Raw genomic sequence first — 57,671 nt, forward strand, 5'->3', positions numbered from 1 at the left:
GGCGGCACATCCTGCTGAACGGGCATTACACATTCCAGACTGACGGCAAGTTCATCGACCTGGATGCGCTCGTGGCGGGACTGGAGCTGGGCTGACGGAAATTTCTGGGATTCCGGCGTACAACCCCTTGTTCGATACCATCGTGAAAGTGGGTGATGTCTTCCCATCGACCCCGGTCGTCGCATCGGGTGACTCTCGCCTGCTGCCAGAGAGTTTCCGCGGTGTGACCGTTGAGAACACCAGCATCCAGGGCCTTACCCTCCAGGGTGGTCGTCTGCATGCGATGAGCCAGCCGGTCTCAAGCAACCTGAACGACAACTTCGTGACGTTCTACGGCGGCCCGGTCAACTCGCCATGGATCGGTTACGGTGGCGGTGACTACTCGATCAACGACAACTGGACTGTGAGCGTCTACGCCAGCCAGCTGAAAGACGTCTGGAATCAGTACTACGCCGGCACAAGCGTGGTTTACCCGCTGAGCGACGATCTGGCGCTGATCGGTGGCTTCAACTACTACAAAGCCGTAGATGAAGGTAAGAAGCGCCTGGGTGAATTCGACAACAACATCTGGAGTGCCAAGGTCGGTGTGCGTTACGGTGCCCACACCCTGGCCCTGTCGCATCAGCGCAACAACGGCGACGACGATTTCGACTACCTGCGTCAGTCGGACTCGATTTTCGTCGACAACTCCATCCAGTACAGCGACTTCAACTCGCCGAAAGAGCGTTCCTGGATGCTGCGCTATGACCTGAACTTCACCAGCTACGGCATTCCAGGCCTGACGTTCATGACGCGCTACGCCAGAGGCTCGGGTGCGGATTACTCGAACGCTAACCAGTTCTACATGCGCACCGACGACAACGGCAACCCGCTCGACAATCAGAAGCGTTGGGAGCGTGACGTCGAAGTCAAATACGTTGTCCAAACCGGTCCGGCAAAAGATCTGTCCTTCCGGTTGCGCCAGGCAACCACGCGTGCCACTGCTTTCGAATCGGATCTGGATGAAACTCGTGTAATCATCGAGTACCCGCTTTCGATTCTGTAATTCGCTAACTGGGCCAGTTATCCATTGGCGGGTCCTGTTAGTAAAACGAGCATTACGCATTCACCTTGAGTGGCTTAAGTGCTCCTTTGGTAAAAGGTGGATATTTGGCGCCCATTGGGCGCCTTTTTTTTGCCTAAAATTCAAGTAGGCGTTCGATTGTACGCATCGCATGCCGGTGAAGTTCATGACTACACCAATGACCAGTCTCTTCAATGTGAGCGACCTCGCCGTCATCTGAGCGGAACGAAGCCAGCACAAAGAAGAAAATAACCCAATACTTCATAAGGTCAAATCACCTGCTGGAGAGAGGGCCCGCAACTGTCAAACCCAAACCGCGACAAGATATACCGCCAGACTATCAACTGTATTACCTAGAAATTACAAATCCGTCATTTGAGCCCCGGCACGCTCATTTTGATTTACCATCCCTTTCAATAATGCCGGCGCGCGTGCGCGGTTAATTGCTCAGTGATATCGAGACAAAATCCCATGCGAATTCTGGTAATTGAGGATGAAGTAAAAACTGCGGAGTATGTGCGTCAAGGTCTGACGGAATGTGGCTATGTCGTAGATTGCGTCCACACCGGGTCAGATGGATTATTCTTGGCTAAGCAGCACGAATATGAGCTGATTATCCTGGATATAAATCTGCCAGAGATGGACGGTTGGCAGGTCCTTGAGTTGTTGCGTCGTAAAAACTGCCCTTCCCGTATCATGATGCTGACGGCGAGAAGCCGGCTGGCGGATAAGGTCCGGGGGCTGGAGAACGGAGCAGATGACTACCTGATCAAGCCATTTGAGTTCCCTGAGCTGCTGGCCCGGGTTCGCGCCTTGATGCGCAGGTCAGATCACCCTGCATCCGTAGAGGTCATTCGCGTCGCTGACCTGGAGCTTGATCAGAGCCGGCACAGGGCATTCAGGGACGGTCAGCGCATTGACCTGACCACGAAAGAATTCGCGTTACTGCATTACCTGATGCGTAATACCGGTGTGGTGCTGAGCCGCACCCAAATTATTTCGCAGGTTTGGGATATGAATTTTGACTGCGACACAAACGTTGTAGAGGTGTCGATTCGAAGACTCAGAGCCAAGATAGATGACCCTTTCGAGACCAAACTGATACATACGCTTCGGGGCGTAGGGTATGTGCTTGAAAAACGATAGTTGCCAAGCTCTCTAGTACCGAAAATCCGCTACATGCTCCCGTCGCTTGCGAACTTGAGGTTTCTGTTTACGATCCGCGGCGCTGATTCCTCACTCAACAAATGAGGTAGGCTGTACATGAGGTATAGCATTGATTATCAGCAGGTTTCGCAAGGACAATCCGATGCCAGCATTGATGCCTGTCCAGCTGACATTGTCTTCAACAGCGACCATGGCCTAGCTCTTATCCCGTGCGTTGGCGATGTTATCAACCTCCCCTCTACGGCGGTCAAAGAAGGGGTTTGCGGCATCGTTAGATCAAGGATTTTCAATTATCTCAGAGGTCCTGAAGAGCTGTACTGTCACGTCAATATTCTCGTTGAGGAGGCGGACATCAATTTCGAAAGTCTCATCTCGGAATACATGCGCAATCAGTCACGTGCTCGCTCGCCTTCTTCATAAAGTCGAAGGCGGGCCAGTCCATTAATGGTTGTGTATGGGTGAGGGTTCAGCAGAGCGAGCGCCTACTGAGCACCAGAGATGAATAGTCACAGCCTAGTGGTTTAACGCGGTACTGCTGGTGTACGCAGGGCCGGACTCATTGTTTTTTGAATGGCGCATTGCAGCACATAGAAATATAAAACCCCGGAAGCAAATACGATTGCGGACAGATAAGCAAACTCAGAGTCTAAAACCCCGGAAACCATATACAATTTAATCGTGATAGAACCCATAATAATTCCGGTACAGTACATGACGCCTGTGAACTGATTGCCCAAAAAACTCAGTATGCCGCTGAAGGCATTGTTCGCACTCAACAGCATTGCTTTCAGTATCGTCCAGCCGAGAACTGGCAGAAAAGCCTTGATCATGAAGGCGAATAACATCGACGATGCAAACAGTTTTATCGGGGTTTCTGCCCACGGCTTGATGGTGCCGTCTACTTCAACGCCGGTATACAAGATGATATTCAGAATAATCGCCATAAGGGTGCATATGCCGAGGCGTATCATTTCCCGCTTAAGCGGGGCCATCATTATCACTGCGTGAATCTTGTTTCCAAAGTATCGTTTTAGTCCTTGGATCGACATTTTTCTTCCTATGCTCTCGGGTATGACGCTGTTGTAGCGTTGTATGACGGTCATGCTTTTACCCGAAGAGAGGTGACGCTTCAACGGTCCTGAATTGCGCAGGGGATCTCATGTCCTTCCCCTGGCTGGGTAGCTTGCTGAGAAATTCTCATCTACCTGCGTGGCAACGATGCGGCCACCCCGCCGCCGTCAGAGCTCTGGAGGACTGGCTGCTGTCAGCAACTCATCGAGTGACGGAACCTTAGCGTTTGCACTGAGGACGAGTGTTCTGGATCGGAGTATGGATACATCAAAGAAAGATTCGCACTCGACTCTTCCGTTTACTTCTCTCCAGTGGGTGACTTCTGGTATCAACTCATTAGGCACCGGGTATAGTGCCATAGGGTTATGGAATACCTCCACTTCAGCAGACCACGGCTCGTAGCCATATTGCGGCCAGAGCTGACCGTAGTCGCTGGACGCTACATCCAACAGAAATGGGATACCTCGTGATGCTCCCGGAGAACGGTCGAAAAACTCACCAAACCGCAAGTATCGGTACCCGTCTAGATGAGCTCCACCTGAGATCGGCACTCGGCTGAGCTTTGGCACTGTGCAGGCATTGGTGAAAATGACCGCTGAAAGATGGGCATTTTCCATTAGCGTAAATAGGCCGTTGGGGCGCCCTGATAGCAGAGATGTCTCTTCCTCCACAGTTATCAGGTGCGTACCACGATGCGCAGATGAGTGAACTGCAAAGCCATAGAGATAGCTGATGAGCGACTCCCTGCTCCACAGCATTGAACTGGGCGCATGGAAATCGGCTAAGGCCAGAATGAGCGGCTTACCCTCCACGTGCGGTAGGGATTCGTAACGCTTGTCCAATTTGTTTTGGATGGTCCTCGCAAACCTTTCTGCAGCCGCTCCTAAGAAACGCTCATGTCGGTCAGCGGGTGGGGGGACCGGCGAGGCGCCAAAATGCTCATACCGCTCTTCCGGGTTGGCTGTCACTGCTTCAACCCAGGCCTCATCTCCCAGCCTATTCTCGATGTGAAAATCGGGTGATTCTTTAGGCTGGGTGACCAAGAGTCCCTGTTCACGAAAAATCGCTAATAGGTGGGCTTCCCAGAGGCGGGTGTGAAAATTCTCAGTCTGGCAATCGGGAACCCAATTTCTGTCTGGGGATGGCAGTGCGAGATACAGTTGATTCAGCGCCCACGCCCCAATACGGCGGCTTGGATCAAATAGTGATTTGAACACCACGCTTGGTGTGCGCTTACCCATTCTGCTTAGAGGAGCACGTCGTCGTTCACCTGAAGGGAGTGGAAGCGGATGGGCTTGGGTATAGAGAAAATGGCTGATTGAGGCGCGGGCTTCGGACTCGCCAGTGGTGCACTCACCATGGCTGAGGAGCACCCACACGCTATCGACACGACGCCGCAAGGTGACAATTCCGAAGCTGCCGGAATTGATATTTCGGGTTAGAGCGGCACAAGAAATTCCGTCCTCACTAAGCCATGCCCCTACTGGCGGGCTGTCCCCAAACCCCAACCCTCGTGGAAGCGACAAAGCGATTAGATCGAACATCGGCGCAGCAATTTCTTTCATTCGCTGATCTCGGCAGTCGTCAAAATGCATTCCATCAATGCCTCGGAGCGTGCCCGCCGGCGATGGCATCGGTGGAGGTACCTATTGAAGAAGGGGGCTTTGCTCCACCAGGACGTCTCGGTTGGTGAAGATGGTCTCAATGGTTGCAGCCTCGGCAGCCACATGAGTCTTTCGCGTGATCTCTTCAAGGGCCAGTTCGAGCCGGTAGTCTTGGAAATACTCGTACAGCTTTTCAGAGCTCTCGGATATCTCCTCCCCACCATTTTTTGCGAACAAGATGTGGATGATCGCTGCGAGTGGGAGGGAGATGTCGAGATCCTTCTCTTCTGCATCTGACTCCGAGTTCAAACCGTCGAAATACCTCTCCAGATGATTCTGGAGCTCCTCAAGCCAGAACTGAGATAGGTTGCTAGGTAGGGAGCTTTCAGGCCCGGTCAGAAGGACTTCATCTCTGAATAGAGCCAGCAGATTGGGGTTTGCCATGGAGGACCTCACGATTAGATTTGAGAGCAACTGGTCAGCATAGTCCACCTCAAGATGACCACCTCCTTGACGCCCATCCTGGTGCTCCTGAGCATCAGACGAGTGAATCGCCCCGAAACCTGTAGATACAAAATGACCGCTTCTCGCCGTTAGCTGCCTTTCTTGAAGGACAGCTTTGGGTCGATAGCGGCCTTCGTGGAGGTTGGTGTCTACGGGGTCGGTTTAGTCATTCTGAATCTCCGGTTTCACCTCCGTGAGGCCGGCCATCGTCATGCATCAGATCTTGATTGACACGCGTGCCGCTTTGGATAGCCTTGCAATTGAGGGCTGCAACTGCGCATTTGTCGGGCCTGGGTACCAGCATGAGCCCCCGCAATTTTGGCAGCAGAGGAAGCTGGTTCCTCTGAAGTAGTGACGGCGGGCATTGCCAGTCGGATTCTGAACCCAAGGTCGCCAGACTAGGAGCTAAAGGATCGCTGCGACTACTCCTCATCCCTTACCGAAAAGTCACGCGTCGGTCGTAAACGGCCCTTTCCAGGCCAATCAACTTTTGTGATTGGTGAGTAGGGATTTCTCGGCTTTTCTGTGAAAAGCACCCCTTCATTTCACAAAAAAAATGGCGAAGATTCCAATTTCACGGGGTCTGGCCTATCACCTATTTTGTGAACCTACAGTGATCATCCAGCGTATGCCGGCGCTATTCTGGTGGGTGTAAATTTTCATTAACAGAAAAACAATGTGTTCACGGTGAATTGATTTAGAACTTTTTTTAGATAGAGGGAATGCCCGGCTGGATTACAGCGGGGGCCGAATGCTCGCGACCCTGTAGAGCGAAGAACGTGATATAGGCTTGCCCTCCGAGAACAATTGGCGTCTAGCCCATCGCAGACGCCTATCGTGAAAGCCTTCGATTGGTTCACATACTTTTTCGAGCATTGCTGCACAGAGAGGAAGCTTGCAGAGCTGCTTTTCGAAGCGAGAAAGAACATGAAGCTCCCGACCAATCCTGGTACGCGAAATGCGGACAGGCTTACCCGCGAGAGCATAAAGCGTATCGGCACACTGACGGACTTCGCCGGCCAGTCTCGCATCGAGGGCAGCGAACATTTCGGTGCTATTTAGACGAGGCGTACGATGTGGGCTTGGGTTTGCAGTTGACTCCGAAAGCCACTGTATATCGTGACGATACAGCCATGCATACCCCCTGCATGCATGTGCTTTGTAACATCGATAATCAGCCTCGAAAGCCGCGCGTCTTGCGCATAGCTCAATGTGAAATCGTGCCTCCCTCCAAGCATCTTGCCCACCGGGTACATTTCGGATGTGACGATAGACATACGCTGATGAAACGCCTAGAACGGCAGCGATCTTTTTGGCATCAGCTCCTTCAAGAGCATGTTTCCACACAGCGGCTGACGAACAGTCCAGGCCTTTACTAGGCATCACCGGAGAAAGGCGCGCGAGAAGCCGAATGTGAGCTTTCGGATCACATGCCACCGCCTGTTTCACTGGGCATTGACCATGCAGCAAGCTCACCATTTCAATGCCCAGAGCACCGGCCAATAAAATGTATTTGAGCGGATGGTGGGAGGTTATAGGCGTACGAAGCAGCTTCGTGACCCATGAGGCGGGTGTACCTGCACGAACATCTCCGAGTATAGAAAATTCCCATTCACGCGGGAGTGCGGCAAAAAAATCGGCCATGTGCTGCGCCAGCATGTGCAGGTGCAAGCGATGGTTATCAGAGGCAAGGTTGAGCTGCGTCGCCCTTTGTAAAAGCGTGTAGCGCACCGCCTCCGCCGACAAAGCATTGACTTCAGACTCTATGACCTGAAGCGAACGCAACGCTATTTCGTGAAGCGGCGGCATACACCGCAACGGGGTGTCGAGAAGTACCGTGTGTGCTTGCACATTCTCATCACTCGGCAGATTAAGTTGTCGAGAGCTGCGGCTGGACCAGCGAGGATCAAGAATCCTGAGTGACGTGCCGTGATGCGGACATACCAGCACGCCTGGAAGCATGTGTACCCTGTGCCAGTAAGCAACTCCCCGTTGAGCCTGATCTTGGGCGATACATTCTGGGCATAACCGCACTCGGGAGGCGAATCCAATACGGCTCGCGTTGACGCCCAGCTTTAACATCAAACCTTTCCCATCAGCGGTCATCAGCGTCCGAGCGTGTTCAACCTGGCTCATCCTCAAAAACGGCGCATAGTAGGGTAATAATGTGTGGCGCATGAGGACCTCGGCTACCGATAGCTCGGTACCGCTGGGTAGTGCATCGACAAAATCCCCTAAGTGACTCGGGAATGCCACATTTTGCGAAAATGCTGCCGCCGATTTCAGTCCGGCAAATGCTGCTTGGCAATTACGAACACCACAAAGACGGGCATAGCGAGAAATCACGCTGTGCAGCGTCTCGTCGGGAAACGCGGCAGGGAAGAAATGGAGTTTAAGGTGCACTTCACCACCCTCCGACTCACGCTTTGTGATACATCGGTGAGAACTCAAAAAGGTCCTCGTTGAGCCAGCCCGAAGCGCGCAGAGCTTCGAGAGGAGCGTCATGTTCGCTAAGCGCTTTAGCCTCTGAGTTTTCCACAGCAGTAGCAATCGGCGATGGGTGGTCTTTCGCAAGAATGCTTGGAGATGGGTCTGCCGGCTTCTCACGGGATACAACGCTTCGAAGCAAGGCAAGGCGATCCTCTCGTGCCAAACCATCGAAGACCATCATTTCGCTCAGCTGATCCTCGATCGGCAGCAAATCGTCGAACTGTCGCATCCGCTTCGGATCTCGGCTACGCAGAGCTGAAAGGGCTGGCTTTAGAATCTGCATTTTTGAGTTGCTTACCTTCACCAGGATCTCAGCAGTCAAACACTCCGAGCCACTCTGGACCGCATAACGCTGACTCAATACCAGCAGCTTGACCAAGAAATCTGTGACGCCTTGAGTGTGCTCATACAGCGTGTCAAAAATCTCGTCGGTCAGCTCAGCAATCTGCTTGCACCACTGATAGCTCCAGAGATTTTCGACCAACAACCGCCACTCCTCATCATCCTTTTCGAATCGTTTGAATTCGAGCGTGCCGGCACCACAGACTCGGCGGGCAGTCCGCATGGCTTCTGAGAACAGGCTAATCGTCGAATTCGTGCCACTGAAAACGACCGGGATCCCAATGTTATTTACCAAATGCAGAAAAAAATTCAGCATGCTCTCCTTACCACCGGTTTTCGCCAGGTGGAGGTTTTGCAGCTCGTCGATCAATAAGGCGCCGATGAAAAACGTGCTGGCCACCTGCTCCATTTGTTGCAGCGCATCATTGATGTTTCGATGCCTGTAGCGCTTGTGGTAGTCCTTGTCTCCCAGAGCGTCACCCACCGCATAAAAAAACTGCTGACAAAATCCAGCCAGCGATCCATCCCGAGGGCAGTCAAGCTTCAGCCATGTGATTTGGGTATGAACAAACTGCTTTCCTTCATAGCGCTCATGACGGATTGTCTGTGGATAAAGGCTCAAAATGGCGTGGAGTGCCGTTGACTTGCCAATGCCGCTCAGGCCAACGACGGTAAACGTTTCTGCAGTGGACTTGAACGCATCGTGGTAACGCTGAGCCCCAGATAAAGAATGCAAATGCCGGACGGTAGCGGGCGACATCGGGTTACGCCCAACATACCCTCGACGAATGAGCAGTGAGAACAGGGCCTCCAGTTCCAGATGTAGCAAAAACGGCTGTACCACGGTTCTTAGCCGGTCGATACAGTGAATTCGAGTGGCTCCTTCGAGCGTCAGCTCTTTCGGATCCACCGGCTGAGGAAAATTCGAGATCAGCTCAACAGCCGCCGCCTCCGACAATATCGGAGGCAAAGCTTCGATAAGCGGGTTACCCGCATACTCACTAATGTCCTGTCTGACGTAATTGGCAAACGTCTGTGCACCTTTCATTTTGCCTGTCCTGGCCGAATTCTTTTGAGCAAATCGATAACCTGCGCAGTGCGCTCGCCGGCATATGAATCATGCGCTTTCGGTGTCAATTCAGATTGAAGTGAAGCTGGCTCCGCCCTAACGCCTTCAGGAACAACAGCATTTTCACGCTCACGGAGACGTTCTTCTGCGCGGTTCTCGCGGATGTTTCCAGTGGCCTCTGCCTTGGTGGGCGGAGCAGGTTCCAGTTTTCGTTCTGCGAGTGCATGACTGATGATCTGGTGGACCTGATCGCTAAGCTGCACACGGCTTTCCAGCTCGGCTCGCCGACGAGTAGGCGGTTTTTGGCGATAGGCTTCGAGCAGATCAAAAATCTCGTCCGAGCGGTAATTCGCGTAACCGGCATCCGATCGTCGAAGATCACAACGGATAAACTGCTTGGCCTCTCCCTGAATCCAAATGTGTGCCGCAGAGTTCGGATCGAACCAACACTCTATTGACCAAACGCCCCCTTTGCGAGCCTTGGCAAACCAATCTTTCTCTATGGCCATATCACACACGTAGTGCATGCCGCGAAACATCACCCCGCCCTTTTGAACGGTCGCGCGCTCGCGAGGCAAGAGATGGAGGTAAACCAGCTCGTCAGGACGTTTGTTGGATTCGATCAGGTCGTTGTCGTAGGCCCAATTCCATATCCCGTTGGGTGTAGGTTCAACGCCGTCATTCATCATCGCCTGAGTCAGTCGTTCAGGCTGTCGATGGTGCCCGTTATAGTGGAGTACGCACTTGATGAGGATTTGGGTGAACTCTTTGAGATTCAGCGTGGCATCGAGCCGGTAGTCTCGCTCGCCTCGCTCTTTGTCTCGCGCTGCTACCCCGCCAGGTAGCCATCTGATACCCGTCAAATCATTCAAAATGCCAAACCGACTTTCCACCATAGGCTTCCAATCCGGCCGATAAGGCGGAGCAGTGCCCATCTCAATTCCCAATCCTGACGATAGCCCCTCTGCTGCGAGTGACAGCATCTCTCCTCGGTCGGCGTAAATCTGGTGGGGCAGGTGGTGACAATTCCAATCATCTGCATTGATTTCGACGCCGTTCTGAGCGCAGAACTCGACTTTGGAGGTAAATGCGTTGAACAGCGCTTGCCTGGCCCCATTCCAACTAGGGCCCTCCAATCCTACATAGAGACCAGCAATCATTCCGGAGAAGCTATCCACAACGATATAAACTACGGGCCGGCCAATGAGCATCCGCCTGGAGTAGCTGTTGACCAAATAAATATCGGCAATAGTCGCGTCGATCTCGAACTGATGACAGGGTCCACGCAGCCAATCGCGAACGGTACCTGAAAGCGGACGGCAGTCTTTTAACCATCTCCTCAATCCTTTACGGCCACGCTCGGTTTCAATCTCGTCGAAAAAAATCTGTCCCCAATATTGGAACTGCCTCAAGCTGGGGAGTTCTGAACCAGGCAACAAACGAAGCTCTTCTTCACTGTTTTTAGAGATGTCTCGAACTGAGTAGAATCGTCTCAACATTTCGTCATATGCGCTCGAAATAGAAGATTTCTTATCTCTTACATATAGAGCATACCCAACACGGATGCATCGTTTATCAACCGCACTAAGCATCTTGGAAGGCGAAGTAAGAACGCCTTGAAATTTAGGCTTTCGCCCTGGTGGCCTACTTGGATCATATTTTCTATCCGCAACACCTACCGCCGTATAATTACTAAGCAATGAGTTGCGAACTTGACCATAAAACCAATATCGGTAAAGAAGCCGATAGATCGTTTTCCGCTGGATTCCGAGCTCTGACGCCCGTCTGCTAACAAGCCGGCCTAACTCACCTCGTACAAATATTTGTCCCGGGTATTCAGGATCTAATAGAGGGGCGATAACGGCCCACTTTTCGTCCCGGCCTTGCTTGGCTCTCTCATCCAACTGTTCCTCAAGCACAAGCATAAACTCGGGCGTGGTGATGGCTGCTGGTTTGGTGTGACCAGATGCTATCGAGCGACGCAGCTCCTCCAGACCAACCGCGTACGGCTGCCGGGGTGGGTCAGCTAGATCTATCACAACTGCTAAGTCACGCGTTTCATCCTGGTAAAGGAGCCTGGCTATCGTAGAGATGACCGACAGATCGGTTACAGGCTCGAAAACGTCATTAACGAGAACAGTCATGACATTTTCTCCTTCAACGATACTTGGACAGGGCTCGCGGAAACTTCGAAGTCAGGAACTAGACCAGTAAGATGGAGAGGAGTGTTAACCAAATCTATTTTCAGTATCTTGGTCCAAACCAGATGAAAGAAAATTGCTTGAGCGTCTATATAGGAAATTGACAGAAGGGATGCTATTTTTCTTAGACAGGTGGCCAAGGTCCACGAATATTCCCGGCTGTTCACTAGGCACTCAATAAAATTCGAATGCAACGGCAGTTTCATTAAATCACGAGAGAGCTTCGAGTATCTCCTGATTAGTCCAATATTTTTTATCAAATCTCGTGTAAAAAACTCGTCTGTTACGATTTTCCAATCAACACCTTGGCTTTCCCAAAAGCGCTTTTCAATCTCAAGTTTCTCAAGCGTTCTTTTACTTCTGTTGCCAATTAAATCGGAACGATACTTCACCGTCCTAGCTACCGATTTGAAGTTTCCGCTCGGGTCTTTAACAGTTAACAGGAAGTCTGTTGTCATCACATAAGGCAGTGTTGTTCTAGGGTATCTTGGATAGCGTACAGCTATCGCCGACGCTATCGCTTGCGCACGCTCTGTGGGTAGTAAAGGGTATTGCTCTCGGATATCCACGACGTCTTCAGAAAATTCACACACAAGGAAGTACGAACGCTCGAGATCTGACAGTAGGTGATGAATTCTCTCGATCTTCACACCTTGAATCTTGTGCGAACGACCTATCGACGGGACATCTTGTACCCGCAGCCAAGGCACGTAGCTTGCCCCGGCGCCTTCGCCAAATCCATTTGCAATGTGCCGTTCAATGTCCTGCTGTGATGCAAACTTACGACCTCGCAACCCACGCCTCCTCAGTCGATGCGGACCGCTTCACCTCGCGTCGAGAAAAAGTCGTAGAAGGACACGACTGCCAAAGCGGCCGTATTCAAAACATTTTCCAGACTACACCCGCTGAAAGTTGAAGCGATGAATCCAGACCAAAGGGAAAGCCTGGAAAGGAAAACCCCTGTAGATACGGGGGGTTGAGCCTTGTGTCAATCTATGTTCATCAGTGTCAAACTTTATTGTTTTGTGTCAATCTTTATTGTTCAAAACCAGAATGGGCCCCAGGCGCGTGCGGTATTACTCCACCGTTACCGACTTCGCCAAGTTACGCGGCTGGTCGACGTCAGTACCCTTAAGCACAGCCACGTAGTACGACAGAAGTTGCAGCGGGATGGTGTAAAGGATCGGCGACAGGGTGTCGTGGATGTGCGGCATGTTGATGACGTGGGTGCCTTCGCCATTGGTCATGCCGGCCTTTTCGTCGGCGAACACAATCAGTTGGCCGCCACGGGCACGCACTTCCTGCAGGTTGGACTTGAGCTTTTCCAGCAATTCATTGTTCGGCGCCACTGTGACCACTGGCATGTCGTCATCCACCAGGGCCAGCGGGCCGTGTTTGAGTTCGCCAGCTGGGTAGGCTTCGGCGTGGATGTACGAGATTTCCTTGAGTTTGAGCGAGCCTTCCATTGCTACTGGGTACTGCGCGCCACGGCCGAGGAACAGGGTGTGGTTCTTGTCGGCGAACAGTTCGGCGACTTTCTCCACGGTGCTGTCCATGGCCAGGGCTTCGCCCAAACGGGTTGGTAGGCGACGCAGTTCTTCGACCAAGGTGGCTTCCACGCCAGCGGCAAGAGTGCCACGCACTTGGCCCAGGGACAGGGTCAGCAGCAACAGGCCGACCAGCTGGGTGGTGAATGCCTTGGTGGAGGCCACGCCGATTTCGCGACCGGCCTGGGTGAGTAGGGTCAGGTCCGACTCACGCACCAGGGAACTGATGCTGACGTTGCAGATCGCGAGGCTGGCCAGGAAACCCAGCTCCTTGGCATTGCGCAGGGCGGCCAGGGTGTCGGCGGTTTCGCCGGACTGGGAGATGGTCACGAACAACGTATCGGGCTGTACCACCACCTTGCGGTAACGGAACTCGCTGGCCACTTCGACCTGGCACGGAATGCCGGCCAGTTCTTCCAACCAGTAACGCGCGACCATGCCAGCGTGGTAGCTGGTGCCGCAGGCAACGATCTGCACGTTGCGGACCTTGGCGAACAGCTCGGCGGCCTGTGGACCGAAGGCGTTGACCAAGACCTGGTTCTGGCTCAAGCGACCTTCCAGGGTGCGTTGCACCACGGATGGTTGCTCATGGATTTCCTTGAGCATGAAGTGGCGAAACTCGCCCTTGTCGGCGGCTTCGGCGCCATCACGGTATTGCACCGCCTCGCGCTCGACAGAGTTGCCGTTGACGTCCCAGATCGCAACGCTTTCGCGACGGATGTCGGCAATATCGCCTTCTTCCAGATACATGAAGCGGTCAGTCACCTGGCGCAGGGCCAGTTGGTCGGAAGCCAGAAAGTTTTCACCCAGGCCCAGGCCAATCACCAACGGGCTGCCACTGCGGGCGGCCACGACGCGGTCGGGCTGGCTGGCGCTGATCACCGCCAGGCCGTAAGCGCCGTGCAGTTCCTTGACGGTGGCCTTGAGGGCGGTGGTCAGGTCGCCGAGATCTTTGAGCTTATGGTTGAGCAGGTGGGCGATCACTTCGGTGTCGGTGTCCGAGGTGAACACATAACCCAGACCCTTGAGTTGCTCGCGCAACACTTCGTGGTTTTCGATGATGCCGTTGTGCACCACCGCCAAATCACCGGAAAAATGCGGGTGGGCATTGCGCTCGCACGGTGCACCGTGGGTAGCCCAGCGGGTATGGGCGATGCCCAGGCGGCCGACCAGCGGCTCGCCGGCCAGGGCCTGCTCCAATTCGCTGACCTTGCCCGGGCGACGCGTGCGCTCAAGCTTGCCGGCGTTGGTAAAAACCGCCACACCGGCGCTGTCATAGCCGCGGTATTCCAGGCGCTTGAGGCCTTCGATCAGGATGGGCGTTACGTTACGTTCAGCGACTGCGCCAACAATGCCACACATGGTATTTCTCCTAGATGATTGCCGCGCATATCAGCGTAATGCCGCGGGCTTGGATCTGGTCGCGGGCCTCAAGCGGCAGGCGATCATCGGTAATAAGTGTATGGACGCTGCTCCAGGGCAGTTCCAGGTTGGGAATTTTGCGGCCGATCTTGTCGGACTCGACCATCACCACCACTTCACGGGCGACCTCGGCCATTACGCGGCTCAGGCCCAGCAATTCGTTGAAGGTGGTGGTACCGCGCTGTAAATCGATGCCGTCGGCGCCGATGAACAGTTGATCAAAGTCGTAGGAACGCAACACCTGCTCGGCGACCTGGCCTTGGAACGAGTCCGAATGCGGGTCCCAGGTACCGCCGGTCATCAACAGCACTGGCTCGTGTTCCAGTTCGCTCAACGCGCTGGCCACATGCAGGGAGTTGGTCATCACCACCAGGCCAGGCTGGTGGCCCAGCTCGGGGATCATGGCCGCTGTGGTGCTGCCGCTGTCGATGATGATTCGTGCATGCTCACGTAAGCGCTTGACCGCAGCACGGGCGATGGCGCGTTTGTACGCGGAAATGGGTTGGGCAGGATCACCGACCAATTCCTGAGGCATGGTGATTGCGCCACCGTAGCGGCGCAGTAACAGGCCATTGCTTTCCAACGCGGCCAGATCCTTGCGAATGGTAACTTCCGAGGTTTCGAAACGCTTGGCCAATTCATCCACACTGACTTCGCCTCGCTCGTTGAGCAAGGTGAGGATGTTGTGGCGCCGTTGGGGGGTATTACGTTTCGACATGGTAGTGATAAGTTTCGTTTCGAAAGATAACGAAGGCAATCAAAACCTATTGGGATGGTATCGTCAAGCGTCGAGAAGAGATTTTTTAAACGACACATATGAAAATGTGGGAGGGGGCTTGCCCCCGATAGCTCTGGGTCAGTCAGCTCATCTGCCACTGACGCACCGCCATCGGGGGCAAGCCCCCTCCCCCTTTGAAGCTAGCTGCTTATGTAACTGTGGATAACTCAGGTCTTCTTGATCTTGACCGGGCGCTTCCAGCCGTCGATGTTGCGCTGGCGAGCGCGTGCGACGCCCAGCTGCAAGTTATCCACATCCTGGTTGATGGTGGAACCGGCGGCAGTAGTCGCGCCATCGCCCACTTTGACCGGCGCGACCAACGAATTGTTGGAGCCGATAAATACGTCTTCGCCCAATACGGTCTGGTGTTTATTGGCGCCATCGTAATTGCAGGTGATGGTGCCAGCGCCGATATTGGTGCGCGCACCGATGACCGCGTCCCCAAGGTAAGTCAGGTGACCGGCCTTGGCGCCTTCCCCCAGATGGGCATTTTTCAGTTCAACGAAATTACCCACATGGGCCTTGGCTTCCAGCACGCTGCCAGGGCGCAGCCGCGCAAACGGGCCGGCATCGCTGCCCTCGCCCATTACGGCACCGTCGATATGGCTGTTGGCCTTGATCACTACGCCTTTGCGCAGGGTGCTGTCCTTGATCACACAGTTGGGGCCAATCACTACGTCGTCTTCGATAATCACGCGGCCTTCGAGGATCACGTTGATATCGATCAGCACGTCGCGGCCCACGGTCACCTCACCACGGATGTCGAAACGTGCCGGATCACGCAGGGTAACGCCCTGGGCCATCAGGCGACGACCTTCGCGCAGTTGGTAGTGACGCTCCAGCTCGGCCAGTTGCTTGCGGTCGTTGGCGCCCTGCACTTCCATCGGGTCGTGGGGCTGCTCGGTGGCCACCAGCAGACCATCGCTCACCGCCATTTCGATGACGTCGGTGAGGTAGTACTCGCCCTGGGCATTGTTGTTGGACAGGCGGCCCATCCAATCCGCGAGGTTCTTGGCAGGCACAGCCAGAATCCCGGTGTTGCCTTCGGTGATGGCGCGTTGGGCTTGGGTGGCGTCTTTGTGCTCAACAATAGCCGCGACCTTGCCGTCGGCGTTGCGCACGATGCGGCCGTAACCGGTGGGGTCATCCAGTTCCACGGTGAGCAGGCCCATTTGGCCTGGAACTACGTGCTGGAGCAGACGTTGCAACGTGTCGACTTCAATAAGCGGCACGTCGCCATAAAGGATCAACACAGTATCTGCGCTGATAAAGGGTACCGCCTGCGCAGTGGCGTGCCCGGTGCCCAATTGCTTGTCTTGGAGGACGAAGTTGAGATCGTCCGCCGCCAGGCGTTCGCGCACCACATCGGCACCATGGCCAATAACGACGTGGATACGCTGGGGCTGCAGTTGCCGGGCGCTGTGGATAACGTGACCCAGCATTGAATGACCGGCGACCGGGTGCAGCACCTTAGGCAGGGCCGAACGCATACGGGTGCCCTGGCCTGCGGCGAGAATGACGATTTCAAGAGACATGAATGGCTACCAATCCTGGGCGGTCCGACTTCAGACCAAAGAAGTGTTTTGCAAAAAAAGAAAAAGGGTAGCCGAGGCTACCCTTTTTAATCAATCGCGCGTGAAGCATGACGGCGTGGCCGCTTACTTCTTGCGGATCTGCTGGAGCGTGCGCAGCTGAGCTGCAGCCTCGGCCAGACGTACAGCTGCAGCGCTGTAGTCGAAGTCCGCACCCTTTTCGTTCAGGGCCTTCTCGGCAGCCTTGACGGCTTCCTGAGCGGAGGCTTCATCCAGGTCACTCGCACGTTGCACGGTGTCGGCAAGTACCTTGACCATGTTCGGCTGAACCTCGAGGAAACCGCCGGAGATGTAAAACACCTCCTTTTCCCCGCCTTGCTTGGTCAGAGTGATCGGACCTGGCTTCAAGCTGGTGATCAATGGCGCGTGGCCCATGGCAATACCCAGGTCACCGAGTTCGCCGTGTGCAATCACCATTTCTACCAGACCGGAGAAGATTTCCCCTTCCGCGCTGACGATATCGCAATGGACTGTCATAGCCATCTGATTGCCTCAACCTGATGAGCGCCCGTTTCCGGGCGCCTGGATTACAGTTTCTTGGCTTTCTCGATCGCTTCTTCGATGCCGCCGACCATGTAGAACGCTTGTTCTGGCAGGTGGTCGTAGTCACCGTTGAGGATGCCTTTGAAGCCAGCAATGGTGTCTTTCAGGGAAACGTATTTACCCGAAGCACCGGTGAAGACTTCAGCCACGAAGAACGGCTGCGACAAGAAGCGCTGGATCTTACGAGCACGGTTTACCAACTGCTTGTCGGCTTCCGACAGCTCGTCCATACCCAGGATCGCAATGATGTCCTTCAGTTCTTTGTAACGCTGCAGCACGTACTGAACGCCGCGAGCGGTGTCGTAGTGCTCCTGGCCGATCACGTTCGGGTCCAGCTGGCGCGAAGTCGAGTCCAGTGGATCGACCGCTGGGTAGATACCCAGGGAAGCGATGTCACGGGACAGTACAACGGTGGCGTCCAAGTGGGCGAAGGTGGTCGCTGGGGACGGGTCGGTCAAGTCATCCGCAGGTACGTATACCGCTTGGATCGAGGTGATCGAACCTTCCTTGGTCGAAGTGATACGTTCTTGCAGAACGCCCATCTCTTCAGCCAGGGTCGGCTGGTAACCTACTGCAGAAGGCATACGGCCCAGCAGTGCGGATACTTCAGTACCGGCCAGGGTGTAACGGTAGATGTTGTCGACGAACAGCAGAACGTCGTTACCTTCGTCACGGAACTTCTCGGCCATGGTCAGGCCAGTCAGTGCTACGCGCAGACGGTTTCCCGGCGGCTCGTTCATCTGACCGTAAACCAGTGCCACTTTGTCCAGAACGTTGGAGTCCTTCATCTCGTGGTAGAAGTCGTTACCCTCACGAGTACGCTCACCCACACCGGCGAACACGGAATAACCGCTGTGCTCGATGGCGATGTTACGGATCAGTTCCATCATGTTTACGGTCTTGCCTACACCGGCACCACCGAACAGACCGACTTTACCGCCTTTGGCGAACGGGCAAACCAGGTCGATAACCTTGATGCCGGTTTCCAGCAGGTCGTTGCCGCCCGCCTGTTCTGCGAACGACGGCGCGGCGCGGTGGATACCCCAACGTTCGTCGGTGGCAATCGGGCCAGCTTCGTCGATCGGGTTGCCCAGTACGTCCATGATCCGGCCCAGGGTCGCTTTACCGACTGGTACGGAGATGGCTGCGCCAGAGTCGATAACGTCCAGACCGCGCTTCAAGCCTTCGGTGGAACCCATCGCAATGGTACGAACTACGCCGTCGCCCAGCTGCTGCTGAACTTCCAGGGTAGTGTCCGCGCCTTGTACTTTCAGCGCGTTGTAGATGCTCGGTACGCTGTCGCGTGGAAATTCCACGTCGATAACGGCGCCGATGATTTGAACGATACGTCCGCTACTCATAGCTGGATCCTCTGAATATTTGAACCGTTAAACCGCGGCAGCGCCGCCGACGATTTCCGAGATCTCTTGGGTGATCGCAGCCTGACGCGCCTTGTTGTAGATCAGCTGCAAATCGCTGATCAGATCACCGGCGTTATCGGTAGCGTTTTTCATCGCGATCATCCGCGCCGCTTGTTCAGCTGCGTTGTTCTCGACCACCGCCTGGTACACCTGCGACTCCACGTAGCGCACCATCAAGCCGTCAAGCAGCTCTTTGGCGTCTGGTTCGTAGAGGTAGTCCCAGTGGTGCTTGAGTTCCTGATCCGGGGTCGCCACCAGTGGAATCAATTGCTCCACGGTCGGCTGCTGGGTCATGGTGTTGATGAATTTGTTGGATACCACGGACAGGCGGTCAATCCGGCCTTCCAGGTACGCATCCAGCATCACCTTCACACTGCCGATCAAATCATTGATCGACGGCTCTTCACCCAGGTGGCTGATAGCTGCAACGACGTTACCGCCGAAGTTACGGAAAAAGGCCGCACCCTTGCTACCAACAACACACAGATCGATCTCGACGCCTTTTTCGCGGTTTACCGCCATGTCCTTGACCAGGGCCTTGAACAGGTTGGTATTCAAACCACCGCACAAACCACGGTCACTGCTCACTACGACATAACCAACGCGCTTAACTTCGCGGTCGATCATGAACGGGTGGCGGTATTCCGGGTTGGCGTTGGCCAGATGCCCAATTACCTGGCGGATACGCTCCGCATAAGGACGGCTAGCAGCCATGCGCATTTGTGCCTTGCGCATTTTGCTGACCGCCACTTTTTCCATGGCGCTGGTAATTTTTTGCGTGCTTTTGATGCTCGCAATCTTACTGCGAATCTCTTTTGCGCCTGCCATGTAACACCTATCAGGTTAGCAAGCGGGAGCCTTGCGGCTCCCGCTGCGGCTTACCAGGTTTGGGTGGCCTTGAACTTCTCGATACCGGCTTTCATGCCAGCGTCGATATCGTCATTGAAGTCACCCTTCACGTTGATCTTCGCCATCAAATCGGCGTGATCGCGGTTGAAGTAAGCAATCAGCGCTTGTTCAAAGCTGCCGACCTTGGCGATTTCAACGTCGGTCAGGAACCCACGCTCAGCGGCATACAGCGACAACGCCATGTCAGCGATCGACATTGGGGCGTATTGCTTCTGCTTCATCAGCTCGGTAACGCGCTGACCATGCTCAAGTTGCTTACGGGTCGCTTCGTCCAGGTCAGAAGCGAACTGGGCGAATGCCGCCAGTTCACGGTACTGAGCCAGAGCGGTACGGATACCACCGGAGAGCTTCTTGATGATCTTGGTCTGAGCGGCACCACCCACACGGGATACCGAAACACCGGCGTTCACTGCAGGGCGGATGCCCGAGTTGAACATGGCCGATTCCAGGAAGATCTGACCGTCGGTGATGGAAATCACGTTGGTCGGAACGAACGCGGAAACGTCGCCAGCCTGGGTTTCGATGATCGGCAGTGCGGTCAGGGAACCGGTTTTGCCGGTCACTGCGCCGTTGGTGAACTTCTCTACGTACTCTTCCGAAACGCGGGATGCGCGCTCCAGCAGACGGGAGTGGAGGTAGAACACGTCGCCTGGGTAAGCTTCACGGCCTGGTGGACGGCGCAGCAGCAGGGAAATCTGGCGGTAAGCCACTGCTTGCTTGGACAGATCGTCATAAACGATCAGCGCGTCTTCACCGCGGTCGCGGAAGAATTCACCCATGGTGCAACCGGAGTACGGTGCCAGGAATTGCAGCGCAGGAGATTCCGAAGCACTGGCAGCCACGATGATCGTGTTGGCCAGGGCGCCGTTTTCTTCCAGCTTGCGAACCACGTTGGCGATGGTCGATTGCTTCTGACCGATGGCTACGTAGACGCAGAAAATGCCGCTGTTCTTCTGGTTGATGATCGCGTCGATCGCCAGAGCGGTTTTACCGATCTGACGGTCACCGATGATCAGCTCACGCTGGCCACGGCCGACAGGGATCATGGCATCGACAGCCTTGTAGCCAGTCTGTACAGGCTGGTCTACCGACTTACGCCAGATCACGCCTGGAGCAACTTTCTCGACCGCGTCGGTCTCGGTGTTGCCCAGTGGACCTTTGCCGTCAACAGGGTTACCCAGTGCGTCGACTACGCGACCCAGCAGTTCCTTACCAACCGGAACTTCCAGGATGCGGCCAGTGCACTTGGCGCTCATGCCTTCAGCCAGACTGGTGTATGCGCCCAGTACAACGGCACCTACGGAGTCTTGCTCCAGGTTGAGGGCCATACCGTAGACGCCGCCCGGAAACTCGATCATCTCGCCGTACATAACGTCGGCCAGACCGTGAATCCGCACGATGCCGTCAGATACGCTGACGACAGTGCCTTCGTTACGGGCTTGGGAGGTCACATCGAGCTTGTCGATGCGGCCCTTGATAATTTCACTTATTTCGGAAGGATTGAGTTGCTGCATTGCTCTGCTGCCCCTTCAAACTCAAGATTTCAATGCTTCGGCAAGTTTCGCGATTTTGCCGCGAATCGAGCCATCGATAACCAGGTCGCCGGCACGGATAACAACACCACCAATCAGGGATGCGTCCTCCGAAGCTTGCAGGCGCACTTCCCGATTGAGTCGTGCACTGAGAACCTTGGCGAGTTTGTCTTGCTGTTCTTGGTTCAATGCGAAAGCACTGGTCACTTCAACGTCTACCGATTTCTCTGCTTCAGCCTTGTACAGGTCGAACAGCGCGGCGATCTCCGGCAACAGCGGGAGACGGTCGTTTTCGGCAATGACGTGAATGAAGTTCTGCACCTTCACATCAAACTTGTCGCCGCACACTTCAATAAAAGTGGCGGCCTTGTCTGCGCTCGTCAGGCGCGGGGCCTTGAGCACGCGCTGCATGGTGTCGTCTTGCGACACTGCTGCAGCCAGGCCGAGCATGGCTGACCAAGAGGCCAGCTGCTGGTGGGCCTGGGCGTGCTCGAAGGCTGCCTTAGCGTAAGGTCGGGCCAACGTGGTCAGTTCTGCCATGATCGCCCTCGCTTAAATTTCAGCAGCCAGTTTGTTAACCAGCTCCGCGTGCGCGTTTTGATCGATTGTGGCACCGAGGATCTTCTCAGCACCGCCGACCGCCAGAGCACCCAGTTGGGCACGCAGCGCGTCTTTGACGCCGTTCAGTTCCTGTTCGATCTCGGCATGAGCCGAAGCCTTCACACGGTCAGCTTCGACGCGGGCTTTTTCAACAGCCTCTTCGACGATCTGGTTACCGCGTTTCTTGGCTTGCTCAATGATCTCAGCTGCCTGTGCTTTAGCTTCGCGCAGTTGATGACCCACTTTCTCTTGGGCCAACTCCAGGTCGCGAGCTGCACGGCTGGCAGCGTCCAAGCCGTCCGCGATCTTCTTCTGACGTTCGTGCAAAGCCGCGATGACCGGAGGCCACACGAACTTCATGCAAAACACTACAAAAATGAAGAACGCAACGGATTGGCCAATCAGGGTTGCATTAATGTTCACGCCAACACCTCGCTCATTCGTTGTCCATCACCCCAATCACTCGAAATCGAGTGATTAGCCAGCGAGTTGACCAACGAAGGGGTTCGCGAAGGTGAAGAACAGTGCGATACCAACGCCGATCATGGTCACGGCGTCGAGCAGGCCGGCGACGATGAACATTTTAACTTGCAGCATTGGGACCATTTCTGGCTGACGCGCTGCGCCTTCCAGGAACTTGCCGCCCAGCAGGCCGAAACCAATGGCAGTACCCAGAGCGCCCAGGCCGATCAACAGTGCAACAGCGATAGCGGTTAGACCAACTACAGTTTCCATCTTTCCTCCCGACTTTTACGTCGTATGGTTTAGGTTTTTTAGATTTTAAAGCGGTAAAACAAATCGTTTCATTAGCCCTGGTGGGCCACCTTCCCGTTTCACCGGGAAGGACATCAGACTGGTCGAGACCGGCCTTAATGGTTCTCTTCGTGCGCCATCGACAGGTAGACGATGGTCAGCATCATGAAGATGAAGGCCTGCAGGGTAATGATCAGGATGTGGAATACAGCCCACGCCCACTGCAGAACAACGCCCAGGCCGCTAAGCCAGAGCAGACCGCTGCCGAACATCACAGCAATCAGAATGAACACCAGTTCGCCGGCATACATGTTGCCGAACAGTCGCAGTGCCAGGGAAATCGGCTTGGCGACCAGGGTGACGAACTCCAGCAGGAAGTTCACCGGAATCAGCAGGGCCTGAACGAAAATGTTCTTGCTGCCGAACGGGTGCAGGGTCAGCTCGCCGATGAAGCCGCCGATGCCCTTGACTTTGATGCTGTAGAAAATGATCAACGCGAACACCGACAGGGCCATGCCCAGGGTAGCGTTAGGGTCCGTGGTGGAAACGGCACGGAATGGAATGTGGTGATCGCCGGAGATCAGGATCGCCAATTGAGGAATCCAGTCGACCGGAATCAGGTCGACGGCGTTCATCAGGAACACCCAGACGAAGATGGTCAGTGCCAGCGGTGCGATCACCGGGCTACGGCCATGGAAGCTGTCTTTCACGCTGCCATCGACGAATTCGACCAATACCTCAACGAAGTTTTGCAGGGCACCCGGCTGACCGGAAGTCGCCTTTTTCGCCGCCATGCGGAAAATCAGGACGAAGATCAGACCCAGTGCGACCGACCAGCCCAGAGTATCCAGGTGGAAAGCCCAAAAGCCCATTTCTTTGGCTTCTGCTGCGGTGTGGGCGAAGCCCCAGCCGCCGTTGGGAAGCTGACCGAAGGTCAGGTTCTGCAAGTGGTGCTGGATATAGCCCGAAGCGGTTGTTTCTGCCATGGTTGCCTCAAACGCCCTAAGGTTTCGAAAGTCTTGTTTTCATTAGCAGGGGAGCGAACCAGCTGACCAGTTGGGTCAACACGAAGACACCGAATACAGCCAGCGGCGCCAATGGCTTCACACCTGCAAAGGTCAGTGCAAACAGCACTGCCGTCAAAATCAGTTTCCCCGCCTCGCCGGCATAAAAAGACCGGACGATGGCCTGGGCTGCTCGGGCGCCGGAAAACCGAAAGGCCCTGTGAGCAAAATACATATTGGGCAGCAAGGCTATCAGGCCTCCGCAGAGTCCTGAATATCCGGCTACGACTCCATGCCAATACCAAAGCGCCAATGCGGCGATCAGCAGGATGACAAATTGAGCCAATAAAACCGGGAAAACGGCCAAGCGATGGAACGGCAACGTGTTTGGCGTGCGGGTTTCCATCACTCTTGCTCCTCAATGGTCGGCTGCCGGAAATCAATAACTTGGCATAATTTGTGCCGACAAAATGCGCGCAGAGTATAGGGGCGGTTCAGCCCCTATTCAACTGTCGGGTAGTGATTTCCGATCACGCGCTACATAAGCAAATGTTTCAGCGGATGTGGGCAAGGACGCCCTGAAGCTCATCGAGGGAGTTATATCCGATGACCAATTGGCCTTTGCCCTTCTTGCCATGGCGAATTTGCACCGCAGAGCCCAGGCGCTCGGCCAGGCGCTGCTCGAGACGAGCGATATCCGGATCAGGTTTGGCCGTTTCGACCGGTGCAGGTTTACCACTGAGCCACTGCCGAACCAATGCCTCGGTCTGACGAACAGTGAGCCCTCGTGCGACAACGTGTCGCGCCCCTTCAACCTGTTGATTTTCCGGCAAACCGAGCAATGCACGGGCATGGCCCATTTCCAGGTCACCGTGGGACAACATGGTCTTGATGACTTCCGGCAGCGCGATCAGACGCAGCAGGTTGGACACAGTTACGCGGGATTTACCTACCGCCTCGGCCACCTGTTGCTGGGTCAGCTGGAATTCCTGCTGCAAACGCTGCAACGCAATCGCTTCTTCGATGGGGTTGAGGTCTTCACGCTGGATGTTCTCGATCAAGGCCATGGCGATCGCGGTTTCGTCCGGCACATCGCGGACCATCGCCGGGATCGTCTCTTTGCCGGCCTGCTGGCTGGCGCGCCAGCGGCGCTCGCCGGCGATGATCTCAAATCGGCCCCCGCCGATCGGGCGAACCACGATCGGTTGCATCACACCCTGGGCCTTGATCGAATTGGCCAGTTCTTCCAGCGCCTGGGGATCCATGTCCCGGCGCGGCTGGTATTTACCGCGCTGGATCAGGTCCAGGGGCAAGTGCTGCAACTCGCGCTCGTCAGCCTGCACCGCTTGTTCTTCAAGGGATGTAACGGTCGGACCACTCAACAGTGCATCCAGTCCACGTCCGAGACCTCGTTTCTTGACGGCCATGGGGATTCCTTAAGTTGGCTGGGCGGCAGCGGTGCGTGAGTTGCGGCGTTGGCGACGGACCATCTCGCCGGCCAGTGCCAGGTAGGCAATGGCGCCACGGGACGATTTGTCGTAAGCCAGGGCAGGCATGCCGTAGCTCGGGGCTTCGGCCAAACGGATGTTGCGCGGGATCACCGTATCGTAGAGCTGGTCGCCGAAGTGTTCCTTGAGCTGCGCCGACACATCGTTCATCAGGCTCAGGCGCGGATCGAACATAGTCCGCAAAAGACCTTCGATCTGCAGGTTCGGGTTGAGCAACTCGGCAATCCGCTTGATGTTATCCACAAGGTCACTCAAGCCTTCGAGCGCGTAGTACTCGCACTGCATGGGGATGATCACCCCATCGGCAGCGACCAGCGCGTTGAGCGTGAGCATCGACAATGAGGGTGGGCAGTCGATCAAAATGTAATCGTAATTCTCGCGGATCGGTGCCAAGGCGCTGCGCAGACGGCTTTCTTTCATCTGCATTTCCAGCAGCACCACTTCGGCCGCAGTCAGATCGCGGTTGGCCGGCAGTAGCTGATAACCGCCGTGTTCGGAATAGTGCATGGCCTGAGCCAGGTCGCACTCGCCGATCAGCAAGTCATAGACTGAGTTTTCCAGGCCGTGTTTATCCACACCGCTACCCATGGTGGCGTTGCCCTGTGGATCAAGATCGATCAACAGCACCCGGCGCTTGGTGGCCACCAGGGATGCTGCGAGGTTGATGCAGGTGGTGGTTTTGCCCACGCCACCTTTTTGGTTCGCTATCGCGAATACCTTAGCCATTCTTGCTTGTGTTCCCAATCATGCCGTGCGGCGCAGTATCAGCAGATGGCGTTGGCCTTGGCAACCGGGTACGGCCAAGGCGTGTTCGCTATCAAGGTGGAAGTCCGTCGGCAATGCTAACAGCTCATCGCTTGGATGGACGCCCTTCATTGCCAGCCAACGGGTGTCTTGGTCGCCCAGGTGGCGTGTCCAGTTGCTGAAGTTTTCCATGCTACTGAACGCCCGGGAAACAATTCCGTTGAAGGGCTGTTCAGGCTTAAAGGCTTCGACGCGGCTGTGGATAACCTGCAGGTTATCCAATTTGAGTTCGAGTTTGACCTGAGTCAGGAAGCGCGTCTTCTTGCCGTTACTGTCCAGGCAAGTAACTTGAGACTCAGGAAACAGAATGGCCAGAGGAATGCCCGGCATGCCTCCGCCACTGCCCACGTCCAGCCAGCGACCATTTTCGATAAAGGGCATCACGCTCAAGCTGTCGAGCAAATGACGCGACACCATCTCGTCGGGATCGCGCACGGCCGTCAGGTTGTAAGCCTTGTTCCACTTGATCAGCAGGGCCAGATAGCCCAGCAGCAAGTCATGCTGGGCCGGGGTAAGGTCGACGCCCAACTGGCGCGCACCTGTGGATAACTCTTCGGCGTGTTGCGAGGTGACCAACGAACTCAAGCGCTTTGCTCCAACTGACGGCCCGCGCCGCGTTTTTTCAAATGAATCATCAACAGCGAGATCGCTGCCGGGGTAACGCCAGGGATCCGCGAAGCCTGGCCCAGGGTTTCAGGGCGAGTTATCCCCAGCTTGCTTTGGATCTCCTTCGAGAGCCCGGAAATGCTGGTGTAGTCGATATCCACAGGTAGCTTGGTGTCTTCACTGGCGCGCAAGCGGGCAATTTCATCCTGCTGGCGGTCAATGTAACCGGCGTACTTGGTTTTGATTTCAACCTGTTCGGCGACCTGTGGGTCTTCTGCGCCCTGCCCCGTCACTTCGACCAAGCCAGCGTAGTCGATTTCCGGACGGGACAGCAGGTTCAGAAGGTTGTACTCGTGGGTCAGTGGCGTGCCGAACTTTTCGGCAATCGCGTCACCCTGCTCGGTGCCCGGGCGAACCCAAGTACTTTTCAGGCGTTGCTCTTCCAGCGCGATGCTCTCGCGTTTTTTGCAGAAAGCAGCCCAACGCACATCGTCGACCAGGCCCAGTTCGCGGCCTTTTTCGGTCAGGCGCAGATCGGCATTGTCTTCACGCAGGATCAAACGGTATTCCGCCCGCGAGGTAAACATCCGGTACGGTTCCTGGGTGCCCAGGGTAATCAGGTCATCGACCAATACACCGATGTATGCCTCATCGCGACGCGGGCACCAGCTGTCTTTGCCCTGGGCACGCAATGCTGCGTTGGTCCCGGCCAGTAAACCCTGGGCCCCGGCTTCTTCGTAACCGGTGGTGCCGTTGATTTGCCCGGCGAAGAACAAACCGCCGATCACTTTGGTCTCCAGGCTGTATTTCAGATCGCGGGGGTCGAAGTAGTCATATTCGATGGCGTAACCCGGGCGCACGATGTGTGCGTTTTCCATGCCGCGAATCGATTGCACGATCTGGATTTGCACATCGAAGGGCAGCGAAGTGGAGATGCCATTCGGATACAACTCGTGGGTCGTCAGGCCTTCGGGCTCGATGAAGACCTGATGGCTTTCCTTGTCGGCAAAGCGGTGGATCTTGTCTTCGATCGATGGGCAATAGCGCGGGCCGACGCCTTCGATGACCCCGGAATACATCGGCGAGCGGTCGAGGTTCGCCGCGATGATTTCGTGGGTACGGGCGTTGGTGTGGGTGATCCAGCAACTGACCTGTTTAGGGTGTTGCTCTTTGGAGCCCATGAACGACATCACTGGAATCGGCGTATCGCCCGCTTGTTCGGTCATCACCGAAAAGTCCACAGAACGCCCATCGATACGCGGCGGCGTCCCGGTTTTCAAACGACCGACACGTAGCGGCAATTCACGTAGGCGTTTTGCCAGGGCAATCGACGGCGGGTCGCCGGCGCGACCGCCGGAATAATTCTGCATACCGATGTGGATAAGTCCGCCCAGGAACGTACCTGTGGTCAACACCACGGATTCAGCAAAGAAACGCAGGCCCATTTGGGTGACGACACCGCGCACCTGGTCTTGCTCAACGATCAGGTCATCGGCTGCCTGTTGAAATATCCACAGGTTCGGCTGGTTTTCCAGGGTTTCGCGCACCGCCGCCTTGTACAGGATGCGGTCGGCTTGTGCCCGAGTCGCTCGCACAGCAGGGCCTTTGCGGCTATTGAGCACGCGAAATTGAATACCGCCCTTGTCGGTGGCCATGGCCATCGCGCCGCCGAGGGCGTCGATTTCTTTGACCAGATGGCTTTTACCAATGCCACCGATGGCAGGGTTGCAACTCATCGCACCGAGGGTTTCCACGTTGTGCGTCAACAGCAGGGTTTTAACACCCATGCGCGCTGAGGCCAGTGCTGCCTCGGTACCGGCATGACCGCCGCCGATGACGATCACTTCAAAACGGGAAGGGAAATCCACCACGCACCTCGTGCCTGCTTATGTAGGTAATCAGGAATTGTTTGTTGAAAGGGTTTTGGAGCTTTGGCGGCAAGTATAGGGACTTAGCCCTTCCTAAAGAACCCTTTGCACAAAATTTAACCAGCTGTGGATGAATCACAGACAATAGAAATTAAAAGAGAGAAATTTATTAAATCTTTGTTTTTATGTTTATTTCTACTGAGCAAGCTTTCTGTGGATAGATTGCTACAAGCCTTTATATTCGATGTGTACAGAGGTTCAAAAGTCTGTGGTCATGTGCCGATAAGCCCGTTGGATAACTGCGTTAAGCCTGTGGATTAAAGTGCTGGTTATCCACAGACGAGTTTATCCTTGGTTTTTAAGCCCTGTTATCAACTGGGTACAGTGCCGCTTACCCACAGGGCTTAATCCAAAGATTCTCGCCATTCACCCTGGATTTCGCCCATGGCGTAGCCACACCTATCTTCCGATTGGAGCCGATGACCTCATTGGGAGACCTATTGTGGGAAAACCACAGCGCAGTTAATAATAGCGATTATCATTAACCTACCTACGCGCCCTATGCCTCTTCCTTCTCACACGGCAGCCGTCCAGCACATCTACGAGCAACACCACACGTGGCTGCGCGGATGGCTCAAAGGCAAACTAAATAACGCCTGTGATGCGGCCGATGTGGCCCACGATACGTTCGTGCGCATCTTGGGTGGACGACACGCCTCCCAGATTCTGGAACCGCGTGATTATCTGGCAACCATCGCCAGGGGCCTGGTGATTGATCGTTATCGCCGAAGTGCCGTCGAACAGGCCTATAAGGAGGTCCTGGCTGATCGTCCTGAGATCACCGTCGTTAGTGAGGAGGACAAAGCGCTCATAATCGAGACATTAGTCGCTGTGGATAAAGCCCTGCACGCGCTTGGCGGGCGTGCACGAACAATCTTCATGCTGTCCCAGATCGATGGGCTGACTTATCAACAGATCGCCGATCAACTGCAGGTTTCGCTCACAACGGTGAAAAAACACATGATCCGAGCGTTTACCGAGTGTTCATTGATCATGGCCAGTTCCTGATGGCCGCCCCCGATCGCGACACCTTTGAAGCCGCCGCCACTTGGTATGTGCAATTTCAGTCTCAAGCTCCCACACCCGCCGAACACCATGCCTGGCAGCAATGGTTGAGCCGCGACCCTTCCCATCTGGCCGCTTGGAACCAGCTCGAACAACTGCAACGTAGTCTGGGCGGGTTACCTCAGGACGTCACTCGGCGTGCGCTGTCGACGACTCAACAACGCCGGCAAGTACTTAAATGGATGCTGGTGCTTGGCGGTGGGGGTTATCTCGGTTGGAATCTTCAGCAACACAGTGGCGTGGGAACGTTGTTGGCCGACTACCGCACGCCGATTGGCAAACATCAACGTATCCAGTTGGCCGACGGCACCCGAATCGAACTCAACACTCGCTCAGCAATCGATGTGATATTCGACGAACGGCAGCGGCTCATTCGTCTGCGCGAGGGTGAGGTACTTATCCACACCGGCAGGTTGGCGGCGCAGCTACCCTTCTATGTTGAAACTCGCCAAGGTCGGGTTCAGGCATTGGGCACCCGCTTTACCGTACGTCAGTTGGCCGATTCCACTCGCGTTGGAGTGTTGGAGGATCGCGTACAGGTGTCACCCGTAGACAATCCCTCCTCTGGTCAACTCCTTAAGGCGGGGCAGAGCGCCGACTTTGATCGGCTTAATGTCGGCCCGATCCATCCCTTCACCGCAACTCAGGCCGCCTGGGTCGACGGCCAATTAATCGTGCTGGATGCGCGGCTTGGCGATGTAATCGACGAGTTGTCACGCTATCGGTCCGGTGTCCTGCAATGCGATGCCATCTCTGCCCGTCTGCGCGTATCCGGGACGTTCCGTCTGGACGCCACCGATGCAGTACTGACCAACCTGCAAGCCACCTTGCCTATCCAGGTGAAATATTTCACCCGCTATTGGGTTTCGATAACGCCAATCGGTTGATCAAAAATAATTCACCAGGAGGGTTACCTTTTTTTCACTTGGCGCGGCCCTAAAGGTAATTACGACAATACCTTCAGGGTTTATCCGCCAATGCGCCTCCCCATCCAGCTACGCCAGCGACTTTCCTGCCATGGCATGACCTATGGTCTGCTGATTGCCACTGCCACCGCAGCCAGTACCCTGTTTGCCACCGGCGTCTTGGCCGCCAGTATGGTGCAGCATTACGCCGTTGCGGCCGGTCCGCTGGACAGGGCATTAAGCCAATTTGCGGCCAGCGCGAATGTGATCTTGTCTTTTTCGCCGGAGCAGACCGCACGGCTGACGACACCTGGGCTCGAGGGCGACTACTCGATTGATCAGGGGTTCGCTTTGCTGCTGCAAAGCACTGGGTTGTCGGCGGTCGCCCAAGCTCCTGGCAGCTACGTATTGCAGGTCGCTCCCGCAGACCAACTCACGCTTGCGCCGACGACGGTGAGTACTTATCAACAGGATGGGTTCAACCGGGATATCGCTGGGGATGTGGGCTACAAGGCGCAGAACAGTCGGATCGGTACCAAAACCAGTACGCCCTTGTCGGAAACACCGCGTTCAGTCTCGGTTGTCACCGGTCAGCGCATCAAGGATCAGAAGGCGCAAAGCCTGACGGAAGTGTTGGGGTACGTGCCGGGCATCTTCGCGCCACCCTTTGCCGCCGGCGACAGTCTGGCAGGCGACCTGTTTTTCATCCGCGGTTTCAACGCCACTGACTACGGCTACGGTCTGCTGCGAGATGGCCTACGCGTGCAAGGCAATCGATACGACACCACCAGCGAGCCTTACGGCCTAGAGCGCGTTGAAGTTTTCCGCGGTCCCTCCTCCCTGCTCTATGGCGAAAACGCGCCGGGCGGCCTGGTGAATCTGGTGAGCAAACATCCGACGGCCACGCCCCAAGGTGAGGTGCAACTGGGGTATGGCTCCAATAATCGCCGCCAGTTGGGTGTGGATATCTCGGGCCCGCTCAACGGTAATGACAACGTCCTCGGCAGGCTGGTGATGCTGGGGCGAAAATCCGATACGCAAACCGACCATGTACCGGATGACCGGCTCTATCTTGCGCCGTCCTTGACGCTCAACTTCGACGATTACAACACCCTGACCCTGCTGGCCAATTACCAGAAGGATCACACCAACCTGGAACTCGGCCTTCCGGCTGCGGGAACTCTGCTTACCAACCCTAACGGCAAGTTATCCAAACACACGATGCTGGGTAACCCGGACTGGAACACCTTCGAACGTGAAGCCTGGAGCACTGGCTACGAATTCAGTCACAGCTTTAACGACGACTGGCAGTTCAGGCAGAACTCCCGTTACATGCAGTCGCGCATCAACCGCCATGAAACCTGGCCCAGCGCCCTGAACAATCGCGGCTTTGGCACGCAACTGAACATGACCGCCTACGATCGCTATAACAAATCAATGGTTTACTCCCTGGATAACCAACTGGAGGGCAAATTCCGACTCGGCGATTTGGAAAATACCGTGCTGTTGGGCGCCAGCTACGACCGTACCTCGTTCAACCAAGATTGGGACGCAGGGTTTGCGGGGACCATTAATGTGTATAACCCCGTGTACCTGCGCGATCCACTAACCCCCATCGCGGTACAAAACACCCTGCTTGAGCAACAAATGAAAGGGGTTTATGCACAGGTACAGAGCAAATACGAGCACTGGTTGTTCTTACTCGGCGGTCGTCAGGACTGGGTGGACAGCGAATTCCGCGACAAGGTGAACAAGGCCAGCAACACCCAGGCGGAAGACCGCAAATTCACCTATCAGGGCGGAGTCATGTACCAGTTCGACAACGGCCTGACGCCGTATGTCAGCTATTCCACCGCGTTCGTCCCTGTACAGCAGATCTCCAACGCTGGCTCACCGTTGAAACCGATCACCAGCAGCCAATACGAAGTGGGCGTTAAATACGAACCGCTCGGCTGGGACACGGCGATGACGCTGTCGGTGTATGACCTGCGTAAACAGGACGACACCTACCTCGACGCCACCACCAACAGCTATCGGCAGGTAGGTGAAAGTCGCGCCAAGGGTGTGGAAGTGGAGGTCAACAGTAACCTCACGCAGAATCTCAATGTGACGGCAGCCTATACCTACACCGATGCGCGTATTACCAAGGATTCGGCCACGTCTTTGGTCGAAGGGCATCAGATGACGGGCGTCCCGCGCAACCAGGCTTCCGTGTGGAGCAAGTATCGCTTCCTCGACGGTCAGCTTAAGGGGCTCTCCCTAGCTGGGGGTGTTCGCTATTTCGACAGTACTTTTTCCTACACCGCGCCGACGTTGTACGGCAAATTGGACGCAGGAAGCGTCACATTGGTGGATGCCGCGGTTGGTTACCAGATTGATAAACACTGGTCTGTGGATCTGAATGCGAAAAACCTGTTCGACAAGGAATATGTGTCCGGTTGCAACGATGCGGGGCGTTGCTACTGGGGTGACAGCCGTACCTTGCTCGGTACGGTGTCTTACAACTGGTGACCAGGTCGTGGATAACCGGTTATTTGCCGATGCAGAAGCTGGAGAAGATCCGCCCAAGTAAATCATCGGAGCTGAAGGCGCCGGTGATTTCCCCCAAAAGCTGCTGAGCCTGTCTCAAGTCTTCGGCCAGCAGCTCCCCTGCTCCTGCCAAGGTCAATTGTGCGCGTCCGTGCTCCAGGGCCGCGCTGGCCTGACGCAGCGCTTCAAGGTGCCGACGGCGAGCGCTGAAGCTGCTTTCCGAGGTCTGTTCGTAGCCCATGCAGGCTTTGAGGTGATCGCGCAGCAGCTCCAAGCCTTCCCCTGCCGATTTGGCGCTCAGACTGAGGGTGACATGGCCATCTTCGCTGGTTTGCAGAGCGATCGCTTCTCCCGTCAAGTCGGCTTTGTTACGGATCAACGTGACCTTGGCCGGATCCGGCCGCTGCTCCAGAAACTCCGGCCATAGGGCAAAAGGATCCACAGCCTCCGGTGCCGTGGCGTCCACGACCAAAAGTACGCGATCAGCTTCACCGATGGCCTTGAGTGCTCGCTCAACGCCAATTTTTTCGACCTGGTCATCGGTATCACGCAAACCAGCCGTATCGACGACGTGCAACGGCATGCCATCGATGTGGATATGTTCGCGCAGGATATCTCGGGTCGTGCCGGCGATCTCAGTCACGATGGCCGCTTCCCGACCTGCCAACGCGTTGAGCAGGCTGGATTTACCGGCGTTGGGACGACCGGCGATCACCACCGTCATGCCGTCACGTAGCAATGCCCCCTGACCCGCCTCACGCAGAACTGTGGATAACTCGTCGCGGACTTTGTCCAGCATCGCCAACACGTGGCCATCGGCAAGAAAATCGATTTCTTCCTCCGGGAAATCAATCGCCGCCTCAACGTAGATACGCAGACCGATCAACTGTTCCGTGAGGTTATGCACACGCAAAGAAAATGCGCCTTGAAGCGAGCGCAGCGCATTGCGCGCCGCCTGTGCAGAACTGGCCTCAATCAAATCCGCGATAGCTTCGGCCTGGGCCAGGTCCAACTTGTCATTCAAGAACGCTCGCTCGCTGAATTCCCCTGGCCGAGCCAGACGGCAACCCAATTGCAGACAGCGCTGCAGCAGCATATCCAACACAACCGGGCCGCCGTGTCCCTGCAGTTCCAGAACGTCTTCACCGGTGAATGAATTTGGGCCAGGAAAATACAGCGCCAGTCCTTCGTCCAACACCTCGTTCTCGGCATCCAGGAACGGGCCGTAATGCGCGTATCGGGGCTTCAGGTCTCGCCCGCTGATGGCCTTGGCGGCTACGCCAGCAAGCGGCCCGGAAATACGAACGATACCGACACCACCACGACCTTGAGCGGTAGCGACAGCAGCGATGGTTTCACGAGGAGCGCTCATCAACAGGTTCCAGAACAAATGTGACGGAAAGCAAAACGCCCCACTAGGGGGCGTCTTGAGTGGTTATCCACAGAGTAATTACGCCGCGGCTTTTTGGGTAGCCGCTTCGATTTTACGTGTGATGTACCACTGTTGAGTAATCGACAACACGTTGTTGACCACCCAGTACAGCACCAGACCCGCCGGGAACCACAGGAAGAAGAAGGTGAAGATGATCGGCATCATTTTCATCACCTTGGCCTGCATCGGATCCGGAGGCGTTGGGTTCAGACGCTGCTGGATAAACATGGTCGCGCCCATGATGATCGGCAGGATAAAGAACGGGTCTTTGATCGACAGGTCAGTTATCCACAGCATGAACGGCGCCTGACGCATTTCCACGCTTTCCAGGAGTACCCAGTACAGCGATAGGAATACCGGCATCTGTACGAGAATCGGCAAGCATCCACCCAGCGGGTTGATCTTTTCTTTCTTGTACAGCTCCATCATGGCCTGCGACATTTTCTGCCGGTCATCACCATGTTGCTCTTTCAATGCAGCCAGCTTCGGCGCCACGGCACGCATGCGCGCCATCGACTTGTAGCTGGCGGCCGACAGAGGGAAGAAGATGCCCTTGATCAGCATGGTCAGGAAGATGATCGACCAGCCCCAGTTACCGACGATGCTGTGGATATGTTGCAACAACCAGAAAATCGGTTGGGCAATGAACCACAGAATGCCGTAGTCCACAGTCAATTCCAGGCCTGGGGACAACTCTTTGAGCACAGCCTGGCTTTTCGGGCCGGCATACAGAGTCGCGCTGGTTTCGCCGGTGGCACCTGGCGCGACGGTCAACGACGGGCCGGTGTAGCCAATGATGTAGTTACCCTTGGAGTCCTTGCGGGCCAGAACCACATTATTCTGGCCTGGCTGTGGAATCCACGCGGTCACGAAATAGTGCTGCAACCAGGCAACCCAACCGCCGTTCACGTTGTAGGTGATGGCTGGCTTGGTTTTGTCTTCGCTCACCTTGTCCATGTCTTTCATGGACACTTTTTTGTACGGTTCCGAACTTGTCCACAGGGCGGCGCCCAGGTAAGTCGCGGTGCCCGTTGCTGTACTGGACGAAGGATCGGAGCTGGCGTCGCGCTTGAGTTGCGCGAACATGGCGCCGTTCCAAGGCTGAGCGCTTTGGTTGTCGATCAGGTAGGTGACAACGATGTCGTACAGACCACGCTTGAGCGTGAACCGCTTGATGTAGTTGACGCCATCCTTGCTGAACTTCAGGTCTACGACCAATTGGTCCTGACCGTCAGCCAGTTGATAACTTTTCTTCTCCGAAGAGAAAACCGGACGACCGGCTTGGCTTGCATCGGGACCGTTGGTACCGATCAGACCGCTTTGAGCCTGGTAAATACGCTCGCCACCGTTATCGAACAGCTGGAAAGGGATTTCCGGATGGTCTTGGCGGCGTGGATACAGCGGCAGGGTCAGCTTGGCTACGTCACCACCTTGTGGGTCGACTGCCAGGTCCAACACATCCGTTTTGATCTGGATGAGGTCGGTGCTTGCTGCAACTGGAACTTCGGCGGGCGCTTTGGCTTCGCCTGCTGCGCGTGGAATGTCATCACTGGCGGCAGCGTTAGTGCCACTTGCCGTGTCGGGAAGTCCCGCAGGTGCAGTGTTGACGGCAACATTCTGAGTCGGCAGGGCAGCTTGGCCATAGTCTTGGTTCCACTTAAGAACCATAACGTAGGACACGATTGCCAGGGCGACGATCAGGATCGTGCGTTTAATATCCATGATTACTCGGCCATCGAAGAAGAACGGGAGGTGGGGACAGGTGGAACCGGGTCATAACCACCGGGATTCCACGGATGACAGCGACCTAAACGACGAAAGGTCAGCCAGCCACCGCGCAGAAGACCATGATTTTCTATGGCCTCTAACGCGTAGCAGGAACAACTGGGGTAGAAACGACAGTGATTGGCCATCAGAGGACTAATGGCGTAGCGGTAAAACTGGATCGGAACGAGGGCCAGTTTACGCATCGTTGCTGTCTACCCCTACAGTTTCGGGGCTGGCTGGAGGTGCTGGCTTGTGGGTACGCGCCAAACGTTTCCAGAGCTTGCCGAAATGCTGAATCAATTCGGGGTTTTCTACATCCCCCAAGCCTTTACGCGCGACGATAACAATATCCCAACCAACCAGGGTGTCCTGGTGGAGGCGAAACGATTCGCGCATCAGACGCTTGAGGCGATTGCGCTCAACGGAGAGCTTTACGCTCTTTTTGCCGATCACCAACCCGAGACGGGGGTGATCCAGATCGTTGTTACGCGCAAGGAGCAGGAGATTTTTCCCCGGAACCTTGCCGGTGGGGGAGTCAAAGACTGCCTTGAAATGCCGGGGAGTTAGCAGACGCTTTTCCCGACTGAAGTCCTGACTCACCACCAGTGCCGGATTATCAAACTGCCAGACGCGCACGACCTTTGGCGCGGCGACGCGACAGGACGGCACGACCGTTCTTGGTAGCCATGCGGGCACGGAAGCCGTGGGTACGGGCGCGTTTGATGGTGCTGGGTTGGAAAGTACGTTTCATGGCGTTGTTACCTGGTTCGTCACAACGGGCCGGAATGGCCCCCGTTTTAAGAGACCGGCGATTCTAGAGAAAGCAAGCCTCTAGGTCAATTTCCAACCAGCTATTCCTTTAATTAGATCTGAATACGGTAGCGTCGCTGTTTTCACCGTTCAGACACTCATCAGCACGAACCTAGATATAGAAATAAAGAAGGAAGTTATTTAAAGCTTTTCTGTAAAGCTTATAAAAGCTATGCAGTCCATCCTCTGTGGATAACTGCCTCAAGCCCTTATTCCACTTGATGTACAGAGAATGACAACACAGGGGAGAAACGGTGTTCTGCCTGTGCTGCGCTATCGGATAAGCTGTGGGTGGAATGGCATGTTATCCACAGGTCAGTTACCCACAGACTTTCGGACCTACTTGTGCAACGAGCTCAGGTACGCTTATCCACAGAGCTTATGCACAGACCATCGGTCGGCTTTTTCAAGGTTAAGGCATTGATTTTGGCTGGGGTGTCAGCAAGCTACATGTGGATAAGTGGACAGCTGATCGCTACAATGGCGGCTGTTTTTGCCTCACCGGCTTTCAACTTAGGGGATATCCGTGTCAGTGGAACTTTGGCAGCAGTGCGTGGAGCTTTTGCGCGATGAGCTGCCTGCCCAGCAATTCAACACCTGGATCCGTCCGCTACAGGTCGAAGCCGAAGGCGACGAGTTGCGTGTCTACGCGCCCAATCGGTTTGTGCTCGACTGGGTCAACGAGAAGTACCTGAGCCGTGTTCTCGAATTGCTCGACGAACATGGCAATGGTCTCGCCCCAGTGCTCTCCTTATTAATAGGCAGCAAACGTAGCTCCGCGCCTCGCGCTGCACCTAATGCACCGCTGGCGGCTGCGGCGTCTCAAGCTCAGGCGGCGACCGCACCGGCTGCCCCGGCGCCTTCCGCTGCGCCGACGCCCTCCAAATCTTCAACGCAAAAAAATGCGCCGGAGCATGAAGAGCCGTCCCGCGATAGCTTCGACCCGATGGCAGGAGCCAGTTCCCAACAGGCCCCTGTTCGTGCCGAGCAGCGCACTGTGCAGGTCGAAGGTGCGCTCAAGCACACCAGTTACCTGAACCGCACATTCACCTTTGAAAACTTCGTCGAAGGTAAATCCAACCAGCTTGCGCGCGCCGCTGCCTGGCAGGTCGCCGACAACCCCAAGCATGGTTACAACCCGCTCTTCCTTTATGGTGGCGTCGGTTTGGGTAAGACCCACTTGATGCACGCTGTGGGTAACCATCTATTAAAGAAGAATCCGAATGCCAAGGTCGTATACCTGCACTCGGAGCGCTTCGTGGCTGATATGGTCAAGGCCTTGCAGCTCAACGCTATCAACGAATTCAAGCGTTTTTACCGCTCTGTTGATGCCTTGCTGATCGATGACATTCAATTCTTCGCCCGCAAGGAACGTTCCCAGGAAGAGTTTTTCCACACGTTCAACGCTCTGCTCGAAGGCGGCCAGCAGGTTATTCTGACCAGCGACCGTTATCCGAAGGAAATCGAAGGTCTGGAAGAACGCTTGAAGTCCCGCTTCGGCTGGGGCTTGACGGTTGCTGTAGAGCCGCCCGAGCTTGAAACCCGCGTCGCGATCCTGATGAAAAAGGCCGACCAGGCCAAGGTCGAGCTTCCCCACGATGCGGCGTTCTTTATCGCCCAACGCATCCGCTCCAACGTGCGGGAGCTGGAAGGTGCACTCAAACGGGTAATTGCCCACTCGCATTTTATGGGCCGCGATATCACGATTGAGCTGATTCGCGAATCTCTGAAAGACCTGCTGGCTCTGCAAGACAAGCTGGTGAGTGTGGATAACATCCAGCGCACTGTGGCCGAGTACTACAAGATCAAGATTTCCGACCTGCTGTCCAAGCGTCGTTCGCGCTCGGTAGCGCGTCCGCGTCAGGTGGCCATGGCCCTTTCCAAGGAATTGACCAACCATAGCCTGCCGGAAATCGGTGATGTATTTGGTGGTCGCGACCACACCACGGTCTTGCACGCGTGCCGCAAGATCAACGAACTTAAGGAATCCGACGCGGATATTCGCGAGGACTACAAGAACCTGCTGCGTACACTGACTACGTGATGACACCAGCGCAGCTTATTAAGGCAAGGGACTAGACCATGCATTTCACCATTCAACGCGAAGCCCTGTTGAAACCCCTGCAACTGGTCGCAGGCGTCGTCGAGCGCCGTCAGACCTTGCCGGTACTCTCTAACGTATTGCTGGTGGTCGAAGGCCAGCAATTGTCCTTGACCGGTACCGACCTGGAAGTCGAGTTGGTGGGCCGTGTGCAGTTGGAAGAGCCTGCTGAACCGGGCGAGATCACCGTACCGGCGCGCAAGTTGATGGATATCTGCAAAAGCCTGCCGAACGATGCGCTGATCGACATCAAGGTTGATGAACAGAAGCTGGTGGTAAAAGCTGGCCGTAGCCGTTTCACCCTGTCCACGCTGCCGGCCAATGATTTCCCGACCGTCGAAGAAGGTCCCGGCTCGCTGACGTGCAGCCTGGAACAGAGCAGACTGCGCCGTTTGATCGAACGCACCAGCTTCGCCATGGCCCAGCAGGATGTGCGGTATTACCTAAATGGCATGTTGCTGGAGGTATCCGAAGGCGTCATCCGCGCGGTCGCTACCGACGGTCACCGCTTGGCGATGTGCTCGATGCGCGCCGATATCGGTCAGCCCGATCGTCATCAAGTCATCGTGCCACGCAAAGGTATTCTTGAGCTGGCACGCCTGCTCACTGAGCCGGACGGCAATGTGAGCATCGTTTTGGGCCAGCATCACATCCGCGCCACTACGGGCGAATTCACGTTCACCTCCAAGTTGGTTGATGGCAAGTTCCCGGATTACGAGCGTGTATTGCCTAAAGGTGGCGACAAGCTGGTCATCGGCGATCGCCAGGCGCTGCGCGAAGCGTTCAGTCGTACTGCCATTCTGTCCAACGAAAAGTACCGTGGTATCCGTCTGCAATTGGCCAATGGTCAGCTGAAGATCCAGGCTAACAACCCAGAACAGGAAGAAGCGGAAGAAGAAGTGGGCGTCGACTACAACGGCGGCTCGCTGGAAATCGGCTTCAACGTGAGCTACCTCTTGGACGTGCTGGGTGTGATGACCACCGAACAGGTTCGCCTGATTCTGTCGGACTCCAACAGCAGCGCGCTGGTGCAGGAATCCGATAACGACGACTCGGCTTACGTTGTCATGCCGATGCGCCTGTAACCATGCTCAGCAGAAGCTAGATGTCCCTCAGTCGCGTCTCGGTCACCGCGGTGCGCAATCTGCACCCGGTGACCTTCTCCCCCTCCCCCCGCATCAATATCCTCCACGGCGCCAATGGCAGTGGCAAAACCAGTGTGCTGGAAGCCATTCATTTGTTGGGGCTCGCGCGTTCTTTTCGCAGTGCTCGTCTTTTACCGGTTATTCAATACGAACAGTTGGCTTGCACCGTGTTTGGCCAGGTCGAACTGGCTGAGGGTGGGCACAGCAGTTTGGGAATATCCCGTGATCGCGGGGGAGAGTTTCAGATCCGTATAGATGGGCAAAATGCTCGTAGCGCGGCTCAGTTGGCCGAAATTCTGCCGCTGCAGCTGATCAATCCGGATAGCTTCCGGCTACTGGAAGGTGCGCCAAAAATACGCAGGCAATTCCTCGATTGGGGAGTGTTCCACGTGGAACCGCGATTTATGGCCACATGGCAGCGCCTGCAGAAGGCCCTGCGGCAGCGGAACTCGTGGCTGCGGCATGGTACACTTGACGCCGCTTCGCAAGCGGCCTGGGACCGTGAACTGTGCCTGGCCAGCGACGAAATAGATGAATACCGCCGTGCCTACATCAAAGCCTTGAAACCAGTCTTTGAACAGACCTTGAGAGAGTTACTGGATCTCGAAGGGCTGACGCTGAGCTACTACCGTGGTTGGGACAAAGAGCGTGAACTCAGTGCAGTTCTCGCCACGTCCTTGCAGCGGGATCAGCAGATTGGTCACACCCAGGCCGGCCCTCAACGGGCTGATTTGCGTCTTAGATTAGGCGCTCATAATGCCGCGGACATCTTGTCCCGCGGTCAGCAAAAGTTGGTGGTGTGCGCTTTGCGTATCGCCCAGGGCCACTTGGTGAGCCAGGCCCGGCGCGGTCAGTGTATTTATCTGGTGGATGACCTGCCGTCCGAACTTGACGAGCAACATCGCCGCTCGTTATGCCGCTTGTTGGAAGACTTACGCTGCCAAGTGTTTATCACTTGTGTAGACCACGAATTATTGAGGGAAGGCTGGCAGACGGAAACGCCAGTCGCTTTGTTCCACGTGGAACAAGGCCGTATCACCCAGACCCACGACCATCGGGAGTGAAGGCATGAGCGAAGAAAACACGTACGACTCGACCAGCATTAAAGTGCTGAAAGGTTTGGATGCCGTACGCAAACGTCCCGGTATGTACATTGGCGACACTGATGACGGTAGCGGTCTGCACCACATGGTGTTCGAGGTGGTCGACAACTCCATCGACGAAGCTCTGGCCGGTCACTGCGACGACATCAGCATCATCATCCATCCGGATGAGTCCATCACCGTGCGCGATAACGGTCGTGGCATCCCGGTGGATGTGCATAAAGAAGAAGGCGTATCTGCGGCAGAGGTCATCATGACCGTGCTCCACGCCGGCGGCAAATTCGACGACAACTCCTATAAAGTATCCGGCGGATTGCACGGCGTAGGTGTTTCGGTAGTGAACGCTTTGTCTGAAGAGCTGATCCTGACCGTACGTCGTAGTGGCAAGATCTGGGAGCAGACCTATGTGCACGGTGTGCCTCAAGCGCCTATGGCCATTGTGGGAGACAGCGAAACCACGGGCACCCAGATTCACTTCAAGGCTTCCAGCGAGACCTTCAAGAATATTCATTTCAGCTGGGACATTCTGGCCAAACGCATCCGTGAACTGTCTTTCCTTAACTCCGGTGTAGGTATCGTCCTCAAAGACGAGCGCAGCGGTAAGGAAGAACTGTTCAAGTACGAAGGCGGTTTGCGTGCGTTCGTTGAGTACCTGAACACCAACAAGACGCCGGTCAACCAGGTGTTCCACTTCAACATCCAGCGTGAAGACGGCATCGGCGTGGAAATCGCCCTGCAATGGAACGACAGCTTCAACGAGAACCTGTTGTGCTTCACCAACAACATTCCGCAGCGCGACGGGGGTACTCACCTTGTGGGTTTCCGTTCGGCGCTGACGCGTAACCTTAATACCTACATCGAAGCCGAAGGCTTGGCCAAGAAGCATAAAGTCGCCACTACGGGTGACGATGCACGCGAAGGTCTGACGGCGATCATCTCGGTGAAAGTGCCGGACCCTAAGTTCAGCTCCCAGACCAAAGACAAGCTGGTGTCTTCTGAAGTGAAGACCGCTGTGGAACAGGAGATGGGTAAATACTTCTCCGACTTCCTGCTGGAGAACCCGAACGAAGCCAAGCTGGTTGTCGGCAAGATGATCGATGCCGCTCGCGCGCGTGAAGCGGCGCGTAAGGCTCGTGAGATGACCCGTCGTAAAGGCGCGCTGGATATCGCCGGTCTGCCGGGCAAATTGGCGGACTGCCAAGAGAAAGACCCTGCCCTCTCCGAACTGTACCTGGTGGAAGGTGACTCTGCTGGCGGTTCCGCCAAGCAGGGTCGTAACCGCCGTACCCAAGCCATCCTGCCGTTGAAAGGTAAGATCCTCAACGTTGAGAAGGCGCGCTTCGACAAGATGATTTCCTCTCAGGAAGTCGGCACCTTGATCACGGCGTTGGGCTGCGGTATTGGCCGCGAAGAGTACAACATCGACAAATTGCGTTATCACAACATCATCATCATGACCGATGCTGACGTCGACGGTTCGCACATTCGTACCCTGCTGCTGACGTTCTTCTTCCGTCAATTGCCAGAGCTGATCGAGCGTGGCTACATCTACATCGCTCAGCCACCGTTGTACAAAGTGAAAAAAGGCAAGCAAGAGCAATACATCAAAGACGACGACGCCATGGAAGAGTACATGACGCAGTCGGCCCTGGAAGATGCCAGCCTGCACTTGAATGACGAAGCGCCAGGCATTTCCGGTGAAGCGTTGGAGCGCCTGGTTAACGACTTCCGAATGGTGATGAAGACCCTCAAGCGCCTGTCGCGCCTGTACCCGCAGGAGTTGACCGAGCACTTCATCTACTTGCCGGCCGTTAGCCTGGAACAGTTGAGCGACCACGCAGCAATGCAAGATTGGCTGGCTCAGTATGAAGTGCGTCTGCGCACCGTTGAGAAATCCGGCCTGGTCTACAAGGCCAGCCTGCGTGAAGACCGTGAGCGTAATGTCTGGCTGCCAGAGGTCGAGCTGATCTCCCACGGCCTGTCGAACTACGTTACTTTCAACCGCGACTTCTTCGGCAGCAATGATTACAAGACCGTGGTGACCCTGGGCGCACAACTAAGCACCCTGCTCGACGACGGTGCTTACATCCAGCGTGGCGAGCGTAAGAAACAGGTTAAGGAATTCAAAGAAGCCCTTGACTGGCTGATGGCCGAAAGCACCAAGCGCCACACCATTCAGCGATACAAAGGTCTGGGCGAAATGAACCCCGATCAATTGTGGGAAACCACCATGGATCCAAGCCAGCGTCGTATGCTGCGCGTGACCATCGAAGACGCGATTGGCGCGGATCAGATCTTCAACACCCTCATGGGTGATGCGGTCGAACCTCGTCGTGACTTCATCGAAAGCAACGCCTTGGCAGTTTCTAACTTGGATTTCTAAGTTCGATTAACGCGCCAAAAACAAGAAAGGCCAACGCTCTGCGTTGGCCTTTTTTATTGTTGGATGACCAGTTTTGCAAATGCTCCACGTGGAACATCGGCCTACTTAACCCGCCGAGCTGGTAGGAACACTTTCCAAGCGATAGCCATATCCATAAATGGTTAACAGCTGCCATCCCCTATCGGCAGTCAGTCCCAGCTTATTACGCAGTCGATAGATATGCGTATCTAGCGGCCGAGACGAGACCATTTCTTCGTGCGTCCAGAATCGCTCATAAAGGTATTCGCGAGACAGCGGACGCGCCAGATTGGCGAACAGGCAGCTGGCCAATCGGTACTCGCGCTCGGTGAGGTTGATCGGTTTTCCTGCGCGGGTGACTGTCAGTTCAGCATCGTCAAAAGTCAGGTCGTTGAAACTTTGCAGTTCATGGGTCGTGGATTTTTGCAGGCCATGCCGTCGAAGAACCGCGCTGACACGCGCCTTCAATTCATTCGGGCGAAACGGTTTGCTGACATAGTCATCGGCACCGCTGTTCAACGCCGTGACAATATCGCTTTCAGCGTCACGGCTGGTCAGCATAATGACCGCAGGGGGCGCATCCATGTGTTCGCGTGTCCAGCGCAGCAGTGCGATACCGGTGATGTCTGGCAACTGCCAGTCGAGTATCAGTAGATCAAAGGTTTCTCGACGTAACTGGCGTAGCAGGTCTTCACCCCGCTCGAAACAATGCAGGGTCCAAGGCTGTTCAGTGGTACCAGGGATCTGTCGCAGTGTCTGTTCCACCCGGCGCAATTCCGCGGGTTCGTCATCCAGTATTGCGACACGCATGGGTGGGTCCTTTCATTGAAGAGTACGGCAGCCGTCAGCCTGATCAAGGCACGTACTGCGCAGATGCCGGCCGTTGAATCTGAAGAATTGTGCTCAGAAACGGCGCTCCCTGGATCTCTCGGTAGGCTGAAGTCCATGAGCGGTTAACATGGAAATCCTCGCTACTCAGGTAGGGAAGATACCGACTCCCGATAGTAAGGAAAAGGATCAGCCGACGCATGAGCTGTCGTAGACTCCTGTCCGAGTTACCGCCAAATAATCCCATCGTGCTCAATTCGCCACGGGCAATGCCTTCATGAACTTCAAGCAGGAAACATCCTCCAGCGGGTCGAAAATGAGCTTCACTGGGGTCAAGGCGTGTGTGCCTATCCAGCCACTGCTTAGATACGGTGACCTATGATGCTTTGGGGCAAGGCTGAAAAACGCCAACCGACCCACGCCCAGCGGTTGTTTCATGGCCTGGTGCGCGAATGGGTGTGGATTGGCTTGCTGCTGCTGCCTATGACGGCCTACCTGTCGGTGAGTTCGGGGTTGGCGCTGAATAACTCCTTCTATGACACTTTTCGCCGCCTCACTCCTCTACCGGTGGATCCGCGCGTATTGCTGGTGACCATCGACGAACCGAGCCTCAAGAAACTGGGGCCGTGGCCATGGTCACGCAGCGTGCACGCCGATTTGATTGACCGCCTCAACGCTGCACAACCGGAAGGAGTTCTGTTGGATGTCATCTTCAGCGAACCTGAAGAACCTGCGAGCGACAAGCGCCTGTCTGACGCCTTATGTAACGCCGGCAATGTAGTGCTGCCGTTGGTTCGCGAAGGCTCTTCTCGCTACAGCCAGGCCGACGCGCAAATGTTGCCCCTGCTTAAATGTGCCAAAGGGCTGGGCCATATCAACGTAGAAGCCGACCCTGATGGCGTGGTGCGCAGTCTGTACCTACGTGAGGGACCTGCCGGTGCCACCGTCCCGCAGTTGGCCTGGTTGGCTTATGAAATGGGCAGGGAGCCGAACCCGATGCCGGGCACCCCGCAGGCGTCGATATCGCAACGTTGGCAGCGCGAGTATGGGGTTCGTGTCCCCGTTATTGCGTCTGATACCCGGTTTCCCAGCGTCTCTTATGTCAGCGTATTGCATGGTGAGGTACCACCTGAAATGCTGCATGGCCGCCTGATTTTGGTGGGGGCGATGGACTCAGGCCTGGGCGATTATTTTTTCAGCCCGCTCTCCTCCGCTGTCGGCGCCACGGCCGGGTTGGACATCCAGGCCAACGTTCTCAATGCCTTGCTCCAGGGACGCAGCATCGTGGATCTGCCAGGATGGCTGGCGGCGCTGCTAGCGACGAGTCTTGTGGCGGTGCTGCTGGGCCTGCTGCTTCATCGTCCCCGCTATGCCCTGTGGATGACCGTGGGCTGCATGCTCACGGCGTTGCTTATCGCTTTGGGGTTACTGCGGTTGGGTCACTGGTGGTCCCCCGCCGCGTGTTTGATCGGTTTGCTGCTCAGCTACCTGATCTGGAATTGGCGTCGCCTGAGTGTGATCCTGGCCTATTTCGGTTGGGAACTGGCGCGTCTGGATAACGAGCCCAAGGTGCTTCCCGAACGTCGCCGCGCACCCGCCAGCCGTGGTGATGTGTTGCAAGCACGCATTTTTGCCTTGGAACAGGCCGTCAGCCGCACGCGGGACACCCGCCGTTTTATGGCTGATGGGTTGGAATGCCTGCCGGTGGCCACGCTGATTACCGACCCCCGAGGCAATATTCTGTTGGCTAACCGCATTGCCCGTGAGGTGTTCGGTAATGACCTTGTCGCCGAAAACCTGCTGGAGCAACTTGCCGATCTGGGCTATCCACCGCTGCACAATGGCGTGCGCCCCGCCCTGTCGGCGTTGGAATTGGTGGAGTTTCGCGATATCCATCAACGCAGCCTGCGCATGGAGCTTGCCCCTTTGCTCCCGGCTGAAGGGGACATCGCCCTCGGCTGGCTGCTGAGCCTCACCGACCTGAGCAAAGAGCGCGAGGCCCAGCAGCATCGAGAAACCATGCTGCGGTTCCTGTCCCATGACCTGCGCGCGCCCCACTCGGCCATCCTCGCGTTACTGGATGTGCACAGCGGTGAGTCGCCGGTGTTTGCCCAGGTCGAACAACAAGTTCGACGTGCGCTGAGCCTCACGGAGTCATTTGTGCAGTTGGCGAAAGCTGAGGCCGACGGCTATCAATTCCAGCCGACTTTATTCGCCATGTTGGTGATGGATGCCTTCGACCAAGTGGCAGTGATCGCCCAGCTCAAAGGCATACACCTGGTTCATGACCTGGATGAGACTGACGAAGGCATGGTGTCAGCCGACCAATCGCTGCTGACGCGTGCGTTGTTTAACGTGCTGGAGAATGCCGTCAAATACTCACCTTCCGGCACTACCGTCAGGTTGAGTCACGCCAGTGAGCAGGGCTGGTTGGAATGCCGGATCAGCGACCAGGGCCCAGGTATAGCACCAGAGGATTTGCCGGAGCTGTTCAGCCAGTACCGGCGCTTTGATTCTGCACAGGGCAGCGAAGGGCTGGGGTTGGGGCTGACGATGGTTAAAGCGGTGGTTGAGCGCCATAGAGGCCGGATCGACTGTGAAAGTACACTGGGCAAAGGCACCGCCTTCAGCCTACGTTTGCCCCTTTTGGATGAATGAGTAACGGCTTTTTCACAGGCACAAAAAAACCGGTCATCAGGACCGGTTTTTTTATAGCTGGAAAAACTTATGCACGGTTTTGGTGATTTTATTCTTTTTTTGAATATTCAATAAAATCAGCTAGTTATGTTTAAAAAAGAGCCATTTTCCAACAATCCGTGCACAGGTTATCCACAGAACTTCAAACGACTGGCGTGTCCACCACCACCGGCTCCGGAGGCAGCGAACCCATGGCCCGTTGCTGCGCTTCATTCCAAGCCTGAGCACGGTCGTTCAGCGCTGCAATAGCCCTTGGGCCCTCTCCTTCGGCGTACATCGGTTCGCCAATCACCACGGTGATCGTGCCTTCGCGTTTGGCCCAGCCAGTTTTTGGCCAGAATTTGCCGGCGTTATGGGCAATCGGCAATACCGGCAGATTGGCGTTGACCGCCAAAGCAGTCCCGCCACGGGAGAACTTGCCCACAGTGCCGTAGGGTACCCGTGTACCTTCGGGGAAGATCAGTACCCACACACCATCTTTGAGTAGCTCATCGCCCTTCTTGGCAACGTGCTTGAGCGCGGCTTTGGGGTTGTCTCGATCAATCGCGATCGGCCGCAACATGGCCATGGCCCAACCGAAGAACGGAACATACAGCAGCTCGCGCTTGAGCACCTGGCTCAGGGGCGAAAAGTATGCCGAGAGAAAGAACGTTTCCCAGGTGCTCTGATGGTTCGACAGAATCACGCAAGGCTGCTGCGGGACGTTTTCCGCGCCCTTGACCTCGAAACGGATATTCAGGAATACCTTGGCCAACCACAAAGCGCAGCGGCACCAGTAGACGTTGATAAAGCGATAGCGCGCCTTGAACGGCAGGAACGGCGCAATAAAAAAGCTCAGGGTGCACCAGAGAAACGAACTGGTGCCCAGCAGCAGGTAAAAGAAAAAGGTTCTGATGGCCTGCAAGATCGACATGGCGGCATTTACCGTTGCGGGACACGGCCCGCCTGTTGAACAGCGCACTCCCGAACAATCCTTGGTCAGGAAGTCGAGGGCGGCTAGTTGTTGATAAGTTCTGCGGCAACTGCCGCCAGATCGTCAAAAATCAAAGTGCCTACCGGCAGGTTTTTCGCCTGGGTCTTTTCGCCTTTCCCGGTCTTTACCAAAACTGGCTGAGAGTCGACGGCCTTGGCCGCCTCCAGGTCACCGAGGCTGTCCCCGACGAACCATATCCCAGCCAATGGCACGTTGTAATGTTCTGCAATGGTTTTCAACATGCCCGGCTTGGGTTTGCGGCAATCGCAGCCCTCGTCCGGTCCATGGGGGCAGTACACCACCAACCCCACCTCACCGCCCTGCTCGGCCACCAACGTGCGCAAGCGCGCGTGCATGGCGTCCAGGGTGGCGAGGTCATAGTAGCCACGGGCAATGCCGGACTGGTTGGTGGCGACGGCCACCGTCCAGCCGGCTTTGCTCAACTGCGCAATGGCCTCGATCGAGCCGGGCAGTGGAATCCACTCCTCCACCGACTTGATGTAAGCGTCGGAGTCGTAATTGATCACCCCGTCCCGATCGAGAATCAGCAGTTTCAGCATGGTCAGCTCAGGGTCGAAATGTCGGCGATATTGACGAACAAGCCGCGCAGACGCGCGAGCATGGCGTAGCGGTTTTTCCGTACACCGGCATCTTCGGCATTGATCATCACCGCTTCGAAGAACGCATCCACCGGCTCACGCAAGGTAGCCAGGCGCGCCAGTGCTTCGGCGTAATTGCGTTCTGCAATCAGCGGTTTCACCGCATTCTCGGCCTTGGCGATGGCCGAGTTCAGCGAGAACTCCTTGGCATCGGCAAACAGGCCAGGGTCGACGTCGGCATTGCCCAGGCCTTCGGCCTTGCTCAGCAGGTTCGACACACGCTTGTTCACGGCCGCCAGTGCGTCGGCTTCCGGCAACTTGCGGAACGCCTGCACGGCTTGTACGCGCTGGTCGAAGTCCAGTGCCGAGCCCGGTTGCAGAGCGCGAACCGACAGGTACACCGACACGTCCACGCCCTCGTCTTCGTAACGCGCACGCAGACGGTCGAACACGAATTCCAGCACTTGTTCAGCCAGGCCGGCCTGCTTGACCTTGCCGCCGAACTGGCCGACCGCGAACACCACGGCCTGGGTCAGGTCGAGGTCGAGCTTCTTGTCGATCAGAATGCGCAGCACGCCCAAGGCCGCACGGCGCAGGGCATAGGGGTCTTTGCTACCGGTCGGCAGCATGCCGATACCGAAGATGCCGACCAGTGTGTCCAGCTTATCGGCGATGGCCACGGCCGCGCCGGTCAGGGTGGACGGCAACTCGGCGCCGGCACCGCGCGGCATGTACTGCTCGTTCAGCGCCAAAGCCACGTCGTTCGGCTCGCCGTCGTTGAGGGCGTAGTAGTAACCGGCGACGCCTTGCATCTCGGGGAACTCACCGACCATCTCGGTGGCCAGGTCGCACTTGGACAGCAAGCCCGCACGCGCGGCCCAGGCGGCATCACCGCCAATGCGCGGTGCAATGTAAGCGGCCAGTTTCGAAACCCGGACGGCCTTGTCATAGACACTGCCGAGTTTTTCCTGGAACACCACGTTCTGCAGGCGCAGGTTGAAGTCTTCCAGCTTCTGCTTCTTGTCTTGCTTGAAGAAGAACTCGGCGTCGGTCAGGCGCGGGCGAACGACTTTCTCGTTACCGGCGATGATCTGCTGCGGGTCCTTGCTCTCGATGTTGGCCACGGTGATAAAGCGCGGCAGCAACTTGCCATCCATGTCCAGCAGGCAGAAATACTTCTGGTTGTCCTGCATGGTGGTGATCAGGGCTTCCTGCGGCACGTCGAGGAAGCGCTCTTCGAACGAGCACACCAACGGCACCGGCCATTCAACCAGCGCGGTTACTTCGTCGAGCAGGTTCGGCGGCACGATGGCGGTGCCTTCCTGCAGGCGGGCCAGCTCTTCGGTGCGCTTGCTGATCAGTTCACGACGTTCATTGGCATCGGCCAATACGTAAGCGCCGCGCAGGTCACTGAGGTAATTGGCTGGCGAGGTGATGCGCACGCTTTGCGGATGATGGAAACGGTGACCGCGGGAGTCGCGGCCAGCCTTCTGGGCGAGGATGGTGCAGTCGATGACTTGGTCACCGAGCAGCATCACCAGCCACTGGGTCGGACGCACGAACTCTTCCTTGCGCGCGCCCCAGCGCATGCGCTTGGGAATCGGCAGGTCGTTCAGGGAGTCTTCGACAATGGTCGGCAACAGGCTGGCGGTCGGCTTGCCGGTAATCACCTGGCTAAAGCGCAGTTTCGGACCACTTTGATCGATGTCGCTCAGCTCGACGCCACATTTTTTGGCAAAGCCAAGGGCGGCCTGGGTCGGGTTACCTTCGGCGTCGAACGCGGCCTGGCGCGGCGGGCCGTCGAGGTTGATGCTGCGGTCCGGCTGTTGGGTTTCCAGCGCGGTCAGCAACACCGCCAGGCGGCGCGGCGCGGCGTAGACTTTTTTCGCTTCAAACTTCAAACCTGCGGTCTGCAGGCCTTTTTCGATCCCGGCCAGGAACGCATCGGCCAAGGTATTGAGTGCCTTGGGTGGCAGCTCTTCGGTGCCCAGTTCAACCAGGAAATCTTGAGCACTCATTGTGCAGCCTCCAGCTTAGCCAACACTTCATCACGCAGGTCCGGGGTTGCCATCGGGAAGCCCAGCTTGGCGCGTGCCAGCAGGTAGGCTTGGGCGACGGAACGCGCCAGGGTGCGTACACGCAGGATGTATTGCTGACGCGCGGTCACCGAGATGGCGCGGCGGGCGTCCAGCAGGTTGAAGGTATGGGAAGCCTTCAACACCATTTCATAGCTCGGCAACGGCAGCGGCTGATCCAACTCGATCAGGCGCTTGGCTTCGCTTTCATAGAAATCGAACAGTTCGAACAGCTTGTCGACATTGGCGTGTTCGAAGTTATAGGTCGACTGCTCCACTTCGTTCTGGTGGAACACGTCGCCATAGGTGACTTTGCCGAACGGGCCGTCAGCCCATACCAGGTCGTAGACCGAGTCCACACCTTGCAGGTACATCGCCAGGCGTTCCAGGCCGTAGGTGATTTCGCCGGTCACCGGGTAGCACTCGATGCCGCCGGCCTGCTGGAAGTACGTGAATTGCGTCACTTCCATACCGTTGAGCCAGACTTCCCAGCCCAGACCCCAGGCGCCCAGGGTCGGCGATTCCCAGTTGTCTTCGACGAAACGGATGTCGTGTACCAGAGGGTCCAGGCCCACATGCTTGAGCGAGCCCAGGTACAGTTCCTGGAAATTGTCCGGGTTGGGCTTCAATACCACCTGGAACTGGTAGTAGTGCTGCAGACGGTTCGGGTTTTCGCCGTAGCGGCCGTCAGTCGGGCGGCGACTGGGCTGCACATAAGCGGCGTTCCAGGTTTCCGGGCCGATGGCCCGCAGGAATGTTGCGGTGTGGAAAGTGCCGGCGCCTACTTCCATATCGTAGGGCTGAAGTACCACACAACCTTGCTCGGCCCAGTATTGCTGGAGGGCGAGGATCAAGTCTTGGAAGGTACGCACGGCTGGCGTAGGCTGGCTCACGAAATTCACCTGTTACTTGGGCTGCGATTTAAAGAGCGGGAGTATACCCGATTCGGCCGCGCCACCATCCCCTGGAGCCTTATGCCACGCTGCTTTTGGTGTTCTGAAGATCCGCTGTACATGGCTTATCACGATCAAGAGTGGGGAACGCCGCTGCGCGATGCGCAGGGTTTGTTCGAGTTGTTATTGCTCGAAGGGTTCCAGGCGGGCCTGTCCTGGATCACCGTTTTACGCAAACGCGAGCATTATCGAAAGGTGTTGTTCGGCTTCGACGCCCAGCGCCTGGCGCGCTTGAGCGATGATGAAATCGAAGCGTTGATGCAGGACCCAGGCATCGTGCGCAATCGCTTGAAGCTCAACGCCACGCGCCGCAATGCGGCCGCCTGGCTGACGCTGGAAGACCCGGTGGGCTTGCTATGGTCTTTCGTCGGTGGCGTGCCCAAGATCAATCACTTCAAGGATCGCAGTGAAGTTCCGGCGATCACGCCAGAGGCCGAGGCGATGAGCAAAGCCTTGAAAAAAGCCGGTTTCACCTTTGTCGGTCCGACCATTTGCTACGCCTTTATGCAGGCCTCGGGCATGGTCATGGATCACACTCAGGATTGCGACCGTTACGCGCAGTTGGTCAACGCCGGTTAGAATGCGCGCTTTGCGCACCGCACACGATCAGGAGTGACCTGTGGAAAAGTTTAAAGGCGCCTTGCTGGTAGGCGCTCTCCGGTTGTTCGCCCTACTGCCCTGGCGCGCTGTCCAGGCCGTCGGTACCGCGATTGGCTGGGTCATGTGGAAAACCCCCAACCGCTCTCGCGACACGGTGCGGATCAACCTCTCCAAATGCTTTCCGGACATGGACCCCGCCGAGCGCGAGCGGCTGGTAGGCCGCAGCCTGATGGACATCGGCAAGTCCCTGACCGAAAGCGCCTGCGCCTGGATCTGGCCGGCCCAGCGCTCCATCGACCTGGTGCGTGAAGTCGAAGGCCTGGAGGTCCTGCACGAGGCTCTGGCGTCGGGTAAAGGCGTGGTGGGCATCACCAGTCATCTGGGCAACTGGGAGGTGTTGAACCACTTCTATTGCAGCCAGTGCAAACCGATCATTTTCTACCGCCCGCCCAAGCTCAAGGCGGTGGACGAATTGCTGCGCAAGCAGCGGGTGCAACTGGGCAACCGCGTAGCTGCGTCCACCAAGGAAGGCATCCTGAGTGTGATCAAGGAAGTGCGCAAAGGTGGCCAAGTGGGTATTCCCGCCGACCCGGAACCGGCGGAGTCCGCGGGAATCTTCGTACCGTTCTTCGCCACCCAAGCCCTCACCAGCAAATTCGTGCCCAACATGCTCGCCGGCCACAAGGCTGTGGGCGTGTTCCTGCATGCCCTGCGCTTGCCGGACGGTTCGGGCTACAAAGTGATCCTGGAAGCGGCGCCGGAAGACATGTACAGCACCGACACCGCCACGTCCTGCGCGGCGATGAGCAAGGTGGTGGAACGTTACGTCGGCGCCTACCCGAGCCAGTACATGTGGAGCATGAAGCGCTTCAAGAAACGTCCGCCGGGTGAAGCACGGTGGTACTGACCTACTGCTGACCGAAAAACAACGGCAAACCAAATGTGGGAGGGGGCAAGTCGAATCGTCGCACCGCCCCTCCTACATTTTCGATCTGCTCGGGTTCAGCGGTCGAGTTTCTTCAGGAACACCATCATCTCTTTCTCGGCCTGCTTGTCGCCGTGGGCCTGGGCCGCTTCGACGCCCTTCTCCCACGCCTGTCGTGCTGCGGTGTTATCGCCCAGGCCCAATTGCGCCTTGCCTAACAACTTCCACGCCGCCGAATATTTCGGATCAAAGCCGACGCACCGCTGCAAATGCTCCGCTGCCTTGGCGTTGTCCTTCAAATCCAAATAACCCTTGCCCAGGCCAAAGCGCAGCAGCGAGTTATCCACACCCTTGGCGAGCATTTTCTCCAGGGATTCAAGCATGCCGGCGTACTCCTAAATCAGAAAAAGCTCAGCCCCACGTGGAACAGTTTCTCCACGTCACGGATATGTTTCTTATCCACAAGGAAAAGGATGACGTGGTCACCAGTGGCGATCACCGTGTCGTCGTGGGCAATGATCACCTCTTCATCGCGAATGATCGCGCCAATGGTGGTGCCCGGCGGCAGGCCGATGTCGCGAATGGCCTTGCCGATGACCTTGCTCGACTTCGAATCGCCGTGGGCAATCGCCTCGATGGCTTCCGCCGCGCCCCGACGCAGGGAGTGCACGCTGACGATATCGCCACGGCGCACATGGGCGAGCAAAGTGCCGATGGTCGCCAGTTGCGGGCTGATGGCGATGTCGATATCGCCACCCTGGATCAGGTCCACATAGGCCGGATTGTTGATGATGGTCATCACCTTTTTTGCCCCCAGGCGCTTGGCCAGCAGGGACGACATGATGTTGGCCTCGTCATCGTTGGTCAGCGCCAGGAAAATATCGGCGTCGGCGATGTTCTCTTCCACCAGCAGGTCGCGGTCTGAAGCGCTGCCTTGGAGTACGACCGTACTGTCCAAGGTGTCGGATAAATGCCTGCAGCGTGCAGGGCTCATCTCGATGATCTTGACTTGGTAGCGGCTTTCGATGGCCTCTGCCAAACGCTCACCGATTTGCCCGCCGCCAGCGATGACGATGCGCTTGTAGGTTTCGTCCAGACGGCGCATTTCGCTCATGACTGCGCGAATATTCGCTTTGGCGGCGATGAAAAACACTTCGTCGTCGGCTTCGATCACCGTGTCGCCCTGGGGCAGGATCGGCCGATCACGACGGAAAATCGCCGCCACGCGGGTTTCGACGTTCGGCATATGTTCGCGCAATTGGCGCAACTGCTGGCCCACCAAAGGCCCGCCGTAATAGGCCTTCACCGCTACCAGCTGCGCTTTGCCTTCGGCGAAGTCGATCACCTGCAAGGCGCCGGGGATCTCGATCAGGCGCTTGATGTAGTGGGTAACCACCTGCTCCGGGCTGATCAAGACATCCACCGGGATCGCATCGTTATCGAACAGCCCTGCGCGGGTCAGGTAGGCGGCCTCACGCACCCGGGCGATCTTGGTCGGCGTGTGAAACAACGTGTGGGCGACCTGGCAGGCGACCATGTTGGTTTCGTCGCTATTGGTCACGGCGACCAGCATGTCGGCGTCGTCGGCACCGGCTTGGCGCAGTACGGTAGGAAACGAGGCGCGGCCTTGTACGGTTCGGATATCCAGGCGGTCACCCAAATTCCGCAGACGCTCGGCGTCGGTGTCCACCACGGTGATGTCATTGGCTTCGCTGGCCAAATGTTCAGCCAACGTGCCACCGACCTGCCCTGCGCCTAGGATGATGATTTTCATCCGGTCAGTCCCTCAAAGCCTTTAGCCGCGCGCGGCGGCGATCTTGATCAGTTTGGCGTAGTAGAAGCCATCGTGCCCGCCTTCCTGCGCAAGCAGTTGGCGGCCATGGGGCTGTTTGATACCGGCCGCGGTGGCGAGGTCCAGCTCCCGCGCCCCGCTGGTGCGCGCGAGAAAGGCTTCAATGACCTCGGTGTTCTCGGTGGGTAAAGTGGAGCAAGTGGCGTAGAGCAGAATGCCGCCGACTTCCAGGGTTGGCCACAGGGCATCGAGCAACTCCCCTTGCAGCGCGGCGAGGGCGGCGATGTCATCGGCTTGGCGGGTGAGTTTGATGTCCGGGTGGCGGCGGATCACGCCGGTGGCAGAGCATGGCGCATCGAGCAGAATGCGCTGGAAAGGTTTGCCGTCCCACCAAGTGGCGGTGTCGCGACCGTCGGCGGCAATCAGTTCGGCGCTCAGGCCCAGGCGCGCAAGGTTTTCCCGTACACGCACCAGGCGCTTGGCTTCCAAGTCGACGGCGACTACCTGCGCCAGGTCTTTTTCCACTTCCAGAATGTGACACGTCTTACCGCCCGGCGCGCAGCAGGCATCCAGCACACGTTGGCCTGGCGCCAGATCAAGCAGGTCGGCGGCCAGCTGTGCGGCTTCGTCCTGCACGCTGATCCAACCCTCGGCAAACCCCGGCAGGCTGCGCACATCGGTGGCGGCTTCGAGCACGATGCCGTCGACGCTGTAGGCGCATGGCGTGGCGCTGAGACCGGCATCGCTGAGCAGTTTCAGGTAGGCGTCGCGCTGATGATGGCGGCGATTGACTCGCAGGATCATCGGCGGGTGCGCATTGTTGGCTGCGCAGATGGCTTCCCACTGCTGCGGCCAAAAAGCTTTCAGGGATTTCTGCAACCAACGTGGGTGCGCGGTACGCACCACCGGGTCATGTTCAAGCTCGGCCAGCAGCGCTTCGCTTTCACGCTGGGCGCGGCGCAGCACGGCGTTGAGCAGGGCCTTGGCCCAGGGCTTTTTCAGTTTGTCGGCACAGCCGACGGTTTCTCCGATGGCGGCGTGGGCCGGCACCCGGGTGTAGAGCAGTTGATAGAGGCCCACCAAAAGCAGCGCTTCGACATCCGCATCCGCCGCCTTGAACGGCTTTTGCAACAGCTTGGCTGCCAACGCCGACAAACGTGGTTGCCAGCGGGCTGTGCCGAAGGCCAGGTCCTGAGTGAAACCGCGATCGCGATCTTCAACCTTATCCAACTGTGTGGGCAGCGAACTGTTGAGCGATGCCTTGCCGTTGAGAACGGCGGCGAGTGCCTTGGCGGCGGCCAGACGAGGGTTCATTGGACGGCTGCCCCGAGGACGGTACCCAGGGAAAACTTCTCACGTCGGCTGTTGAACAAATCGCTGAAATTCAGCGCTTTGCCACCGGGCAATTGCAGACGAGTCAGGCATAGCGCCTGTTCGCCGCAGGCCACCAGCAGGCCGTCCTTGCTGGCGCCGATGATCTCACCGGGCGCGCCGGTGCCGTCGGCCAAGGTAGCGGCCAGCACTTTCAGGGCTTCGCCATTGAGGGCGCTGTGGCAGATCGGCCAGGGGTTGAAGGCCCGCACGAGGCGCTCCAGCTCCACGGCCGGGCGGCGCCAGTCGATGCGTGCTTCGTCTTTGTTCAATTTGTGTGCGTAAGTGGCCAGGCTGTCGTCCTGCACTTCGCCTTCCAGGGTACCGGCAGCCAGGCCGGCGATGGCCTGGATCACGGCCGGCGGGCCCAGCTCGGCGAGGCGGTCGTGCAGGCTGCCGCCGGTGTCTTCGGCGGTGATTGGGGTGGTGACTTTCAGCAGCATCGGGCCGGTGTCCAGGCCTGCTTCCATGCGCATCACGGTCACGCCGCTTTCGCTGTCGCCGGCCTCGACGGCACGCTGGATCGGCGCCGCACCGCGCCAGCGCGGCAATAGCGAGGCGTGGCTGTTGATGCAGCCCAGGCGTGGGATATCCAGGACGGCCTGAGGCAGGATCAAACCGTAGGCCACCACCACCAGCAGGTCCGGTTGCAACGCGGCCAATTCGGCCTGGGCCTCGGCGTTGCGCAGGGTCGGCGGCTGCAGCACTGGGATGTTGTGTTCCAGCGCCAGTTGCTTGACCGGGCTCGGCATCAGTTTTTGCCCACGCCCGGCCGGGCGATCCGGCTGGGTGTACACCGCGACCACCTCATAGGGGCTGGCGAGCAGCGCCTTGAGGTGTTCGGCGGCAAATTCGGGTGTACCGGCAAAAACAATGCGCAGTGGCTCGGTCATGGGCGTTCTCGGTTAAAAACAGTCACAAAAGAAAAAGGCTTGCCGCAGCAAGCCTTTGGAAGAGGGGCATCAAGCTTGCTGGCGATGCTTTTTTTCCAGCTTCTTCTTGATCCGGTCACGCTTAAGCGTGGACAGGTAATCGACAAACAGTTTGCCGTTGAGGTGGTCGCACTCGTGCTGGATACATACCGCAAGCAGGCCGTCGGCGATCAGTTCATAGGGCTTGCCATCACGGTCCAGAGCCTTAAT

50 protein-coding genes and 1 pseudogene (1 of these 51 running past the window's edge) are annotated in these 57,671 nt (G+C 56.6%); 13 read left to right on the top strand and 38 right to left on the bottom strand.

What is annotated here, in order from left to right:
* Positions 1-127 precede the first annotated feature (127 nt).
* The 3 genes and pseudogenes from ABX75_RS16655 to ABX75_RS16665 form a co-directional block, all read left to right on the top strand.
* Positions 128-1,045 (top strand): annotated as a pseudogene (locus ABX75_RS16655) (OprD family outer membrane porin); the annotation flags it as partial.
* A gap of 489 nt (positions 1,046-1,534) precedes the next feature.
* Positions 1,535-2,209: a heavy metal response regulator transcription factor gene (locus tag ABX75_RS16660; protein ID WP_003253420.1), complete on the top strand. Its 675-nt coding sequence runs from the start codon at positions 1,535-1,537 to the stop codon at positions 2,207-2,209.
* A 117-nt stretch (positions 2,210-2,326) separates the two neighbouring features.
* Positions 2,327-2,650, top strand: a complete 324-nt coding sequence (locus ABX75_RS16665; RefSeq protein WP_010951457.1) for a hypothetical protein — start codon at positions 2,327-2,329, stop codon at positions 2,648-2,650.
* Positions 2,651-2,751: 101 nt separating this feature from the next.
* On the opposite strand, the gene ABX75_RS16670 is transcribed toward ABX75_RS16665, so the two are convergent.
* From ABX75_RS16670 to mnmG, 23 genes are all read right to left on the bottom strand, one after another.
* On the bottom strand, positions 2,752-3,279 hold the full coding sequence (locus tag ABX75_RS16670; protein ID WP_012269855.1) for a hypothetical protein: 528 nt from the start codon (positions 3,277-3,279) through the stop codon (positions 2,752-2,754).
* A 189-nt stretch (positions 3,280-3,468) separates the two neighbouring features.
* Complete coding sequence (locus tag ABX75_RS16675; RefSeq protein WP_223296393.1) at positions 3,469-4,866, bottom strand: hypothetical protein; 1,398 nt, start codon at positions 4,864-4,866, stop codon at positions 3,469-3,471.
* A gap of 81 nt (positions 4,867-4,947) precedes the next feature.
* Entirely contained in the window at positions 4,948-5,349 is a 402-nt protein-coding gene (locus ABX75_RS16680; RefSeq protein ID WP_153428583.1) for a hypothetical protein, read from the bottom strand.
* 795 nt (positions 5,350-6,144) lie between these two features.
* Complete coding sequence (locus ABX75_RS28510; RefSeq protein ID WP_082136168.1) at positions 6,145-7,812, bottom strand: TnsD family Tn7-like transposition protein; 1,668 nt, start codon at positions 7,810-7,812, stop codon at positions 6,145-6,147.
* 16 nt (positions 7,813-7,828) lie between these two features.
* Positions 7,829-9,289: an ATP-binding protein gene (locus tag ABX75_RS16695; protein ID WP_017848908.1), complete on the bottom strand. Its 1,461-nt coding sequence runs from the start codon at positions 9,287-9,289 to the stop codon at positions 7,829-7,831.
* On the bottom strand, positions 9,286-11,454 hold the full coding sequence (locus ABX75_RS16700) for a Mu transposase C-terminal domain-containing protein (protein ID WP_034101595.1): 2,169 nt from the start codon (positions 11,452-11,454) through the stop codon (positions 9,286-9,288). The genes ABX75_RS16695 and ABX75_RS16700 overlap by 4 nt, the downstream gene beginning before the upstream one ends.
* Positions 11,451-12,305 (bottom strand): TnsA endonuclease N-terminal domain-containing protein, encoded by an 855-nt coding sequence (locus ABX75_RS16705; RefSeq protein ID WP_010567715.1) that lies wholly within the window; start codon positions 12,303-12,305, stop codon positions 11,451-11,453. Before ABX75_RS16705 ends, ABX75_RS16700 begins: the two co-directional genes overlap by 4 nt.
* Before the next feature lie 282 nt (positions 12,306-12,587).
* Positions 12,588-14,420 (bottom strand): glutamine--fructose-6-phosphate transaminase (isomerizing), encoded by a 1,833-nt coding sequence (gene glmS, locus ABX75_RS16710; RefSeq protein ID WP_034101596.1) that lies wholly within the window; start codon positions 14,418-14,420, stop codon positions 12,588-12,590.
* Positions 14,421-14,430: 10 nt separating this feature from the next.
* Positions 14,431-15,198 carry a DeoR/GlpR family DNA-binding transcription regulator gene (locus tag ABX75_RS16715; RefSeq protein ID WP_034101597.1) on the bottom strand — a complete coding sequence of 256 codons (768 nt, stop codon included), beginning with the start codon at positions 15,196-15,198 and terminating at the stop codon, positions 14,431-14,433.
* A gap of 227 nt (positions 15,199-15,425) precedes the next feature.
* Complete coding sequence (glmU, locus tag ABX75_RS16720; protein ID WP_034101599.1) at positions 15,426-16,793, bottom strand: bifunctional UDP-N-acetylglucosamine diphosphorylase/glucosamine-1-phosphate N-acetyltransferase GlmU; 1,368 nt, start codon at positions 16,791-16,793, stop codon at positions 15,426-15,428.
* Positions 16,794-16,916: 123 nt separating this feature from the next.
* Complete coding sequence (locus ABX75_RS16725) at positions 16,917-17,333, bottom strand: F0F1 ATP synthase subunit epsilon (RefSeq protein WP_034101601.1); 417 nt, start codon at positions 17,331-17,333, stop codon at positions 16,917-16,919.
* Positions 17,334-17,377: 44 nt separating this feature from the next.
* A complete protein-coding gene (atpD, locus tag ABX75_RS16730) occupies positions 17,378-18,754 on the bottom strand; it encodes a F0F1 ATP synthase subunit beta (protein ID WP_034101603.1) in 1,377 nt (458 codons plus the stop codon).
* Between the two features lie 27 nt (positions 18,755-18,781).
* Complete coding sequence (gene atpG / locus ABX75_RS16735) at positions 18,782-19,642, bottom strand: F0F1 ATP synthase subunit gamma (RefSeq protein WP_010207685.1); 861 nt, start codon at positions 19,640-19,642, stop codon at positions 18,782-18,784.
* Positions 19,643-19,692: 50 nt separating this feature from the next.
* Positions 19,693-21,237 carry a F0F1 ATP synthase subunit alpha gene (gene atpA, locus ABX75_RS16740; protein WP_034101605.1) on the bottom strand — a complete coding sequence of 515 codons (1,545 nt, stop codon included), beginning with the start codon at positions 21,235-21,237 and terminating at the stop codon, positions 19,693-19,695.
* A gap of 21 nt (positions 21,238-21,258) precedes the next feature.
* Positions 21,259-21,795 carry a F0F1 ATP synthase subunit delta gene (locus ABX75_RS16745; protein WP_003195833.1) on the bottom strand — a complete coding sequence of 179 codons (537 nt, stop codon included), beginning with the start codon at positions 21,793-21,795 and terminating at the stop codon, positions 21,259-21,261.
* A gap of 12 nt (positions 21,796-21,807) precedes the next feature.
* The gene (locus ABX75_RS16750) at positions 21,808-22,278 is read right to left on the bottom strand and encodes a F0F1 ATP synthase subunit B (protein ID WP_003177066.1); all 471 of its coding nucleotides are present in this window, start codon (positions 22,276-22,278) and stop codon (positions 21,808-21,810) included.
* A 54-nt stretch (positions 22,279-22,332) separates the two neighbouring features.
* Positions 22,333-22,590, bottom strand: a complete 258-nt coding sequence (atpE, locus tag ABX75_RS16755) for a F0F1 ATP synthase subunit C (protein ID WP_002555987.1) — start codon at positions 22,588-22,590, stop codon at positions 22,333-22,335.
* Between the two features lie 134 nt (positions 22,591-22,724).
* The gene (atpB, locus tag ABX75_RS16760; protein WP_034101609.1) at positions 22,725-23,594 is read right to left on the bottom strand and encodes a F0F1 ATP synthase subunit A; all 870 of its coding nucleotides are present in this window, start codon (positions 23,592-23,594) and stop codon (positions 22,725-22,727) included.
* Positions 23,595-23,610: 16 nt separating this feature from the next.
* Positions 23,611-24,018, bottom strand: a complete 408-nt coding sequence (locus tag ABX75_RS16765) for a F0F1 ATP synthase subunit I (RefSeq protein WP_010565865.1) — start codon at positions 24,016-24,018, stop codon at positions 23,611-23,613.
* Positions 24,019-24,166: 148 nt separating this feature from the next.
* Positions 24,167-25,039, bottom strand: coding sequence for a ParB/RepB/Spo0J family partition protein (locus ABX75_RS16770; RefSeq protein ID WP_016970690.1), 873 nt, complete (start codon positions 25,037-25,039; stop codon positions 24,167-24,169).
* A gap of 9 nt (positions 25,040-25,048) precedes the next feature.
* Positions 25,049-25,846 (bottom strand): ParA family protein, encoded by a 798-nt coding sequence (locus tag ABX75_RS16775; RefSeq protein ID WP_016978715.1) that lies wholly within the window; start codon positions 25,844-25,846, stop codon positions 25,049-25,051.
* A gap of 18 nt (positions 25,847-25,864) precedes the next feature.
* Entirely contained in the window at positions 25,865-26,509 is a 645-nt protein-coding gene (gene rsmG / locus ABX75_RS16780; RefSeq protein WP_034101612.1) for a 16S rRNA (guanine(527)-N(7))-methyltransferase RsmG, read from the bottom strand.
* Positions 26,506-28,398, bottom strand: coding sequence for a tRNA uridine-5-carboxymethylaminomethyl(34) synthesis enzyme MnmG (gene mnmG, locus ABX75_RS16785; protein WP_034115588.1), 1,893 nt, complete (start codon positions 28,396-28,398; stop codon positions 26,506-26,508). The genes rsmG and mnmG overlap by 4 nt, the downstream gene beginning before the upstream one ends.
* Before the next feature lie 561 nt (positions 28,399-28,959).
* Here mnmG and ABX75_RS16790 point away from each other — a divergent pair.
* The 3 genes from ABX75_RS16790 to ABX75_RS16800 all read left to right on the top strand — a co-directional run bounded on the left by ABX75_RS16790 (position 28,960) and on the right by ABX75_RS16800 (position 32,939).
* Positions 28,960-29,466 (top strand): sigma-70 family RNA polymerase sigma factor, encoded by a 507-nt coding sequence (locus tag ABX75_RS16790; protein WP_034115589.1) that lies wholly within the window; start codon positions 28,960-28,962, stop codon positions 29,464-29,466.
* Entirely contained in the window at positions 29,466-30,410 is a 945-nt protein-coding gene (locus ABX75_RS16795) for a FecR domain-containing protein (RefSeq protein ID WP_034115590.1), read from the top strand. Before ABX75_RS16790 ends, ABX75_RS16795 begins: the two co-directional genes overlap by 1 nt.
* 90 nt (positions 30,411-30,500) lie before the next feature.
* The gene (locus ABX75_RS16800; protein WP_047882301.1) at positions 30,501-32,939 is read left to right on the top strand and encodes a TonB-dependent siderophore receptor; all 2,439 of its coding nucleotides are present in this window, start codon (positions 30,501-30,503) and stop codon (positions 32,937-32,939) included.
* Between the two features lie 19 nt (positions 32,940-32,958).
* Here ABX75_RS16800 and mnmE read toward each other — a convergent pair whose 3' ends face one another.
* The 5 genes from mnmE to rpmH all read right to left on the bottom strand — a co-directional run bounded on the left by mnmE (position 32,959) and on the right by rpmH (position 36,907).
* Positions 32,959-34,329, bottom strand: a complete 1,371-nt coding sequence (mnmE, locus tag ABX75_RS16805; RefSeq protein WP_034101618.1) for a tRNA uridine-5-carboxymethylaminomethyl(34) synthesis GTPase MnmE — start codon at positions 34,327-34,329, stop codon at positions 32,959-32,961.
* Between the two features lie 78 nt (positions 34,330-34,407).
* Positions 34,408-36,111 carry a membrane protein insertase YidC gene (yidC, locus tag ABX75_RS16810; protein ID WP_034115592.1) on the bottom strand — a complete coding sequence of 568 codons (1,704 nt, stop codon included), beginning with the start codon at positions 36,109-36,111 and terminating at the stop codon, positions 34,408-34,410.
* Between the two features lie 2 nt (positions 36,112-36,113).
* On the bottom strand, positions 36,114-36,359 hold the full coding sequence (yidD, locus tag ABX75_RS28515) for a membrane protein insertion efficiency factor YidD (protein ID WP_080758814.1): 246 nt from the start codon (positions 36,357-36,359) through the stop codon (positions 36,114-36,116).
* Positions 36,352-36,756, bottom strand: coding sequence for a ribonuclease P protein component (gene rnpA, locus ABX75_RS28520; protein ID WP_198712244.1), 405 nt, complete (start codon positions 36,754-36,756; stop codon positions 36,352-36,354). Before rnpA ends, yidD begins: the two co-directional genes overlap by 8 nt.
* Before the next feature lie 16 nt (positions 36,757-36,772).
* Positions 36,773-36,907: a 50S ribosomal protein L34 gene (gene rpmH, locus ABX75_RS16820; RefSeq protein ID WP_003213577.1), complete on the bottom strand. Its 135-nt coding sequence runs from the start codon at positions 36,905-36,907 to the stop codon at positions 36,773-36,775.
* 585 nt (positions 36,908-37,492) lie between these two features.
* Here rpmH and dnaA point away from each other — a divergent pair.
* The 4 genes from dnaA to gyrB are packed head-to-tail and all read left to right on the top strand — an operon-like array spanning position 37,493 to position 43,698.
* Positions 37,493-39,010, top strand: a complete 1,518-nt coding sequence (dnaA, locus tag ABX75_RS16825) for a chromosomal replication initiator protein DnaA (RefSeq protein WP_034101621.1) — start codon at positions 37,493-37,495, stop codon at positions 39,008-39,010.
* Between the two features lie 38 nt (positions 39,011-39,048).
* Entirely contained in the window at positions 39,049-40,152 is a 1,104-nt protein-coding gene (gene dnaN / locus ABX75_RS16830; protein WP_034101622.1) for a DNA polymerase III subunit beta, read from the top strand.
* A 20-nt stretch (positions 40,153-40,172) separates the two neighbouring features.
* Positions 40,173-41,276 (top strand): DNA replication/repair protein RecF, encoded by a 1,104-nt coding sequence (gene recF / locus ABX75_RS16835; protein ID WP_034101623.1) that lies wholly within the window; start codon positions 40,173-40,175, stop codon positions 41,274-41,276.
* A 4-nt stretch (positions 41,277-41,280) separates the two neighbouring features.
* Entirely contained in the window at positions 41,281-43,698 is a 2,418-nt protein-coding gene (gyrB, locus tag ABX75_RS16840) for a DNA topoisomerase (ATP-hydrolyzing) subunit B (protein WP_034101625.1), read from the top strand.
* 105 nt (positions 43,699-43,803) lie between these two features.
* Here gyrB and ABX75_RS16845 read toward each other — a convergent pair whose 3' ends face one another.
* On the bottom strand, positions 43,804-44,526 hold the full coding sequence (locus tag ABX75_RS16845; RefSeq protein ID WP_034111079.1) for a response regulator transcription factor: 723 nt from the start codon (positions 44,524-44,526) through the stop codon (positions 43,804-43,806).
* A 396-nt stretch (positions 44,527-44,922) separates the two neighbouring features.
* Between ABX75_RS16845 and ABX75_RS16850 the strand changes: the two genes are divergently transcribed.
* A complete protein-coding gene (locus ABX75_RS16850) occupies positions 44,923-47,202 on the top strand; it encodes a CHASE2 domain-containing protein (RefSeq protein ID WP_047882302.1) in 2,280 nt (759 codons plus the stop codon).
* A 181-nt stretch (positions 47,203-47,383) separates the two neighbouring features.
* On the opposite strand, the gene ABX75_RS16855 is transcribed toward ABX75_RS16850, so the two are convergent.
* The 4 genes from ABX75_RS16855 to glyQ form a co-directional block, all read right to left on the bottom strand.
* Positions 47,384-48,154 (bottom strand): 1-acyl-sn-glycerol-3-phosphate acyltransferase, encoded by a 771-nt coding sequence (locus tag ABX75_RS16855; RefSeq protein ID WP_034101628.1) that lies wholly within the window; start codon positions 48,152-48,154, stop codon positions 47,384-47,386.
* A gap of 83 nt (positions 48,155-48,237) precedes the next feature.
* Positions 48,238-48,774, bottom strand: a complete 537-nt coding sequence (gene gmhB / locus ABX75_RS16860) for a D-glycero-beta-D-manno-heptose 1,7-bisphosphate 7-phosphatase (protein ID WP_167389864.1) — start codon at positions 48,772-48,774, stop codon at positions 48,238-48,240.
* A 2-nt stretch (positions 48,775-48,776) separates the two neighbouring features.
* On the bottom strand, positions 48,777-50,831 hold the full coding sequence (gene glyS, locus ABX75_RS16865; protein ID WP_034101629.1) for a glycine--tRNA ligase subunit beta: 2,055 nt from the start codon (positions 50,829-50,831) through the stop codon (positions 48,777-48,779).
* The gene (gene glyQ / locus ABX75_RS16870; protein ID WP_003187265.1) at positions 50,828-51,781 is read right to left on the bottom strand and encodes a glycine--tRNA ligase subunit alpha; all 954 of its coding nucleotides are present in this window, start codon (positions 51,779-51,781) and stop codon (positions 50,828-50,830) included. The genes glyS and glyQ overlap by 4 nt, the downstream gene beginning before the upstream one ends.
* 81 nt (positions 51,782-51,862) lie before the next feature.
* Between glyQ and ABX75_RS16875 the strand changes: the two genes are divergently transcribed.
* A complete protein-coding gene (locus ABX75_RS16875) occupies positions 51,863-52,420 on the top strand; it encodes a DNA-3-methyladenine glycosylase I (protein WP_034101630.1) in 558 nt (185 codons plus the stop codon).
* Between the two features lie 40 nt (positions 52,421-52,460).
* Positions 52,461-53,348 carry a lysophospholipid acyltransferase gene (locus tag ABX75_RS16880; protein WP_034101631.1) on the top strand — a complete coding sequence of 296 codons (888 nt, stop codon included), beginning with the start codon at positions 52,461-52,463 and terminating at the stop codon, positions 53,346-53,348.
* 95 nt (positions 53,349-53,443) lie between these two features.
* Here the strand turns inward: ABX75_RS16880 and ABX75_RS16885 are convergent, their stop codons facing one another.
* The 5 genes from ABX75_RS16885 to def form a co-directional block, all read right to left on the bottom strand.
* Positions 53,444-53,749, bottom strand: coding sequence for a tetratricopeptide repeat protein (locus tag ABX75_RS16885; protein ID WP_047882303.1), 306 nt, complete (start codon positions 53,747-53,749; stop codon positions 53,444-53,446).
* A 17-nt stretch (positions 53,750-53,766) separates the two neighbouring features.
* Positions 53,767-55,140, bottom strand: coding sequence for a Trk system potassium transporter TrkA (gene trkA / locus ABX75_RS16890; RefSeq protein WP_034101634.1), 1,374 nt, complete (start codon positions 55,138-55,140; stop codon positions 53,767-53,769).
* A gap of 21 nt (positions 55,141-55,161) precedes the next feature.
* A complete protein-coding gene (gene rsmB / locus ABX75_RS16895) occupies positions 55,162-56,472 on the bottom strand; it encodes a 16S rRNA (cytosine(967)-C(5))-methyltransferase RsmB (RefSeq protein ID WP_034101636.1) in 1,311 nt (436 codons plus the stop codon).
* A complete protein-coding gene (fmt, locus tag ABX75_RS16900) occupies positions 56,469-57,422 on the bottom strand; it encodes a methionyl-tRNA formyltransferase (protein ID WP_034101638.1) in 954 nt (317 codons plus the stop codon). Before fmt ends, rsmB begins: the two co-directional genes overlap by 4 nt.
* A 69-nt stretch (positions 57,423-57,491) precedes the next feature.
* Positions 57,492-57,671 carry the final stretch of a peptide deformylase gene (gene def / locus ABX75_RS16905; protein WP_034101640.1) on the bottom strand. Its footprint extends 327 nt past the window's final position, so the window shows 180 of its 507 coding nt (coding positions 328-507); its start codon lies beyond the right edge, outside the window; it ends in the stop codon at positions 57,492-57,494.

This window comes from Pseudomonas sp. ARP3 (assembly GCF_001029595.1).
Classification (GTDB): Bacteria; Pseudomonadota; Gammaproteobacteria; order Pseudomonadales; family Pseudomonadaceae; genus Aquipseudomonas; species Aquipseudomonas rhodesiae.

Excerpts from the sequence above, each read along its gene's own strand:
- ABX75_RS16660 (WP_003253420.1), top strand. The coding sequence starts at position 1,535 with ATGCGAATTCTGGTAATTGAGGATGAAGTAAAAACTGCGGAGTATGTG.
- ABX75_RS16665 (WP_010951457.1), top strand. The coding sequence starts at position 2,327 with ATGAGGTATAGCATTGATTATCAGCAGGTTTCGCAAGGACAATCCGAT.
- ABX75_RS16670 (WP_012269855.1), bottom strand. The coding sequence starts at position 3,279 with ATGTCGATCCAAGGACTAAAACGATACTTTGGAAACAAGATTCACGCA.
- ABX75_RS16675 (WP_223296393.1), bottom strand. The coding sequence starts at position 4,866 with ATGAAAGAAATTGCTGCGCCGATGTTCGATCTAATCGCTTTGTCGCTT.
- ABX75_RS16680 (WP_153428583.1), bottom strand. The coding sequence starts at position 5,349 with ATGGCAAACCCCAATCTGCTGGCTCTATTCAGAGATGAAGTCCTTCTG.
- ABX75_RS16695 (WP_017848908.1), bottom strand. The coding sequence starts at position 9,289 with ATGAAAGGTGCACAGACGTTTGCCAATTACGTCAGACAGGACATTAGT.
- ABX75_RS16700 (WP_034101595.1), bottom strand. The coding sequence starts at position 11,454 with ATGACTGTTCTCGTTAATGACGTTTTCGAGCCTGTAACCGATCTGTCG.
- glmS (WP_034101596.1), bottom strand. The coding sequence starts at position 14,420 with ATGTGTGGCATTGTTGGCGCAGTCGCTGAACGTAACGTAACGCCCATC.
- ABX75_RS16715 (WP_034101597.1), bottom strand. The coding sequence starts at position 15,198 with ATGTCGAAACGTAATACCCCCCAACGGCGCCACAACATCCTCACCTTG.
- glmU (WP_034101599.1), bottom strand. The coding sequence starts at position 16,793 with ATGTCTCTTGAAATCGTCATTCTCGCCGCAGGCCAGGGCACCCGTATG.
- ABX75_RS16725 (WP_034101601.1), bottom strand. The coding sequence starts at position 17,333 with ATGGCTATGACAGTCCATTGCGATATCGTCAGCGCGGAAGGGGAAATC.
- atpD (WP_034101603.1), bottom strand. The coding sequence starts at position 18,754 with ATGAGTAGCGGACGTATCGTTCAAATCATCGGCGCCGTTATCGACGTG.
- atpG (WP_010207685.1), bottom strand. The coding sequence starts at position 19,642 with ATGGCAGGCGCAAAAGAGATTCGCAGTAAGATTGCGAGCATCAAAAGC.
- atpA (WP_034101605.1), bottom strand. The coding sequence starts at position 21,237 with ATGCAGCAACTCAATCCTTCCGAAATAAGTGAAATTATCAAGGGCCGC.
- ABX75_RS16745 (WP_003195833.1), bottom strand. The coding sequence starts at position 21,795 with ATGGCAGAACTGACCACGTTGGCCCGACCTTACGCTAAGGCAGCCTTC.
- atpE (WP_002555987.1), bottom strand. The coding sequence starts at position 22,590 with ATGGAAACTGTAGTTGGTCTAACCGCTATCGCTGTTGCACTGTTGATC.
- atpB (WP_034101609.1), bottom strand. The coding sequence starts at position 23,594 with ATGGCAGAAACAACCGCTTCGGGCTATATCCAGCACCACTTGCAGAAC.
- ABX75_RS16765 (WP_010565865.1), bottom strand. The coding sequence starts at position 24,018 with ATGGAAACCCGCACGCCAAACACGTTGCCGTTCCATCGCTTGGCCGTT.
- ABX75_RS16770 (WP_016970690.1), bottom strand. The coding sequence starts at position 25,039 with ATGGCCGTCAAGAAACGAGGTCTCGGACGTGGACTGGATGCACTGTTG.
- ABX75_RS16775 (WP_016978715.1), bottom strand. The coding sequence starts at position 25,846 with ATGGCTAAGGTATTCGCGATAGCGAACCAAAAAGGTGGCGTGGGCAAA.
- ABX75_RS16790 (WP_034115589.1), top strand. The coding sequence starts at position 28,960 with ATGCCTCTTCCTTCTCACACGGCAGCCGTCCAGCACATCTACGAGCAA.
- ABX75_RS16795 (WP_034115590.1), top strand. The coding sequence starts at position 29,466 with ATGGCCGCCCCCGATCGCGACACCTTTGAAGCCGCCGCCACTTGGTAT.
- ABX75_RS16800 (WP_047882301.1), top strand. The coding sequence starts at position 30,501 with ATGCGCCTCCCCATCCAGCTACGCCAGCGACTTTCCTGCCATGGCATG.
- mnmE (WP_034101618.1), bottom strand. The coding sequence starts at position 34,329 with ATGAGCGCTCCTCGTGAAACCATCGCTGCTGTCGCTACCGCTCAAGGT.
- yidC (WP_034115592.1), bottom strand. The coding sequence starts at position 36,111 with ATGGATATTAAACGCACGATCCTGATCGTCGCCCTGGCAATCGTGTCC.
- yidD (WP_080758814.1), bottom strand. The coding sequence starts at position 36,359 with ATGCGTAAACTGGCCCTCGTTCCGATCCAGTTTTACCGCTACGCCATT.
- rpmH (WP_003213577.1), bottom strand. The coding sequence starts at position 36,907 with ATGAAACGTACTTTCCAACCCAGCACCATCAAACGCGCCCGTACCCAC.
- dnaN (WP_034101622.1), top strand. The coding sequence starts at position 39,049 with ATGCATTTCACCATTCAACGCGAAGCCCTGTTGAAACCCCTGCAACTG.
- recF (WP_034101623.1), top strand. The coding sequence starts at position 40,173 with ATGTCCCTCAGTCGCGTCTCGGTCACCGCGGTGCGCAATCTGCACCCG.
- gyrB (WP_034101625.1), top strand. The coding sequence starts at position 41,281 with ATGAGCGAAGAAAACACGTACGACTCGACCAGCATTAAAGTGCTGAAA.
- ABX75_RS16845 (WP_034111079.1), bottom strand. The coding sequence starts at position 44,526 with ATGCGTGTCGCAATACTGGATGACGAACCCGCGGAATTGCGCCGGGTG.
- ABX75_RS16850 (WP_047882302.1), top strand. The coding sequence starts at position 44,923 with ATGATGCTTTGGGGCAAGGCTGAAAAACGCCAACCGACCCACGCCCAG.
- ABX75_RS16855 (WP_034101628.1), bottom strand. The coding sequence starts at position 48,154 with ATGTCGATCTTGCAGGCCATCAGAACCTTTTTCTTTTACCTGCTGCTG.
- gmhB (WP_167389864.1), bottom strand. The coding sequence starts at position 48,774 with ATGCTGAAACTGCTGATTCTCGATCGGGACGGGGTGATCAATTACGAC.
- glyS (WP_034101629.1), bottom strand. The coding sequence starts at position 50,831 with ATGAGTGCTCAAGATTTCCTGGTTGAACTGGGCACCGAAGAGCTGCCA.
- ABX75_RS16875 (WP_034101630.1), top strand. The coding sequence starts at position 51,863 with ATGCCACGCTGCTTTTGGTGTTCTGAAGATCCGCTGTACATGGCTTAT.
- ABX75_RS16885 (WP_047882303.1), bottom strand. The coding sequence starts at position 53,749 with ATGCTTGAATCCCTGGAGAAAATGCTCGCCAAGGGTGTGGATAACTCG.
- trkA (WP_034101634.1), bottom strand. The coding sequence starts at position 55,140 with ATGAAAATCATCATCCTAGGCGCAGGGCAGGTCGGTGGCACGTTGGCT.
- rsmB (WP_034101636.1), bottom strand. The coding sequence starts at position 56,472 with ATGAACCCTCGTCTGGCCGCCGCCAAGGCACTCGCCGCCGTTCTCAAC.
- fmt (WP_034101638.1), bottom strand. The coding sequence starts at position 57,422 with ATGACCGAGCCACTGCGCATTGTTTTTGCCGGTACACCCGAATTTGCC.